This window comes from Klebsiella sp. M041 (assembly GCF_059759695.1).
Genome location: NZ_JCAXWU010000025.1, coordinates 1 through 51,139 on the forward strand (window position 1 = coordinate 1; position 51,139 = coordinate 51,139).

Below are 51,139 nucleotides of genomic sequence, written 5' to 3' on the forward strand. Positions count from 1 at the left end.
CCTGTGGAGCGGTTCACCGCCAGACACCCGAGGCAGGAGCCCGGTGCGTAAATCGCGCACGCCGGGATCTGTGCGGGGGGTATCCGGTAACGGGTATCCCTACCGCGACATATTTAACAGCGTGACGATAATCCAGATCCCCTGCCTTAAGAACATTTTGAGTAAATAAAGGTGTTCAAAATGCTAATATTAATCATTTTGATATTTTTATATTGCTCACATTGAGAAATATTGCTTTGATTTTTTCATTTTGCTCTTATAATTAGTATCAAATTGAGTGTAATTAAAGGAGCATATTGATGAATATTTACTGCGATGATGGTTCAACTAATGTTAAGCTGGCATGGTTTGAAGGAGATGAGCTTCAGACACGAGTCTCTGCGAACTCCTTCCGGCATGGCTGGAAAGTGGCAGAATTCAGTGCGGCAACCTTCAATTATCAGGTGGGCACGCTGAAATACACCTGGGACAGTGTCAGCCGGGATGCCATCCCGACAACAAACGTGGAATATCAGTACGGTGATCTCAACCTGCTGGCCGTGCATCATGCGCTGCTGAACAGCGGACTGGAGCCGCAGCCGGTGAGCCTGACCGTGACGCTGCCCCTGAGTGAGTATTACGACGGGGACTGCCAGCGGAACGAGGAGAACATACGACGCAAACGGGAAAACCTGATGCGTGAGCTGGTTCTGAATAAGGGCAGGGCATTTACCGTAACGGACGTGAAGGTGATGCCGGAATCACTGCCGGCGGCGTTCTCCCGTCTCGCGGAGCTGAAGCCCGGCCCCGCTGAGACCACCCTGATTATCGATCTCGGTGGCACCACGCTCGATGCCGGTGTGATTGTCGGCCAGTTTGATGATATCAGTGCGGTGCACGGTAATCCGTCTGTCGGCGTGTCACAGGTCACCCGGGCAGCTGCAGGCGCGCTGCGGGCGGCAGACAGCGAAACCAGCGCCCTCATCGCTGACACTATCATCCGCAACCGCAATGATCGTCAGTATCTGCAGCGTGTGATCAACGATGCCGGTAAAATTGACGAGGTTCGGAACAAAATTACAGAGGCAATCACCTCCCTGGGCGCGCGTGTTACCAGTGAGCTGACGGCCTTCAGGAACGTTAACCGGGTATTCCTGGTCGGGGGAGGGGCATCCCTCATTGAAGAGGCTATCCGTCAGGCCTGGCCTCTGGCTCCTGACCGTATCGAGGTTATAGGCGATCCGCAAATGGCGCTGGCCAGGGAGATTGCCCTTTACAATAAAGAGGACTAAACGTGCCGGACGGCCAGTATTCTTTCTATCTGCACAGCGACGATCGCACCGACATCGCGGCGATGGCAACCATCAGCACCATCTCACAGCCCCTGCGCGGTGAGTTCATCCGTACCGCCGCCACCGCCGGGGCGGTGGTATACCAGGTGGATGCCCGTTTACCGGCGCTGATCCCGGTGTTCTTTGCCGGGCAGCTGAGCGCTGTCCGCCTTTGCGCCGTGATGGCCCTGGTCTCCGGAACCTGGTCCTCACTCACCGGCCTTCCGGATGAGCCCGAAAATGGTGAGGCTGCTCTGCCCGTGTCACCGGAGACAGAATACCAGCGCCGGCGTTACACCCTGACGCTTCAGAATGACCGGAGTGGAGAACGGGTGGAAAGTGTGCTGACGGAGGCGTCATCCCGTCTGCGTGGCGATCTGCTGAGAAACCTGATTATCACCGGTCTTGCCCTCCACACGACGGCACCGGAGCTGCCGCGCCTGCTGGCCAGTATGCCGGTACCGCCCACCTCGGTCAGTGAGCTGCAGGCACTGGTTCAGCAGATGGCCGGCACCGCTGACGTGAACAGGGCTGCAGCTGCAGTACCGGATACGCCGGCAGCATCTGCCGCGCCGGTGTCCGGGTCGGATACCCGGGAAATAAAGAAAAATATGCGGCGTGCATTCGGCGACTAACAGTACGAATCACATCCACTACTACACCGATTTCAAATGACTGGCATCCCAGGGAGGTTCTCATGTCACCAGGATTCAGAAATGTTCTCCGTCTCGCCCGCATTCCCGTCGACAGCAGTGAACCGGTGCGCAGAAAATTTGGCAGCCGGCTGATTGGCATTGTGACGGTATGTCTGCTTCCGCTTCTGGTTTTCGACGTTCCGCAGTGGGTTTTCATTTTGTCGCAGGTCATCTGGGGGGCGGGCGTCTATATTGGCCTGTCACTGGCCGGGGATAAATCCCTGAACCGCTGATATAAACTTTCCGGTTGTTCAAAAAAAGAACAGGCGTGGTGGCGTCTGTTCTCCCGCGCTTCTCCGTCGTTTGCCTTCAGGATATCCACAATCTTAAGCCCCGGATTTGTGGACAGGTATGCCGGTAATTCCCCGTTCGCCTGGAGTTAACGCAAGCCTGCCGCCCGCTGCCAGTGTCTCGCGTCCGGTCTGGTACGGGACGGGCGGTTTTTCCGCTCCGGCCCGGCGTCGTTGAGAGTGTACGCCAGTCCCTCGCCCTTTTAAGGAACGCCCTTCAAGCCGCTTTCGCGGCATATCCTTGCCGTCCAAAAGACGGACGGCTGCGGTATTCCACGGTCGGCCTGACCCGTGACCGGACGCGATGAACAGGCAGCGTGCGGCAGGGAACGGTATCGCGGTGATGCCTCCTGCCCCCTCAGACTACAGGAGTGCTGCCATGTCCAGATTCATTCTCGGGAACTGTATTGATGTGATGCGCGGATTCCCCGACCGTGCCGTGGACCTTATTGTGACCGATCCGCCTTACCTCGTCGGTTTTAAGGACCGTCAGGGCAGACAGATTGCCGGGGATGTGACGGACGAATGGCTGCAACCGGCCACGCTGGAGATGTACCGCGTCCTTAAAAAAGACGCGCTGATGGTGAGCTTCTACGGCTGGAACCGTGTGGACCGCTTTATGGCCGCGTGGAAGGCGGCAGGATTCTATGCCGTGGGCCAGCTTGTGTTCACCAAAAACTATGCCTCCAACCGTCGTAACGCCAGGGCCCGACGCGGATTTGTGGACTACTGCCATGAAGGGGCTTATGTCCTTGCCAAAGGCCGCCCCGTGCCGCCCCTTAAACCGCTGCCGGATGTGCTGCCCTTCCCGTATACCGGTAATACCCTGCATCCGACGCAGAAACCAGTGGAGGCGCTACAGCCGCTGATTGAGTCATTCAGCGCTCCGGGCGCGATTGTTCTCGACCCGTTTGCCGGAAGCGGTTCGACCTGCGTCGCTGCATACCGTGCCGGACGCCGCTATATCGGCATCGAAATGCTGGCGCAGTACCACCGGGCCGGAACCGAACGACTGGCCGCCATGCACCGGGCCGTCAATACCCCGGCGGCGAACGATGAATGGCTTCCGGAGGCCGCGTAATGAATTACGACGGACACGAAACCCTGCGCCGCGATGTGGCCGGGCTGGCGAACAATCTTTGCGACCTGAAAACCACCCTGAAAGTGCTGGAAGACACGTACCACTACCGGTACGACGGACTGGCGGAACGGCTTGCCGGTATCAGTCTGCGACGTCTCAGCGTCCTGATGGATGAGGCGTTCAATATTGCACTGATGCTCGATGAAAGCTTTCTGGATTGAGGAGAGAACATGTACGGAACCCGTGAAGATCTTTGCAGGATGCTGAATGAGCAATATCCCGCAGAAACCCCGCTGAACCTGATTATCTGGACCCCGGCGGATATTGAAGCACTGGCTGACGGGATGGAATATTCCTTTTCAGAACATGACGTAAGGGCAGTACTGGAACGCATGGACACTATACCGGAAGAACAACGGCTTGAGTCGGGCGTGTCAGCCGGCCTGGTGATGGCACTGATAGACCAGGTGAAAGAGAACGGGCAGAGGGTGACTGTGCCGGTTGACCTGCTTGAAACCCTGCTGATTACCGCCGAACAGGCATTGTGGGACAGGGAATGGACCGCACGGGATCGCAATCTCCCGGTGCCGGAAAGCGTAATGCGCCGCCTGGCGGATACAGCAAAAGTGCGGGCATTACTGAAAAGCTGACAGCAGATCGCCCCGCCACGCGGCGGGGAGATATAACCCGGACAGAGACGATAATGATGAAAAAAGAAACCCTTAACACGCTTATTCTGCGTCACGGCGACCGGATGCTGCGCCAGGCTGGCTGGCCCGACACTGTTGATATGGCGCCCGTCGCCCCCGAAACCGTACCCGGCTGGCTTGCCGCCTGCGGCTCTCTCAGTGGCGTGGAAATCCTCACGCTTACGGAACAGCTTTGTCAGCCGCTGACGTATGGCCGGGCAGCGTTGTTGCTCGCCAGCGCCCGGCGGCTGGCGGGAACCCCGGCTCGTCTGCATCTCTTTCCGGTGCAGGCATATCCGCATCCGGAGCGGCTGGCTGACTGTCAGGTTATCCGCCGGCCTTACGCTCAGGAGTGGCTGACAGCGGCGGAATGTGACGATCTGCTGGCCTTCCTGAAAGCCTCCCTCACGCAGATATCGGAAATCGTCCACCGGGATACGAAGCGCATCGCCGCCGCGCTTACGCCGTCCGTCACTCCCCGTCTGATGGACAGGCGGATCGGTGACTGGCGCTTGCTGGCCGTGGAGTATGATCATGATAACTGCCTGGACGAAGACGAAACCGACAGGCTGGATCAGGTCCTCGATGCCATTCTGATTCGCGATGCGCGATTCTGCCCGGTCCTGCTCACCCTGGTTAACGAGCGGGAGGAAACTATCAGGAGCGCAGGGGTTATCGCTGATCAGCTGCGTTTTACGGACACTCCGGTCCGGCGCTGGCTTGATCGCCGGGTTTTAAGGGAAATGGTGAGAGAGGCCCGCGCCAGCAGAACTCAGGAGTGACAGCCCGGAGCGTCAGGGGAGGGGGACCCTCCCTTGTCAGCCTGCCGGCACAGGAGGTGTGGTGCGATAAGGATGTCGCCGTGCCGGCTCCGCGTCCACCCGGCCCGGTTTCCGGGCCTTTTGGGTGAACACAACCCTCTGTTATCGCCGTGCCGTGTGCTGGCTGTGCCGTGCCTTCACTGTAGCCCGGCAGCCGCAGAGGCTGGAGTTCGCTGGCGCCGCCATCCCCGGATAAGGCAGTCGCCGGCTTGCCGTTGCCGCCGGCTCCGCTTCACCCGGCCCCATCCCTCCGGTCCGTGGCCTTATTACTGCGTCTGTCGCGTTGCGACATCTGCTTCCGCTTTTCTCCCGGTGGTCGAAAAACGGGGGAGAGAAACCCTGTATTCAACCTCCTGCATCGCGACGGGTAGTGCCGTGCCTTCACTTTAGCCCGGCCGCTGCAGATGCAAGGGTGCGCTGACGCCGCCATCCTCGCCCGGTCGCAGGTTTTTTATGATGCTCGCCGTTCTTCCCGTCGTTTTCTCGCTCAGGTTTCGCTCGAAAACCGTCCAGACCAGCTTCGCGCTATATCTGCGCTGCGGCCTCCGGTGTCGCCCCTGCATCTTCCGCTTTCCGCCGGGCTGTCGTGTCGGCACGGCACAACCCGGTGCCGCAGTCTATGTGATTACGGAGGTTTATCCATGCAGTATGTGAATACATGCCCGGTCCTGAATGTTGAGGAGTCCGACCGCCTGTCTTTTATGCCGTACCTGTTCGGCACGGATTTCATGCTCGCGGAATTACAGGTGTACGCTCTGGCCAAAAAATGGATGCCCGAATATGAGGGCGGCTTCTGGCATTTTATTCGCCTGCCGGAGGGGGGCGGCTACATGATGCCGGATTGTGGCCGGGTACATCTGGTCAGTAGCGAAAACTGGTTTGATCGCACTGTCAGCGCCGACGCGGCGGGCATTATTCTGACCAGCCTGGCGATTAATCGCCGTCTGGCGGCCCATCATGACAGCAGTAACCCGGCGCTGACTCGCCTTTATATGCTGCGTGATGCCCAGCTCTGGAATCACATCACCTTTCACCCCGAATGCAGTGCTATTTACGCCGCGCTGGACTGATTAACGACCGGGGCGGTTACACCGCCCCGCAGGGAGACAAAAATGACTTCATCAGTAACCGTTCCGGCCGTCTACGTGGGCACATATCACCAGTACAACGGCGGCAGTATTTTTGGCAAATGGTTTGATTTAACCGACTTCGACGACGAAGACGAATTTTATGACGCCTGCCGGGCGTTGCATGCCGCCGAGGATGACCCCGAGTTTATGTTTCAGGACTGGGAAGGGATCCCGTCTCAGTTTGCCTCTGAATCCTCTGTTAAGTGGGCGTTTATCGAGGCATTCCGGCAGGCGCAGGACGAAGGACGCGCTGCCGCGTTTGTGGCCTGGGCGGACTATACCGGCGAGTGCGACTATGACGCCTTTGATGAGGCGTATTGTGGCGAGGCTGAAAGCGAGGAGGATTTTGCTTATGGCTTTGTGGAGGATCACGGCCTGTTAAACGAGGTGCCTGAATCCCTGCGCGTCTATTTCGATTATGAGGCTTACGCGCGGGATCTGTTCAGCAGCGGCTATGTCTTCCATGAAGGCTATGTATTCAGCAACTGATGACTATCCGGCGGGGAAGCCCGCCGGTTAAGGAGAAAGCACATGAAACTTGCACCACAAAGCCGCGATATCCTGCGACAGTACAAAGCCCTGATTAATGCCCGCCGCCGCGATGCCGGTCAGCGGGAACTGACCACTGCGCAGGTGATGGATGAAATCTGCGAATACATGACCTGTCAGTGCGCCGTCTATATTGGCGGCCATTTCATTCTTCAGGGGGGAAAGGCACGATAAATCACAGGGCAGGGGGGAACCTCTGCCGCTTCCGGCCGCGCGAAAACCCGGGCAGGCTGCGCCTGCCGGAGAGAGACGTCGCCGCGCCTCCGGCGCCGCGCACTCTCCTCTCCGTTGTCAGTCGCTGTTGCCCCGGAATTCGCGTATTATCAGGGTATCTTCCTGTAAAGCAGACCGGTAAAGCATATGTCAAAGTGGAATATCGCCTCTTTTTCAAAGGAGGAGCAGGATAAAGTTGCCGTCGATAAGGTGGCTGCTGCTGTTGCCTGGCAGGAGCGCATGAACAAGCCCGTCGTGCCGGAACTTGTTGAACGGGAACAGCCTGAACACCTGCGCGAATATTTCCATGAACGGCTCCGCGTACATCGACTGAACAGTCAGCAGCTGCCGCGCGCAAATGCGCCCGAATATAATAAACCCGGAGATGAGCAGCAGAAGTGATTCTTATAGTCAGTGTGTCCAGGGAGGAAATTTTATGCGTATGTCTCTGATGTTTGCAGCCGTGACGCTTTTAACCGGTATTAACCTGTTTTTTATTCCGTTTCAGCCTGTTCCGGCTCTGTGGGGGGCTATCCTGGCCGTTGCTTTTGTTCTGATTAATGTCGTGGCGGATAAGCTGCGCCTCTGGAGTGGCATTGCGTGGATTATCGTTGCCGGCATCATCATAACGCTGATGCTGAAGGGGAAAGAGCCGGGTGACGAATTACGCGGGTTGATCACCGTTTTTGCTTTCCTGGCTTCGGCCTGGTACTGCGTTGTACAGTACAGAAAAGAGCAGGGCGAATCTCAGTCCTGACCTGACCGGTACCCTTCATCTTGCTGCTGCTCTTCCTCTGGCTTTGCCTCACTTTCCTTTCACACAATCTGCTCCGGGGCCACCTTCGGCTCCTGACCCGCTGGCGCGGTTCAGTCGTCGAGCCACACTCCGCTAACCGCGAAAAGACGCGGTAAGCTCCGCCGAACCCGCTACGCGGTTTCGGGCCTGGCGGCTAGTGTCTGATGTCTGACGTCAGGGTCAACGGCAGCGCTTGCTGCGACCGTCCCGGTCGCGCCGCTTTCACCGTGCCGGCGAAGGACTGCCGGCACTCTGCGGGGCAACGCCGTTTCGCGCCCGCGCGTTCCGTCGTTGCGGCGGGTGCCTGCTCCTTTCCCCTGGTACCCGTATCACCCGTTTGAGTCCATTCGCCGGGGCTGAGACAAGCACAACCCGTCTTGCTGTCCAGGGGACGGCAGGGCCTTTCGCAATAAATTTTTCCCGGCCATTCCGCTGCCGCTTCATTAGGCCGAAAAAAATTTCCCGCTCACCCCCGGACATCTGCACCGGGCCGTGCTCGTTTACGCCCTTGCGGCGAACGGCTCTCAAACGGGTGAAGGTTATATCCAGGGGGCAGGTTCAGCAGGTCCCCGCACAAAGTCAAAACCGCGGCCCCGGCAACTCAACGGGTGATGGTTTTAACAGACAGAAAACCAGAAAGAGGAGAAAACTGGATGAGCACACAAAACGTCAACGTAAAACCCTCCACCAAAGAAAGCACAACCCTCCGGACTGACGGTTTTGTGCGCAACATTCATTCCCGAAACCCATTCGATGTTATCCGCGCCGATGTAGTGCTGGAACGTATCGAGAAAAAGGCTGGTCGGTGCTGCGGGATGCATTACGAGCTGTATCAGGCCCATCTGCTGGGTGGTGCGCTGGATTATCTGGATGCGCTGCCGTTGAAAGACCGTCCGGTGTTAATGGGCGCTGCGGCAAAGCGCGGCTATCTGCTGACGCTAGCCGAAGAGGAACGCGCGCTGGAAGCACGGGATGTACTGATGAGTGAACTGGCGGCAAACGACTGCTGAGAAATAAACACGGATGGCGGCGTATCGCTGCCATCCCTTAAAGACCAGAGGTAACGCAAAATGAAAGTATACGGCCATCAACACTCATCAGAGGTTTTCTCCCGGGAAACTTCCCCATCCTGTTTTGAACCAAAAGCGGAAAAGGTGATCGCTTTTCATGGAAAGGATGCCAGTTACGCCTATAACGTGCTGGCCGATCTGAAAGCCGCAGGTGCTTCATATACGCGCCGGAATATCATCGCCGATATGTTCCGCCGTCTGGGTGTGGAATGAGGTCTGGGCAATGGAACACGTGAAAAGACAAATCCAGCAGGGGGCAGGGAACGCCTATTATGCGGGGATGCAGTGGCGCGGTATTACACTCGGACACGCCGATGCTGCAGCGCTTAATCAGTTTGATATCGATATCAGCAAAGCTCAGGCACCCGAAGCACGCACCTGGTTGCTTCAGAACAAAGCGGAATTCATAGCTCTTATGCTGGGTATTGAGATTGTAAAGATCGGGTAGTGAGAAGTCAGCTAACTTAGCTCTTGAGCTAAGTTAGCTTCTAAGCTAACGTATACACATACGGACCAGAGATTACATTCATGTTCACAGTCATCTTTCATGATGAGGCTGAAAAAGAGTTTACGGCTCTGCCTGCTGCCATTCGTGCAAAAATGGCCAGGCTACTCATGAAGCTGGAAGCAAACCCTCGCCAGCTACGCGAGCCAGATACCAAGCCGCTTGGAAACGGCCTTTTCGAAATACGTACAATGGGGGCAGATATCGCCCGCGGAATCTGGGTATATCAGAGTGGTGAACGTATTTTTCTACTTCGGATCTTTATCAAAAAATCGCCAAAAACGCCCCCGGCAGAAATAGATCAGGCACTTCGCAGACTGGAGGAAATGCAGAATGAAATATAAAACCCTTAGCCAGGTTCATACCGAAGCAATGAACGATCATGAGTACAGCGCGGCATTCGAGGCAGAAGAAGCCTCGGAGCTACTTCGGGAAACCTTAGCAACATGGAGAAAAGAAGCGGGTTTGACGTCGGCACAGGTTGCAGAACGTATGGGCATCAAAGCGCCAACTATCTCACGTATGGAGAAGAACGCTGCGCGAATGAGTATTCAGACGCTGGTTCGGTACGCCAGAGCCTGCGGTGTTAACTTTAAAATTCAGCAGGTTTGAATGATTAGCGATGCCATTAAAGCCGCGAATGACCTGGCCAGTATTGTCCCTCTGCTGGGTGGCAGTTCGTCCCGCAAAGATTACGAAGAGGCATGTAAACTCGTTGAATATCTTCTGGAACATGACCCGGACAGCCCGCTGGTTGATATGCTGGCTGCCCGCATTGATGCCTGGGAAGATAACGCGGTGGAATTTGAAGAATTTAATACGCGCATCGAAGCTGGTAAAAACGGTGTATCGTTGCTGCGGGTTCTTATGCAGCAACGTGGGTTTTCACAGTCCGATTTAGAAAACGAGATAGGCAAAAAATCGCTCGTCAGCCGGATCCTCAGTGGTGAACGCAGTCTGACCCTTGATCACATGCGGGCGCTGGCAAATCGATTTCAAATCCCGGTCTCGATGTTTGTTGACTGATTCGGGAACAGAGCAGGCGAAGGGGGCATCGGTCCCCGTCTGGCCGCGCCTCGAAAGACCGCGCGCCTGCGGCGCCGGGAAGACCGGGCCGCGCTGACGCGCCGCCCGCATTTCCTTTCCGCGTCTTCCCTGTTTGCTGCCTGCTGTCTGCCTGCTTCCTCTTCTTCTCCCTGCTGTGATGCCTCTTTTTAACCCTTAAAGGCTTTAAAAGCACACCCATACTGGACACCTTCGGCTCCCGGCCAGCTGCGCTGTCCGGTCGTCGAGCCACACTCCGCTAACCGCGAAAAGACGCGGTAAGCTCCGCCGAACCCGCAAGCGGTTTCGGGCCTGACGGCTAGTGTCTGATGTCTGACGTCAAGGTCAACGGCAGCGCTTGCTGCGACCGTCCCGGTCGCGCCGCTTTCACCGTGCCGGCGAAGGACTGCCGGCACTCTGCGGGGCAACGCCGTTTCGCGCCCGCGCGTTCCGTCGTTGCGGCGGGTGCCTGCTCCTTTCCCCTGGTACCCGTATCACCCGTTTGAGTCCATTCGCCGGGGCTGAGACAAGCACAACCCGTCTTGCTGTCCAGGGGACGGCAGGGCCTTTCGCAATAAATTTTTCCCGGCCATTCCGCTGCCGCTTCATTAGGCCGAAAAAAATTTCCCGCTCACCCCCGGACATCTGCACCGGGCCGTGCTCGTTTACGCCCTTGCGGCGAACGGCTCTCAAACGGGTGAAGGTTATATCCAGGGGGCAGGTTCAGCAGGTCCCCGCACAAAGTCAAAACCGCGGCCCCGGCAACTCAACGGGTGATGGTTTTAACAGACAGAAAACCAGAAAGAGGAGAAAACTGGATGAGCACACAAAACGTCAACGTAAAACCCTCCACCAAAGAAAGCACAACCCTCCGGACTGACGGTTTTGTGCGCAACATTCATTCCCGAAACCCATTCGATGTTATCCGCGCCGATGTAGTGCTGGAACGTATCGAGAAAAAGGCTGGTCGGTGCTGCGGGATGCATTACGAGCTGTATCAGGCCCATCTGCTGGGTGGTGCGCTGGATTATCTGGATGCGCTGCCGTTGAAAGACCGTCCGGTGTTAATGGGCGCTGCGGCAAAGCGCGGCTATCTGCTGACGCTAGCCGAAGAGGAACGCGCGCTGGAAGCACGGGATGTACTGATGAGTGAACTGGCGGCAAACGACTGCTGAGAAATAAACACGGATGGCGGCGTATCGCTGCCATCCCTTAAAGACCAGAGGTAACGCAAAATGAAAGTATACGGCCATCAACACTCATCAGAGGCTTTCTCCCGGGAAACTTCCCCATCCTGTTTTGAACCAAAGGCGGAAAAGGTGATCGCTTTTCACGGAAAGGAAGCCAGTTTCGCCTATAACGTGCTGGCCGATCTGAAAGCCGCAGGTGCCTCATATACCCGCCGGAATATCATCGCCGATATGTTCCGCCGTCTGGGTGTGAAATGAGGTCTGGGCAATGGCACACGTGAAAGGAAAAATCCAGCAGGGGGCAGGGAACGCCTATTTTGCAGGGATGCAGTGGCGCGGTATTACACTTGGACACGCCGATGCTGCAGCGCTTAATCAGTTTGATATCGATATCAGCAAAGCTCAGGCACCCGAAGCACGCACCTGGTTGCTTCAGAACAAAGCAGAATTCATCGCTCTGATCCTGGGCATTGAAGTCGTAAACGTCGGGTAATCGGAATGGCTGGCGGGGAAGAAATTGGCCTGTCAGCCTGTTTTCATATTGTCAACTCCCGTGGAGTGAAGTACAATGTTTCCATAATGGAAACCGGAGGCATGGCGTGCATGTTATATCACGAGCCCCTTTTGATGAGGCGGCAAGACACTATCCGAATGATGCAGTGGCCATCGATGACACCTATCGTGTACTAAAGCGGGTTGTCGCAAAAAAACCGGATGAGCTAAAGCGATACTTTACCAGTCTGGATCGCATGAAATACCGGGAAAAATGGTGGGTTATCGATATCGGTGGTAATAACCTTAGAATGATGTTTTTTGCTGATTTTGAGCGCGGAAAGATATTCGTCAAACACATCACCACCCATGCTGAATATGATCGCTTAACGAAATATTATCGGGAGCACAAAGAATGATTTTTAGCGATGCCATTAAAGCGGCGAATGACCTGGCCAGTATTGTCCCTCTGCTGGGTGGCAGCTCGTCCCGCAAAGATTACGAAGAGGCACTTAAACTCGTTGAATATCTTCTGGAACATGACCCGGACAGCCCGCTGGTTGATATGCTGACTGCCCGCATTGATGCCTGGGAAGATAACGCGGTGGAATTTGAAGAATTTAATACGCGCATCGAAGCAGGCAAGAACGGTGTTTCGTTGCTGCGGGTTCTCATGCAGCAACACGGGCTTTCACAGTCCGATTTTGAAAACGAGATAGGCAAAAAATCGCTCGTCAGCCGGATCCTCAGTGGTGAACGTAGTCTGACCCTCGATCACATGCGGGCGCTGGCAAATCGATTTCAAATCCCGGTCTCGATGTTTGTTGACTGATACCGGAGCAGGCGAAGAGGGCACAGATGAAAGAGCGAGACGTATTTAGTGAACTGCTGGAAGGCATGACTGCATGGCGAGAGTTTAATGCAGGGAATGAAACGCTGCGATCGCACAGTAGCTGTCTTAAACCTCTCATCCTGCCTGCGAGACGGGCATAAAGGCCGCGCGCCTGCGGCGCCGGGAAAACCGGGCCGCGCTGACGCGCCGCCCGCATTTCCTTTCCGCGTCTTCCCTGTTTGCTGCCTGCTGTCTGTCTGCTTCCTCTTCTTCTCCCTGCTGTGATTCCTCTTTTTAACTCTTAAAGGCTTTAAAAGCACACCTATACTGGACACCTTCGGCTCCTGGCCAGCTGCGCTGTCCAGTCGTCGAGCCACACTCCGCTAACCGCGAAAAGACGCGGTAAGCTCCGCCGAACCCGCCAGGCGGTTTCGGGCCTGTCGGCTAGTGTCTGATGTCTGAGGTCAACGGCAGCGCTTGCTGCGACCGTTCCGGCCGCGCCGCTTTCACCGTGCCGGCGATACACCTGCCGGCACTCTGATGGCGCCACGCCGTTCCGTCGTGTCGGGTGTGTTCATTCTCATCCCTTCCACTGGTGAGTCATCCCTCGTCCGTTCCCCGGCGGAGGGCTGGTCGTAGCACCGTCGTGTCGTCATCCGAAGGGTAAAATGAACGCCGCCAAAACTTTTTGCCAGGGACCGCAAAAACTTTTGGCGGCGCCCTTCTCCTTCCGCCCCGCCGTTGCTCCTTTGCCCTTTGCCGCCAGGGAACTCACCGAGAGATGGATTAACCACCAGACCAGAGGAAAAGCAGAATGAACACACAGAACGTCAACGTCAAAACCGCCACCAAAGAATCTACCGAAAGATGGGTTGAAAACCTTCTGGCCAACGCGATTAGCGAGCAAAAAAGTCTTCTGCTGCATCTGGTAGAGCTTAAAAACAAGCGTCTGAGAGAAAGCGAAAGAAGTGAACTGGTGTGGGGAACGTTGATGCGTATGGCTGATAACGTCCTGGGGGCGGGAGTGGTTGACTGGCACGCGGACGTTCTGCAGGTGCATTTCGGCGTTGCTCAACCGTGGCTTCAGTCCCGGAAAATCGTTGAGCTTCTTTTTGGTGATACCGGTAAGGAAGTGTGGAATGACGCACGCAAATACATTGCTGACTCAATGCGCGCTGAACGCCATATGCCATGAGTCTGCTTTTTTTCCCAACATCTGGCGGTCCGGGGGCCGCCGGTGATCCACATAAGGAGAGACGTATGAACTTACACCTGACCGAATCCTCAGCCCATCCAGGAATGCTGGCTACAGCAGAATCAGAGCGCGAATACTGGCTGAGCCGGCAGAAAGCAGCGGTTAAAGCCCCCTCAGAAATCGACGTTCACACGTTCCATGACGCGCTGGGCCTGATGTATCCGCTCAACTGGTCAACAAGTGAGAACGGCGAGTGGGAAACGTTCATGCTGCAGGAGATGGTCTGCGGTGACGTGACAGAGATATATGCCCGCTACGGAGCCAGATATTTCCGGCTGCGGGATGTGTGCAACCTGAGCCATGCGCAGATTACAACGCGCATTAAGGAGGAATTTAACCTGTTCCGGAAATGAAAAAAGCAGGGAAAACCCTGCTTTATCCACGCCGTAAAAGTCGCTGGAACGATTTTTACGGCTGTTCAAATAAACCCAGGAGTTCAAAATGAACGTATCCATTGTTTCACCTTCCACTGAGGCTGTAAAGCCCCGCCGTCATCAGCGCAACCTGCGTGATGATATCGCCGCACAGGAGATTGACCCGGCGCTGAAGGCTTTCGGACGGCATATTGCCCGGAGCGTTCGCAAGGGGCGTGGTGTCCATATCCCCGCGATGAACAACACCGCCTTCGGACAGGTGCTCCGCACGCTTGAACTCAAACGCGCATGTAACTGACAAGGTGAGCCGCTCCTTCGGGAGCGGCAACAGCGGAGATAATGCTATGTCACAGATGAATTTTGCCGATGTGTTCAATCTGGCCAGAGAAACCGCGGATAACAGCCCTGTTATTCAGGCAGAGCAGCAGATCGCGGAACAGGTGCCTGCGGTTCATCGTATGATGAGCGCGCAGTACAGCCGAAGCCGGTTTATCAGCGTATTTAAAGACACGGGGCGCCATATGGGGCGCTGGGAAGTGTTCAGTGATTTTCTGTCACTCGCCGCCAGTGAGCTGGATATGGCCCGGATACGAACACCGGAGAGCATGGAGCACTGCCGGAAAATCTGCGCCCGGTACGAGGCCACCGACATCGCGAACATGCAGGAAATGTTCTGCCTGATGGTGTGTGCGCTGGAGGCGAAATTTCATGATTTCCTCGGCGCGATTTTTATGGGGCTTGAGCTGGGCGATAACTTTCGCGGGCAGTATTTTACGCCGTATTCGGTGCAGTGTCTGATGGCGCGAATGCTGATGCCAGGCGTCAGAGACACTATCCGCCAGGAAGGCATTGCCACCGTCAGCGATCCGGCGTGTGGGGCCGCAGGGATGCTGATCGCCTGTGCAGAGTGCCTGCTTGAAGCGGATATTAACCCCTCCATGCACATGTTCGGCAGCTGCATTGACATCGATCCGGTGGCGGCAGATATGGCATTCATCCAGCTGTCACTGCTGGGGATAGCGGCGGAAGTGGTGACGGGCAACACGCTCACGATGCAGTTCCGGCGGGTGAGGTATACCCCGGTTTACTACCTCAATGATTTTGAAAAACGACTGGCAGATCTGCGCCGGTTCAGGGCTATGCGGGACTTCATGCGCGGAATACAGGAGGCCGCGTAAATAACCGGAAGGGCAGGGGATAACCTGCCCGACTGCGCTAAAAGGCCGCAGCGCCTGTGGCGCTGAATAATACCGGCTGCGCTACGCGCCGCCCGTATTACTCCGGCGCGGTATTATCTCATCAATATTCTTTATTCATCCCTGTTACATCGCTTCCGATATTCTGCTGTGTATCTCTTCCGCTATTTATCTCTGATGAAAGATTAAATAAATTCTGACCCGGGCGTCGTCCCTGTCGGGACACGGCTGTCGTGAACAGAGCCAGCAAGCTGTCTCTGCCCTGTCGGGCTTCCATCCTGACGCAAATTCAAAATCTCGCTTGCTGCATCCTTATCAGGATGCGCCGCTCTCACCGTGGCGATAAATACCCGCCACTCCAGGGCCTGAACGTGAATCCGATAAACACCGGATTGACGTTCAGGGTTGTGCGCATTCTCACTCCTGCTCGATATCGCCCGACTTCATCTTTCGCGGAGGGCTGCTTTTAGCATCAGCCGTGGCGAAAATAAAGGGGTATATGAACGCCAGGCGCCCCTTTATTTTCTCCCCGTCGGCTGCAAATTGCCCTTCGCCGCTCAGTGATGAAGTCGAACGTTTTAATAAACCGCGAAGGAGAAAATCAGTATGCGCACAATGAAAGTCAACACCGCCACTCGTGAATCAGACGAACAGTTTAAAACAGACAAATATCTGCGCTGTGCCGTAACCAATGGTAAAGCTCGCCTGGATTTTATCCCGGACCTCTTTTTTACGCCGTTAGCCGATAATATGGCCGCGAGCTGGTTACGCCAGCATTCTGAATACGACGGTGGTTCCTGGTCTTACTGGGTTATTCCACAGGGTGTTGGCGGGAATATTGCACCCAACAGCATCCAGTTCATTACCACGCAGACCGGATATATCGCACCAGAAGGTGATCAGCGTTACAGGATGTGCATCCCGGGAAATTATTTCGAAGGTGAGGTCAGCGCCGATGCAGCAGGCATTATTGCCACGCTGATGATTATGAACAGGCTGTCCTGGCACGTGGCTGAAATGGGGCCGCAATATGACCAGATCTGCAGGCGTCTGGTTTCACGGCAGGATGCACTGAAGGATTATATCAGCATTATTCAGCATCCCGAACGGCATTTAATATGGCGGGCAATTGATTAATCACTTCCCTGTTCTGAAGACCTCATGAATGAGGTCTTCAGTTTTTTGTTAAAGATGACTGGCCGGCATTTTTATTTCTCTTGATAGCCAGGTAGATGGCCTCAATCTTCCTGGCGTACTCCAGTCGTCGTATGGCCTGCCTGTCCGATCTCCGGAACCCGGCGTTGTAGGCGCCGACTGCCTCCCAGCTGACTCCCCATTTTTTAAAAGCCAGTGCCAGATAATAAGCACCGGTGTAAATATTCAGACAGGCATCAGTCAGAAGGTGTCCCGGTTTAATACCGTACTGCGACAGTTCACCCTGGTGTTGCGAGTCGATCTGCATCAGTCCGGCACCGTAGCCAGATCCCGGGTTTTTCCCAATGGCATTCACCTTCCATTTAGACTCCTGCCATGAAATAGCCCGCAGTAGATCGGGATCTATTCGATAGTCCCGTCCTGCCATATCAAAACAATCCGCAGACCAGGCAGGCGTGGAAATTAAAAGCAGGGTAGCTAATACCAGTTGTTTTCTCAAAAGACTCCCTCCGGGTCGGTTCCCGCAAATACGTTAACCCAGACCAGAACCAGACTCAACAGATATGCACTCCTCACCACAAAATCACCACACCCCACGCAAAATTAAAATTTTGCAGATTTATTATTTAAACCATAGAGTTATGGTCAACTAAATTACACTATCTTTCATTATGTAATATAAATATGAATCGCAGATGAATCGCTAACGATTCACTTATAAATCGTGGGTGAATCAGTAACGAATCAACCCTTATGAAATCTAGCTTTATTGGCGAATTGACTCTAGATTCAATTCGTGGTGTGATTCGCCTTATGAATCGAGTTTCAAGGCGGTGAATCTAGATTCGAATCGCGAATTGAATCGTTGGTGAATCGTCTGAATTGGTTGGCTGTAAATAGTATCAAGATTTCTTTTTATATTAAGGGATGGATATGGCAAAGATACAGGCATATGTTAGCGATGAAGTTGCTGAAAAAATTAATGCCATTGTGGAGAAACGGAAAGCTGAGGGCGCCAGGGAGAAAGATGTTAGTTTTTCCAGTGTGTCTACGATGCTTGTCGAGTTAGGCTTGAGGGTTTATGAAGCGCAAATGGAAAGGAAAGAAAGCGGCTTTAATCAGATGGCTTTCAATAAGGTTTTGCTTGAAACAGTTTTGAAGACACAATTTGCAACCAACAAAATTTTGGGAATTTCTTGTTTGAGTCCACATATCTCAGGTAACCAAAAATTTGAGTGGCGATTTATGATTGATAACATTCTGGAAGACACTAAAGAAGTGGTCGATACATTCTTTCCAGAATCAGAAGATGGTGACGAAGAGTAAACTACACAACATTAAGTTATCTAGATTATTAAACTAAAATATAAAAAATAAAAGCGGAATGATCTGCGTATTTTTAGTGACAGGGAAGTGGGTTACATTTATCATAGTTTGAGAGGCTCAGGTCTCACAAAATTTGAGAATCGCTGATGTGAAGGGTTGGCCCCCTTCACATCAGCTGCCCATAGAATCCTGTTGAGGAGGCTCCTATGTGTTCGATGGATCGTATTGAAAACACCAACTGTAGTCAATTGGATTTCTTTCGTGAAATGCAATTAACTGTCAACCTTTCTAGCCATCCTGCTTGTATAAGGCTCCGTGATGGATCCTTTTCCCATTTCAATCATTCTTTCGCTACAACTTTTCTGCACAATATTAACGTTAACATATGGTTTAACCGTTTGGAAATCTCCTCTTCTTTACGTCTGTCAGCTCTTGACGCAGAAGTTTACTCAGGCGATCGAAAAATGCTCGTTGAGGAAAATTTGCCCATTAATGGGAACCGATGGGATTTTATAATAGAACGGATGTCATTTGATGGAACAGAGTTCACTCTGTGGAAGTTCTGTCATCTTCAACGAGGCGGTTTTTTACTGTCTCCTGTTCGCTCAGGTTTTATAAAAAAACTCAACGAATTTAAAAATGCAGTCGGTTTTTTAACTGATGTTCAGATTGAGACTCTGGCTCTATATTCTTTTGGTGCCTCCCACAATCAGATTTCAGAGGTTTTAAATATAGCAATTGGAACATCGAAAAACAGGGTGAATCGTATTCTTGCTGCTTTACCAATCCGCACGAGAGAAGAGGTATTTTATTTTTTATTCGCCAGTGGAATGGCCTTTTCATTCTGTAAGGTTGTTACAGAATTAATTGGAAGTCGCGTTAATAAATTGTTAAATAAATAGTGACCTTTTGTCTATTGTGTTAAGGGGTTTTATTTGTGAGACTACTCCTATTGAAAAGTAGAGTGGAGGTGCAAGTGAGGCGAATGACTACTCGTCCGGCATTAGGTCCATGCGTTAGTTTCAAACTTGATGAAGATACGCATCTGAAATTGGTAAATGCCAAAGAGAGAAGCGGACGTAGTAAGGCTGGGGAGGTTGTGCTTAGGGTTAAGGATCACCTTTTACGCTATCCAGATTTTTATCCAACTGTAACATATAAGAGTGTGAGTTTTGGTCCTGTTGTTATGGCCCGCTTTGATGAGGATACAAACAAAAAACTGATTGCAGCTAAAAATAAAAGTAACAGAAGCAAGTCGCATGAAGTTTATCTTCGTCTCAAAGCACATCTGTTCGAATTTCCTGATTTTTATAGTTCTGAAGTCGAAGTGATAAGGAGGTCAGTATCTGAAACATAAGTAGTCCCGAAGGTATTACCATTTAAACATTATCTATTTAAAAGGAAATAAATATGAATGCTGTATTAAGTGTTCAGGGCTCTGCTGTCCCTGAAAAAACCAAACCGTCTTTTATGTCCCGCGTTTTCAATAAAAAGAAAGCCCTGAAAGCCGCTAAAGTTGTGCTGCCGGTTGCTGCTGTGGCGGCGTTCTTCCCGGATGCTGCGATGGCCACCACCACGGCAACCGACCTGATGAAGTCCGGGGATGCGACCGTTAAAGGCACGTTTGGTAAGCAATCCAGCGTCGTCAAATGGGTGGTTCTGGCAGAAGTTGTCGCCGGCGGCATCATGTACATGATGACCAAAAACGTGAAGTTCCTGTTTGGCTTCGCGATTATTTCCACCTTTATCACCATCGGTATGTCGGTCGCCGGTTACTGACAGGAAGCACGTGATGACGGGAGACGAATTAAAGCGATACCGTTTCCCGGAAACACTGACTAACCAGTCCCGCTGGTTTGGCTTATATCTCGATGAACTTATCCCGGCCGTGATTTGTCTCGGCTGGGGTTTCTGGACCAGCAAGTTCATTTTTGGTATGGCTGCAGCGGCACTGGTTTTCTGGGGTATCAAGAAACTGAAAAAAGGGCGGGGCAGTTCCTGGCTACGCGACCTGATTTACTGGTATCTGCCAACCTCCCTTCTTAAAGGTTTCTTTCATGATGTTCCGGACTCCTGTTTCCGGCAGTGGATTAAATAAATCAACGGGGAAATAACATATGGAACATGGTGCCAGACAAAATACCACTCGCGTTATCGCTGTGGGATTTATCAGTCTGGGGACACTCCTGACCCTCAGTCTTGCGACCAATATTATCCAGGGCATAAATAATTACCGTCTGCAGACGGAACAGAAAGTGGCGGTGACACCGATGTTATTCCGTGCCCCCTTTGCGGTGTCTCAGAACCAGGCTGACGCTTCTTATATTGAGCAGCTGGGCCTGTCCTTTGTTGCCCTGCGTCTGAATGTCACGCCGGAAACGGTTGATGCCCAGCATCAGCAGCTTCTCCGGTATGTATTACCCGCTGCGCAGAACAGCCTAAAGGTCCAGCTGGCTGAAGATGCGAAACGCATTAAAGACAATAACGTTAATGCCACCTTTTATATGACCTCGATCCGTGCGTGGCCGGCAGAGAACCGCGTGGATATCCGGGGTGAGCTGAAAACGTGGATTGGGGATTCCAAACCCTACAGTGAAATTAAAAGCTATGTCATTCAGTTCAGTCGTGTCGATGGTGTCAGCTGGCTGGCGCGTTTTGGAGAAATAAATAATGAAAAAAATTAACCCGTTATTTATTTCAGGTTGTCTGCTGTTGGTCGCCCCTGCGATGTCAGCGACCCTTAGCGGTACGCTGGCGCCGACAGTGGTTCCCCTGACCAATGGCGGTCAGGCAAATATTGCCGTGAGTAACACCGATCCGAATCTGTTCACAGTACCTGGAGATCGCATCACGGCGATAAACAGCCTGGACGGCGGCCTGACAAACCAGGAGCAGACCGACAGCGGCGGCGCCATTCTGGCGACCGTCAGTAAAAAACCATTCACCTTCATTGTGGAAACCGAACGCGGGCTGAACTTCTCCATTCGTGCCGTGCCCCGTGCGGGCTCAGGCCGGACAATTCAGCTGGTCAGCGAGCTGGCGGGTACCCCCGGTCCGGCAAAAGCCTGGGAAGAGTCGAATCCCTATGAATCGTTACTGGTTTCGCTGAATCGCGCCGTGCGTCAGGGCAGCGTACCCGATGAGTATCAGTCTGTCCCCGTCACTTCTGAAGTGCTGCAGGTGCCGGCTGGTCTGCGCGCCACTGCCGATCGGGTCTGGGTCGGTCATCACCTGAAAGTTGTCCGTTACAGTCTGGACAATGTCTCCCTGTCGGCCCGAATGGTGCGTGAAAGCGATTTCTGGCAGCCCGGAACACGTGCCGTCATGTTCAGTACCCCGGCGGGCCTGCTGACTGCCGGTGGTCGCATGCAGATCTGGGTCACGACGTCAGATGAAGGAGTGAAGCGCTGATGGCCAACTTCAACACGCTGATCAAACGTAAGCAATATATCTGGCTGGGACTCATTCTGGCGGGCGGCGCGGCAGCAGTCGGAGGCGGGCTGTATCTGTCAGATCTGAACATGAGCTCTGATGAGGAAGCCCCGACTCAGGGCGAACCCGCACCGGATATGACCGGGGTGGTCGACAGCAGCTTCAACAGTAAGGTGGAGCAGCACGCGACAACAGAAATGCAGGCGACTGCCGCTGATCTCAACAAGCGTTTTGACTCCCTGCAGGGGGAAGTGGACCTACTGAGTAAGGCGCGAACCGCTGACCAGATACGTATCGACAAACTCAGCAGTGACAATGAAGCCATGCAGAATCAGCTGAAGGCGCTGGGCGTGAAACCGGCTGTCTCTGGTGGCGAGCCCGCGCCGACTCCTCCGTCACCGCCACCCGGTCCGGAAGGGGAGCCGCAGCCAGCCAGTTATCCGCCGCAAACCGGCGCCGCGGTACCGCCTCCGACGGCATTCTATCCCGGGAATGGTATGACACCGCCGCCGCAGGTCAGCTACCAGTCTGTACCGGTACCAAACCAGATACAGCGTAAAACGTTCAGTTACGACAAAGGAAAAAAAACGAAGTCATTGCCGTACATTCCGTCGGGGAGCTTTGCAAAAAGCATGCTTATCGAGGGGGCAGATGCCAACGCGTCTGTTACCGGGAATGAATCAACTGTACCGATGCAGTTGCGTATCACCGGTCGCGTGGAAATGCCAAACAGCAAAACCTACGACCTGACAGGGTGTTTTGTGGGCCTTGAAGCCTGGGGCGATGTCTCCAGCGAACGCGCCATTGTCCGTACCCGCAATATCAGCTGTATCAAAGGTGATAAAACCATCGATCAGCCCATTAACGGCCACGTTTCCTTTATGGGGAAAAACGGGGTTAAGGGAGAGGTGGTGATGCGTAACGGAAAAATCCTCGGCTGGGCATGGGGGGCCGGTTTTGTTGACGGGATTGGTCAGGGCATGGAACGGGCTTCACAGCCGGCTGTTGGCCTGGGGGCAACAGCATCTGTTGGCGCCGGTGACGTTCTGAAAATGGGGGTCGGCGGTGGTGCATCTAAAGCTGCGCAGACGCTGAGCGAGTACTACATCAAAAGGGCCGAGCAGTATCACCCGGTCATTCCGATTGGTGCCGGCAACGAAGTTACCGTCGTGTTCCAGGATGGATTCCAGCTGAAAACGATTGAAGAACTGGAAGCGGAAAAGAACGGGCAACAGCAGGCTCAGAATCAGGAGGCGGAGCCGGCACCGCAGGCTGATGCACATCATCAGTCAGGCGGCGGTATGAACGGATTCAATACTGACGAGATGCTGAAGAAGCTGGGCAAACTTGATCCGCGTGAGTTCTCTCCGGGCGCAGCGCCGCAGGGGGAAAATAATGGCTAAGTCTCTCATTACTACTGTTCTGTCAGCACTGCGCTGGGCTCACTGGCTGGTTAAGTGTGCGGTGGTCTATCCGCTGGCCATGATGATGTTACTGGTTGTTCTGGTGTTCCGGACGGGACCGTACACGTTCGGCCAGACGCTGGTGAAAACCGTAGAGTCTGTGCAGCAGGAGGGATATGTCATTCAGGACTGCACGGGGCCGAAAGAACTTAATGGTGATGCGGTGAACGCTCCACTGCCTCCGGTTTTACAGGAAGACTGCACCACCGTCAGTACGGATGCGGCAGGGTATGCAGCATATATCGACCAGAGCTATACGCATAATATTCTCTGGCTCTGGCTGCTGATGGCGGTGGTGTTTACCGGGATGGCTGTGGTTTTCCGTAGGACTCCTGTCCGCAGGGGATTTCTCGGGTGAAGGATGTCAGGGGGGTACCTGCGTAATGAACAGGAAGCAGGAGAAAAGGAGCCTAACACTGTACCTCAATCTGCAAATTATTTAGACCCCAAACTTTATGAGGAGCTTGTAAGGGCTGCTAATAATCTTGCAGAAGCAGTATTCAGGAAGACTGACTGGAAATCGATTTTTAAAAAATAAACAGATTACGGGTGAATATATGAAGGAATTAATGCTGTTAATTCCTCTGGGCAGCGCTTTGCTCTTAACCGGGTGTGCGGGCACAGAGACCGAATTTCAATGTAATGCCACGACGTCGGATACCTGTATGACGATGGAGCAGGCAAATGAAAAAGCGAAGCTGAAAGAGGAACGCAGTGATGCAAAGCCGGCTGCGGCCGGGTTGCCACAACTGGCTGAGGGTAATTTCAGAACCACATCAGTTAATTCGTATCCATTGCCGCCACAGCCAAATTTAATGCGTCCCGGAGCAACGACAACTGCACCGACTAATACAGTAACGTCAGGATTGCTGACGAATAACAGGAAAGTCAGTATGCCGGTGTATCGGCCCGTGGCTGTAGCGCCAGCTGTTCGACCAGTGAGTGTATCAACTTTTACATCGCCGGTGACGGTTCCTGGTAATTATCCCCGGCCATTAAGAAAAGGGGAGGAGACAACGTCATTGTGGATAGCGCCGTATGTGGATGCAGATGATGTATATCACCAGCCAGCAACGGTTCTTTTTGTCGTGACACCATCGGCGTGGGGACAACCTCGCCTTAATTGATTCACAGCGCCATTACTGGCGCTGCAGGAAGTTCTCATTTCTGAATTAAAACGAGTGCCCTCTGCGTTGAAAGGGATGGGCGGTAGCGTGTGAAATGAACGTCGATAACGAAAAATGAAAGGATTTGAAAAATGACTGACTCAATGAAATATCTATGGCTGCTTTTACGCGAAGATTCGTCATATATTTTTATGTTGATGCTGATTGTTGGTTCTGCCGTAATCGTGTCTGCCTTTTTTCAGAGAGTAATCACATCCTGGTGGGGTAAAACCCTCAGTGTGATACTGTGTATGGTGAGTATGATTACTACAGCAACAGGAGTTCTTGATCCTGAGTCAACATATAAACAAATTATAAACAGGAAAGAAAATATCATCTATACGCTGAAAAACTGCAGAGTCTCCGCATTTGAAGCGCAGCAGGCAGGGTTTCTGGCTAAAGCAAAAGATGCCTGGTCTTGCCCGGATGGCGTAACACGGTATATGGATGTGAGATACAGGGATAAGGCAGAGATTAATAAACTCAGTACGGAAGGTAAGTAACGTTATGGATGAATTATTCAAATGGACGATGATGCTGGTATTTTTATTGGCAGGTTATAGCCTGCTGTTTTCTACTGACAGTAATACAGTGCCCGAAGCTCTTTCTCATCACTGGAAAAATGACTGCCGGTTGCTTGAGACCAATATTGATAAAGGGTTTTTCTCTCCTGCGCAAAATCGACTTCAGTGTGGTGATGTTATTGAAAATGTAAGCAAGTCTGATTATGACAGAGCGATGAGTGGCGATAAGCAAACAACTCTCGCAGAGGCAATGAAAGAAATATTCATTCGTTAATATATAAACAGAGGCAATAAAGTATGCATGCCTTTATTTTTCTGGTGCTGATGACGCCGAGTAGTGGTGGTGGAATTTGGGATATTACTCCTATGCCTAATACAGATGTCTGCATAAAAATGCTACGGGTACTCGAAGCACGTGGAGGCAGAGGTTACGGAAGTAATACAGGAGAGTGCATTGAAATTAAAACACGCGAGCCTTTGAACAGCGTGATGGAAACATTGAGTGAGGGTGGGTAAATGGCTGAGTCTCTGTTAATTTTTGATAGTGATGGTTATGTACGACTGTTTTTTGCAATGGCAATCATTATCTGTGGTTACGGCTATGTAATTATGGGTGTTTTTATAAGAGATGCGCTTGCCTATATTTTAATGTTGTTTGGGCTTACAGGTCTCAGTGCTTTATTTTCTTTCATGGTATTTATGGATAAAAACATGTGGGCCGGTTCTCCTGATTTGACGCTGTCAGTAATAACGGGATTTTTTACAGCCACAGTGATCTTTTATATGTTTTATGTCTTGATTTATTCCTTTGATCGGGTGGGGGCCGGTGAATAGTAAGACCGATGGTCAGTATTAACAATCTCACGTTATTTGAAAGTATGCAGCATAAGGAATAAGAAAGTGAAAGCGTACTATATACTTGGACATAACGTTGCATGGCTTAACGGTATATGCCTGATTCTTTTTGTTATTGGTGTGGTCGGTGCGCTGGCAATGGTTGCCATCCCTGAAAAATTCAATCTTCGAGTTAACAGAGGCGATACATTCATATACTGTGCGCTTATAGCGGTGGTTGGGTTTTGCGGGATGTTCGTTATCTCCATTCACTCATTTTCGATGGATGAACTTGAAGCAGGTAGACACTGGAAAAACGACTGCAAGACACTTGAAGTAAACATACCGACAGGCGCTTTTACCAGCCCTGTTAATAAACTGGACTGTGATGGCATCATCATTAATGTGCCAGGTGAGCGGTATTATGCGTATATCCATCAGTGGGAATTATACCAGACGAATAAAAAATGAAAGTAAACGTCGCGAACGCGGTTAAACACATTGTTAACTGGGCCTTTCCACTCTTTTTTTGGGGTGGTCTGCTGTATCTTGTTTACGATGATTACAGAGATAACGGTACAGCGACTGAAGAACAGTTATTAATGATTTCTCATGAAATACCCTGTGCCGGTGAGGATTTTCGAACGGCACTCCGTAATAGCCCGGGACCATTAACCCTTCACGATGCGAAGAAAATTGCCGCTAAATGTAACGAGAAACATAAACAACTTAACGCACTGAACAATGTGAACAAATGATCAGGGGATGGATATGATGCTGTTTTTTAGAAAGTATGGGTTTTTGTTTATCCCTCCAGTCTACTGGCTCATCTATCTGGGAGCCAGGCTGACATACAATGGACTGGCAGGAGAGTTTTCTCCTGATTTCCTTCAGGGTATTCGACATGAAGGCCTCTATATTATCTGTAGTCTGTGTGTCTTTTATTTTTTCTGCCTGGAGGTGGAAATTAGTGATGGGGAGTTCTCAGCGAACCTTCTGTTCCTGATTGTTTTCTTTCATGTGGTTTTGTTATTTATCACTCTGCTTATTTGTTTGTGGCAAGGGGCGATGTTGTTGGATGCGATCTTTATGGGTCAGATTATTGCATCCATGTGTTTATTGTTTTTTATTCCAGTGCTTTCCATTATAAGAAGGAGTTTCTAGTGCGGCTGTGAATATTCTTCTTGCCATTTATTACCCTTGTTATTTTGAAATGCTCTTAAAGGAACGCCCGCATGAGTAATAACATCATCGATACTGTCACCCAGGCTGTGAATTCACTGGTGTCAGCACTGAAGCTGCCCGACGAATCCGCGAAAGCCAATGACACGCTGGGCAGCATGAATTTCCCCCAGTTCAGCCGTATTCTGCCCTATAAGGATTATGATTCCGCGACCGGTCTGTTTATTAATAACAAAACCGTCGGTTTTATGTTTGAGGCGCGTCCTTTACCCGGTGCGGATAAAAGTATCGTCGCCACACTGGAGCATTTACTGCGCAGCAAACTTCCCCGGGGCGTCCCGGTCAGTTTTCATCTGGTCTCCAGCAAACTGGTCGGCAATGATATCGACTATGGTCTGCGTGAATTCCGCTGGAGTGGTAAACAGGCTAAGAAGTTTAACGCCATTACCCAGGCCTACTACCTCCGGGCAGCGGAGACGAAGTTCCCCCTGCCTCCTGATCTGGATTTGCCACTGACGCTGCGTAACTACCGCGTGTACATCTCCTGCTGCGTACCCAGGAAGAAGAACTCCACCACGCAAATTGTCGAGATGGAGAACCAGATAAAAATCCTGCGGGCGTCACTGGGCGGTGCCTATATTCCGACGCGTATCCTTGATGCTGCCGGGCTGGTCGAACTGATGCGTGAGCTGATAAACCCGGACCCGCACGAAATGTACCGCGTACCGTATAAGCTGGACCCCTATCAGGATCTGAACTATCAGTGTGTCGATGACAGCTTTGATATGCAGGTCACCGCCGGTCATCTGAAAATTGGCCGCCTGGGGCGCGACGGGAAAGAGTGCGTGACCCGGGTGACGAGCTACCATCTGGAGAGTGATCCGGAAATGGCCTTCCTCTGGACCGCTGCGGACAACTACGCCAACCTGCTTAACCCGGAGCTCTCCATTTCCTGCCCCTTTGTCATCACGCTGACGCTGATGGTGGAGGACCAGGTGAAGACCCAGAACGAAGCCAACCTGAAGTTCATGGACGTGGAGAAGAAAAGCAAAACCTCCTACGCGAAGTACTTTCCGAACGTGATAAAGGAAATGCAGGAGTGGGGCGATATCCGCCAGCGACTGTCGACCAACCAGACCTCCCTGGTGTCCTATTTCTTTAATATCACCACGTACACCGCAGACAGCACAGAGGCCTCTCTCGCCGCTGAACAGCAGGTGCTCAACAGCTACCGTAAAGGCGGTTTCCAGCTTATCCCGGCCCGCTACCATCACCTGCGTAACTTTCTGGCCATGATGCCGTTCAAGTGTGGTGAGGGTCTGTTTAAAGAGCTGCAGGCGGCAGGCGTGGTTAAGCGGGCGGAGACGTTCCAGGTGGCTAACCTCCTGCCGATCGTCGCTGACAGCCCGCTGGCGCCGGCGGGACTCCTGGCGCCCACCTACCGAAACCAGCTGGCGTTCATCGACCTGTTCTACGAGGGAATGAACAATACCAATTTCAACATGGCGGTCTGCGGGACGTCCGGGGCGGGTAAAACCGGTCTGATTCAGCCCCTCATTCGCAGTGTGCTCGACTCCGGCGGGTTTGCCTGGGTGTTCGATATGGGCGATGGCTATAAGTCCCTGTGTGAAAACATGGGGGGCGTATATCTCGATGGCGATACCCTCAAGTTTAACCCATTCGCCAACGTGCTGGATGATGCTCACTTCGACATGTCAGCAGAACGTATACGCGATCAGATGTCGGTGATGGCCAGTCCGAACGGCAACCTCGATGAAGTCCATGAAGGCCTGCTTCTGCAGGCAGTTCAGGCGGCCTGGTTAAGCAAACGTAATCAGGCACGCGTTGATGACGTAGTGCAGTTTTTACAGGACGCGAAGGACAGCGATGAATATGCTGATTCCCCGACAATCCGGGGCCGTCTGGACGAGATGATAATCCTGCTCGATCAGTACACGGTGAATGGGATCTACGGGGACTATTTCAACTCAGATAAACCAACACTCCACGATGATGCCCGGATGGTGGTACTGGAACTCGGTGGCCTGGAGTCGAGGCCCTCTCTGCTTATCGCTGTGATGTTTTCATTGATTATTTACATCGAGAACAGGATGTATCAGTCACCGCGTGGCCTGAAAAAACTGAACGTCATCGATGAAGGATGGAAGCTCCTTGATTTCAAGAATGAAAAAGTGGGGCAGTTTATCGAGAAAGGCTACCGTACCGCGCGTCGACATACCGGCGCATACATCACCATCACGCAGAACATCGTCGACTTCGACTCCCCGACCGCCTCCAGCGCCGCACGTGCAGCGTGGGGGAACTCATCGTACAAGGCCATTCTGAAGCAGTCAGCGAAGGAATTTGCCAAGTATAACCAGCTGTACCCGGATCAGTTCAGCAAGCTGGAGAAAGACATGATTAACGGCTTCGGTTCGGCCAAAGAGCAGTGGTTCTCCTCTTTTATGCTGCAGGTGGAAGCGAACTGCTCCTGGCACCGCCTGTTCGTCGACCCGCTCAGCCGGGCGATGTACTCCTCCAAAGGCCCGGATTTTGAGTACATGCAAGCTCGCCGGCAGGAGGGGGTCGATATCCACGATGCGGTATACGGACTGGCGTGCCGCAACTTTAAAGACGAAATGGCTGAGCTTGAATCCCGAATACCGGTGAATGACATGGAGGATAAACAGTGATGAAAAACAACACCGAACAACCGGTCAGTACGACCTCTCATACCTTTCGCCGGATATCTGTCATCGTTGCTCTCGTGCTTTTCGCCCTGGCAACCAGCGCGTTTCTCTCGCGCGTGGTTCTGGAGTACTCCACGCCGCGGGTGGTGGCTTTTGATATGAAGAAGACGCTCGACAGCTTTATGGACAGTGTCAGTCAGAAGCAGCTGACAGAAGCGCAGTCAAAAGCGCTCTCTGACCGGTTTAACGACGCGCTGGAGAAGAGTCTGGCGGAGTATCAGCAGCAGCATCATGTGGTCATTCTGGTTTCACCTGCCGTGGTTCAGGGCGCGCCCGATGTGACCCGCAACATCCAGCACGACATTGCCCGCCGGATGAAAGGAGAACAGTAATGATACGACTGAAAGACTGTCTGCTCTCCGCCTGCCTGGTATCGCCGCTGACTCAGGCGGCTGATCTCGGTACCTGGGGGGATTTATGGCCCGTCCGGGAGCAGGACATGCTGCAGCTCATCACGCAGCGTCTGCAGTCACTGCAATCCTCTGGCCAGTGGGACCAGACGATGGATGCGTTTAAGCAGCGGGTTATCGAGAACAGTCAGCGCCCGGCACCGGTGGAGGGCATTAAGCGTGCGGAGAAATACGAGCAGCGCTGGTTTGATCCCAGCATCCGCCTGACCGAAGACCTGAAGGACAATGAGGGGCGGGTGTTTGCCCGCAAGGGCGATGTGGTGAACCCGCTTAAAACCGTACCGTTTGTCCAGACCCTGTACTTCATCAATGGAGACGATGCCGACCAGCTGGCCTGGATGAAGCGTCAGGTGCCGGAAACCCTGATGAGCAAAATTATCCTGGTGCGTGGCAGTATCCCGGACACCTCCGCAGCGCTGGACAGCCGGATCTATTTCGACCAGAACGGCGTACTGAGCAAGCGATTTGGCCTGACGGCGGTCCCGGCGCGGATCACGCCGGCGCCATCCGGTGAACGCCTGAATATTGAGACCTTCCCTGTAAAATAAGGATGTTTCTGTGAAAACCCTGACGCTTTTCCTGAGTGCCCTGATGTTGTGGGGGTACAGCCTCAGTGCGGCTGCTGATCCCTCCTGTGAGGGCCGGTTTGTTAACCCGATCACCGATGTGTGCTGGCGCTGCATATTTCCTTTATCACTCGGCAGCGTGCAGGTTGGTAAAGGCGATCTGCCTGATACCAGCAATCCGGGTAGTCCCCTGCAGCTGTGTCCGGCGCCGCCACCGATTTTTGTTCGCCCCGGCCTGGCCATCGGGTACTGGGAGCCGATGGCCATGACGGACGTCAGCCGTTCGCCTGGCTGTATGGTCAATCTGGGGGGCTTCAGTATCAATCTCGGCAAGACCGGTATGGGGACCGCGAGAAAGGACGACAAGCAGGTGAACGGCGCTTTTTATCACGTTCACTGGTACAAGTACCCGCTGACCTACTGGCTGAACATCATCACCTCCGCAGGCTGTCTGGAAGGCGGAGACATGGATATAGCCTATCTGTCCGAGATTGACCCGACCTGGGTGGACAGCAGCCTCACCACCATTCTGAATCCGGAAGCCATCCTGTTTGCCAACCCCATCGCACAGGGGGCGTGCGCGGCTGACGCTATGGCCAGCGCGTTTCATATGCCACTCGATATTCTGTTCTGGTGTGCCGGCTCTCAGGGTTCGATGTACCCGTTTAGCGGCTGGGTAAGCAACGAGTCCAGTCCGCTGCAGTCCTCGTTACTTGTCAGCGAGCGCATGGCGTACAAGCTTCACCGGCAGGGACAAATTATGGAGAGCATCGGGAAGGACAAGGCGGTCTGCTATGAGTATCCGACCCCGATCATCCCCAAAGAGCGCTGGCGCTATCAGATGGTGAACATGTACCCGGACAGCGGCCAATGCCATCCCGTGGGGCGCAGCGTGATGCGCTGGGAGGCCGGTAAAAATCCACCCAACACCCGTAAGAACTATGGCTATCTGATGTGGCGTAAACGCAATTGTGTCTTTCTCTGACAGGAGTCTCTCATGAAATTAATGAATCTGTTTATGGTCATGCTTTTGCTGACCGGACGAGCAGTGTTGGCTGAAACCTCCTCTGTTACAGACAGAGAATGGCTGAAGCAGCAGGAGAACCTCAGCGAACAGCTGCGCCAGCATCCGGATAAACAGCTGCAGCAGGAGCTTGAGGCGCAAATCAACCGTAATCCTCTGCCCAAATCAGACCGCCAGTTTATCGATAATCTGGTCAGCCAGCAGAAAGCGGCGAATCAGGAAAAGCCAGCAGAAGGGGCGCTGTACTTTGTCTCCTTCTCGATACCTGAAGAGGGGCTGAAGCGGATGCTGCACGAAACCCGGCAGTACGGCATTCCGGCGACACTGCGTGGGCTCGTCAATAACGACATGAAGACCACCACTGACGCGGTGCTGCAGCTGGTGAAGGATGGCGTGACCGACGGAGTGCAGATCGACCCGACACTATATACGCAGTACAGCATCCGGAGTGTGCCGTCTCTGGTGGTACGGTGTCAGGCCGGGTATGACGTGGTACGCGGTAACATTCACGTCAAACAGGCGCTGGAGAAAGTGGCACAAACCGGTGACTGCGCACAGGTGGCCCGGCAGATGCTTGATGCGCCCTCGAATGCCGCCGGGAGCCAGCCATGAAAGATAAACCGTACTTCATGGCGTTACCGGAAATGGTGGGGGATGAGGGAGGGTGTAAATGAAGACGGTTATTTCCGTGCTGACCGCGCATTTTTTTGTCCTGAGCGCCTTCATCTGGCTGGCATCCCCCGCCTGCGCTGACAGTGGAAGTGACTATAAAGCCGGTTCGGATTTTGCGAAACAGGTGCAGGGCAATGGTCTGAACTCACTAAAAAATTTCAGTGGTGAGCAAAACCTGCCGGGGTATACCGACAACCCGGATCAGACAAAATACTACGGCGGCGTCACTGCCAGCGGAGACAGCTCTCTGAAAAGCGATTCAGCCCTGGAGTTCAGCCAGGGAGATACCGGCAAAACGATTACGGAGTCGTTCACGAACCGGCCACCGGATCAGATATCTCAGGATGCGCCGTTTATTCAGGCCGCAAAGGATACAGAATCCCGTGCCGACAGCATTGTCGGTGATACCGGACAGTCCTGTACCGCCCAGGTTGTGAACCGCAGCGAGTTCACAAACCATACCTGCGAACGTGATCTGCAGGTGGAAAATTTTTGCACACGGGAAGCGACCCTGAAGGATAACGCCACCACGCAGAAAGTTAACCGAACCTATCAGCAGGTGGTGACGCTGAATTATGCCCGGAGTACCCGGCAATGGAGTGGCAACCTGACGATCCCGACCAACGGTCGTCTGCTGAATGCCTCGGTGGATGGTGAGCCTCTGGTGATCCCCTGGATTGAAGAATGCGATTCCGAAGGGAAGGTGCGGGATAGCTGCAAGAGTGCAGTCAGTGAAAGCCTGACCCTCTTTGAACGAACGTTCCCCATAGATGTGATCAGCTGGCCACGTTCAGAATCGATGTGTTCAGGCGGTCAGAACACGCATTGTACGAAATATACCTATGACGGGAAGGGGAAGATTCATCAGTCGTTTGGTGTGGACAAAGCGGTTACTGCAGGGCAGAACTTTTCAGTAAGCAAAACATCACGGACCGTATCATCGGGTAGCCAGAAACCCGTACAGGTCACGGTCACCCTGGTGATGGAAGAAACCGAAACCGTCTACGCACCTGAAGTCGTCTGGGTTGAAAGCTGTCCGTTCAGTAAGGATGAAGGAAAAAAAACGGGGGAGGAATGTATCAGTCCGGGAGGAACGCGAACCATCACCCTCGGAGGCAGGGATTACTCGTTCACGGAAGCCTGCTGGAAATATAAGGATACCTGGCTCACGCAGCCGGCGGACAGCGGCTCCTGTGAAATCCTGATGAAAAATACGGCCTGTACTCTGTCATCCCGCCAGTGCGCCTTCTCCAGCGAGGAAGGCACGTGCCTGCATGAATATGCAACGTATTCCTGCGAAACCAGGACGAGTGGCAAGCAAATGATCTGCGGCGGTGATGTCTTCTGCCTTGATGGTGAATGTGACAAAGCCACGTCCGGGAAGAGCAATGACTTTGGGCAGGCGGTATCTGAGCTGGCGGCACTGGCAGCCGCGGGGAAGGACGTCGCGGCACTGAACGGGGTGGATGTCCGGGCCTTCACCGGAAAAGCGAAGTTCTGTAAGAAATTTGCTGCCGGCTTCAGTAACTGCTGCAAAGACAGCGGCTGGGGCCAGGATGTGGGGCTGGCACGCTGCAGCAGCGAGGAAAAGGCGCTGGCCAAAGCGAAAAAAGACAAGCTGACGGTCAGTATCGGGGAATTCTGCTCTAAAAAAGTTCTGGGTATTTGCCTGGAGAAAAAAAGGAGCTATTGCCAGTTCGACTCAAAACTGGCGCAGATCGTTCAGCAGCAGGGAAGAAACGGTCAGCTGCATATCGGTTTTGGCGGCGCCAGCAGTCCTGACTGTCGGGGCATTACCACCGCGGAACTCCAGGGGATTGATTTTAACAAGCTTGATTTCACCAACTTTATGGACGACCTGATGAAAAATCAAAAAATACCGGAAAACGATGTTCTCACCAATAAGACCAAGGAACGAATTAAGGAAATCATGAGTCAGCAATCCGCGCAATAAACCATGCTGACTAATAAAGAGACCGATAATCATGAAAATTAATTTTCACAAACAGCCTGCCATTGATTTTGTCCTGAGATTAACGCTGACAATAATCATTATTTCTCCGGTGATTTATTTCTCCTGGGATGCCGTCAAAGGGACGTCGGGGAATGATTATGTCGAGAGTGTGGTTTTTATTGTTGCGGTTGGTTTTTTCTGGTTCGTGAGCTATCTCTTTTTTAGTTCGCTTGCCGCGTTGTTACGGAAAAAGACGGAGGAAGAATGAAGACGGTGCGCAGGTTTAATAAGTTTAAAGATTGGTTCAGGTTAGCAGGGGTAATCCTTATTCCTGTTCTGTTGATAATTAACATGGCAACGTTATTAACGAGCGATGCTGGGTTCGTAATTGTTAGATCTTTATTGTTTATTTTTGTTCTCACGATTATAGCAAGACGATTACAGCCATAAAGACGGGCGTCACCGCTTTAATCAGCAAAACAGACAGGAGTGTTCATGGAAGAGAAAAAAGCCTACGGGCTGGTCATGGTTTTTGTCGGGGTGTTTGTCTTTTTCCTGGTCAACATTATGTCGTACAGCCTGTGGCGGGACAGACAGGTTAACGCATTTATGACCACCAACCGGGCCTGGGGGATCCAGTGCGACACTGTTTCTCAGGCCGCGTGGGTGGTCAGGGACGGGGAGCGGGTGGACCTTCAGATAAATCATCTGCCTCTGTACTGCAGCGGTTACCGCTTTGAAGCCCGTGATGATGCAGGAAAGATACAGCGCCAGCTCGATAAATACAGTGTCTATCAGCATCTGTCACGCCAGTCGCAATAATTCATAAAAGGGTATTTGCCATGCGAACAATACATGCCGCCATGCTGGCGGGATGCCTTTGCTGCGCCCTGATGCCGGCTTTCGCCAAAGACGCGGGCTGGCAGTGGTACAACGAGAAACTTAAGCCCCATGATGAGGAAAGGAAAGCCGCACCAGCGGCACCACCGCCGCAAATGGATATTCTGGAGAAACTCGCCACACTCCAGGCGGCCACCAAACGGTCGTTGTACGAAGCCATTCTGTATCCATCGTCTGAAAACTTCGTTAAGTATTTCCGGCTGCAGAACTACTGGACGCAGCAGGCAGGTTTGTTCTCGATGAGTGCGAAGAAAGCGATGCTGGAAAACCCCGAACTCGATTACAACCTGCAGCACAGCTACTACAACGGCACGGTAAAAAACCAGCTCGCTGCCGACTATGCCGAACAGCGACAGGCTATCTCCACCCTCGCACAGCACTACGGCGTGATGTTCTTCTACCGGGGCCGGGAAGCGATCGATGGCCAGCTGGTCCAGGTGATTAAAAATTTTCGCGAAACCTATGGCCTGAGCGTGATACCGGTGTCGGTTGACGGAGTGATTAACCCCATGCTGCCCGATAGCCGGACGGACCAGGGCCAGGCAGAGCAGCTTGGCGTGAAGTTCTTCCCCGCGATGATGCTGGTTAACCCGAAAAGTGGCCAGGTGAAGCCTCTCAGTTACGGCTTTATCAGTCAGGACGACCTGGCGAAACAGTTCCTCTATGTCTCCAGCGACTTTAAACCGAATTTCTAAGGAGTGTGTCATGCGAAATATTCGTTTTCCGGATTTAGATATCACCGGGATGTGGGTGCTGGCCGTGGGCGTGTTTTTCCACCTGATAGCCAGGCTTGTCAGAAAACAGCCTGAGCTGGCCGTCCAGGCCGGGGAAATCTTCGGGCTGGGTATGGTGGTGTTCGGGGGATACCGCATTCTAAACGCCCTGATTGCTGAAGCCGAAAAAGAGGAGAAACAGCCTGATGAACCTCGCTAAGACGCCGCTGGCGGCACTGGCTCTTTCCCTTGCACTGGCCGGGATGGCACATGCGGGAACGCTCGATGAGGTGAAGTCGCTCTGGGATCCGCGGGGTATCTCCGGTACTGAAACGGCCTCCCCGCAGAGCGACACTCCCCAGGCGGTGAGCGGGGCATCTCAGCCACGCTGGTTACGACTCAGCAACGGAAAGCAGGTGGACCTGCGCGACTGGAAAGTGGTGCTGTTCATGCAGGGACACTGTCCCTACTGTCATAAATTTGACCCGGTGCTGAAGCAGCTGGCCGGACAGTATGGCTTCTCCGTGTTCTCTTACACCATTGACGGACAGGGTGATGACGCGTTTCCGGAAGCGCTGCCGGCGCCTCCTGACGTGATGCAGACCTTTTTCCCCAATATCCCGGTGGCGACCCCGACTACGTTTCTGGTGAACGTAAACACGCTGGCAGCGTACCCGATCCTGCAGGGCGCCACGGATGCACAGGGCTTTATGGCCAGAGTGGATACGGTATTTCAGATGATGCATTAGCCTCTGTTATATCCGGTCTTAGCAAGTGATTAAGGAAAATAGCCATGAACAAATATATACGTTCGACGGGACTGTACGCGTTTTTATTTCCAGCAAGTTTAAAGGACTCCGGGCAGACAGCAGCCGAAAAAATTGAACAACTGAAGCCGGAATTTATCCACCGGGAAAGGCGTCTGGAAATCTATCTGGAATTATTCATTGTGTTTCTCACTGCAGGTGCTCTGCTGTTATGGATAATGAGATTTTTATTTAATATCTGCGTGGATGACTGGATAGCCAGCGGCGACCTGCGAGTAAAAGACCTGTGGAATATTATGATGTACGCCATCCCTTATGCGCTGATTGCTGTTGGGGTGGGGTTCTTTGTTGCCGGAGTGACATTAGCGATCCGCAATTTTTTCAGTTATCACCTGAAGACCCTTTTTATTCTGAGAAATGACAGAGTTAAAAAGAATGCTGTGCGTAATGGAGGACTGGATGCGAATTAAACTTCTGTCACTCTTCTGCGGTGCCGTGCTTGGCCTGTCATTTAGCGCCGCCGCCGACGTGAATGGCGATATGAACAACTTCTTCAATAAGCTGGGCTTTGCGTCCAATACCAGCCAGCCGCAGGTCTGGCAGGGACAGGCTGCGGGTTACGCCTCCGGCGGTTCGCTGTATGCCAGAACGCAGGTGAAAACGATCCAGCTGGTCAGCATGACGCTCCCTGATATTAATGCCGGCTGCGGAGGGATTGATGCCTATCTAGGGTCATTCAGCTATATCAACAGCGAGCAGCTGCAGAGGTTCGCAAAACAAATCATGAGCAACGCCGCGGGGTACTTTTTTGATCTCGCTTTGCAAACCACGGTACCGGAGATTAAAACCGCAAAGGACTTCCTTCAAAAGATGGCCACTGACATGAACAGCATGAACCTCAGTTCCTGCCAGGCTGCTCAGGGAATTGTGGGTGGCCTGTTTCCTCGTACCCAGGTCGCTCAACAAAAGGTCTGCCAGGACATTGCCGGTGAAAGCAATATCTTTTCGGACTGGGCCGCCTCGCGCCAGGGTTGTACGGTGGGCGGCAAGATGGACAGCGTCCAGGATAAGGCCAGCGATAAAGACAAAGAACGTGTGATGAAAAACATCAACATCATGTGGAATGCCTTATCGAAGAACCGGCTCTTCGACGGCAATAAGGAGCTGAAGGAATTCATCATGACGCTCACCGGTACGCTGATTTTCGGGGAGAACAGTGAAATCACGCCGCTGCCGGCACGCACCACTGACCAGGATCTGATTAGAGCCATGATGGAGGGCGGCACGGCTAAAATCTACCACTGCAATGATTCGGATAAGTGTCTTAAGGTCGTTGCTGATGCGACCGTGACCATCACTTCCAATAAAGCGCTAAAAAGCCAGATTTCCGCTTTGTTAAGCAGTATCCAGAATAAAGCAGTGGCTGATGAAAAACTGACGGATCAGGAGAAAGGGTTTATCTCCAGCACCACCATTCCGGTATTCAAATACCTGGTCGATCCGCAGATGCTCGGGGTGTCTAACTCACTTATTTACCAGCTGACGGACTATATCGGCTACGACATCCTGCTGCAGTACATTCAGGAACTTATCCAGCAGGCCCGGGCGATGATTTCAACCGGTAATTATCCCCAGTCGACAATGGATATGATCATGGAAAACCTCAATCAGGCGAGTGTCCAGATTGCCGCTTTTCAGTCCCGTGTTCAGGTTCAGCAGGACGCCTTGCTTGTGGTTGACAGACAAATGAGTTACATGCGCCAGCAGGTCTCTGCCCGCATGATGACCCGCTACCAGAATAACTATCATTTTGGGGGGAATCTGTAATGCTTGAGATATATGCCATTGCTGGCGGCGACTGGTTACGGGGCAACCTGAACGCGATTGCGGCGTTTATGGGGACCAGCACATGGTCGACTATAGAAAAGATGTGTATCGCCATCTCGGTACTCATTGTGGCGGGGAACTGGGTAAAAAAACACAACGTAATGGACCTTATTGGCTGGGTCTTTTCCCTCACCCTGGTCTCTATGCTGGTTGTCATTCGTACCCCTGTGCAGATCATCGATTACAGTAACGTTGCGCAGGTCTATGAAGTCGATAATGTGCCTATTGGTCTGGCGATTCCGGCGTCGCTGACAACACGGGTAGGAAACGCGCTTATCCAGAGTTATGAGATGGTCTTCGCTCTGCCGGACAGTGTCACGTACAGTAAAACGGGGATGTTATTTGGCAGTAATCTGGTCGCGAAAAGTACGGATTTTTTGTCACAAAATCCTCAGATTACGACGCTGTTTTCCGATTACGTACAAAACTGTGTGATGGGCGATATTTTCCTCAATCATAAGTACTCTTTTGAGGAATTACTGAATTCACCTGATCCGTATACCCTGATTTTTGCAAACCCGAGTCCACTGCGTGGCGTGTTTGACAAAAACAACCAGTTCCAGACATGCGAGGAGGCCTCACGGGATCTGAAATCGGCTCTCGCGCTGGATACTCAGACAGGCGGTAAAACCTGGAACTACTATGTTCGTCAGCTGTTTGGCGGCAAACCTAATCCCGATCTGCTTTTCAGCCAGATGATTGGCGACAGCTACAATTACTTCTACAGCTCGGGACAGAGCGCCGGGCAGATTATCCGCCAGAACGTCACGATGAACGCCCTGCGCAGTGGGATCCAGAGTTATGCGGCCCGCAGCGGGGACACCGCCAGTCTGGTCAATATGGCTAACACATCATCCCTTGAAAAGCAGCGGCTGGCACAGGCCACAATGGGGCACCAGGCGCTTCGCACACTTCCGCTGATGCAGACCGTTATCATGGGGATAATGATTGGGATGTTCCCGATCATGGTGATGGCCGCCATGTTTAATATGATGACGCTGCAGGTGCTAAAGGGGTATGTGTTTGCGCTTATCTGGCTGCAGACGTGGCCATTACTGTTCGCCATCCTGAACAGCGCAATGGCCTACTATGCGAAGCAAAATGGCGTCCCAGTCGTTCTCTCTGAGTTGTCGCAGGTTCAGCTCAAAAACTCGGATATTGCGACCACCGCGGGCTATATTGCCGTGATGATACCGCCTTTGTCGTGGGGGATCGTGAAGAGCATGGGAGCAGCCTTCTCCAGTGCCTACAGCCATTTTTCTTCATCGGGTCTCAGTGCAACATCGCAGGCTGCCTCCGGCGTGGTGGACGGCAATTACTCGTTTGCCAACATGCAGATGGAGAACGTCAGCGGCTACAGCTGGGGTACCAACAGCACAACCAGTTTCGGACAGATGTCGCGGCAGCTGGCGAATGGAGGCATGAGCACGCAGACGCGGGATGGCTCGATGGTCTGGGACAGTGGTGGTGCAATGTCAAAACTGCCGGTGGATATCAACGTCGGTCGTCAGATAGCCAGTGCGCAGCAACAGATGGCCCGTGAGTCTGATGTCCAGGCCGAAAGTGCGCTGCATGTCTATAACAGCAGCGTGACAAGTGCCTGGAATAGTCTGCAGCAATTTGGCACCAATAAAGGGAACAGTGCATCAACAACGACCGGGGCCGATACTACCGAGTCTTCGCAGGATTCGATGGCCAGAAGCAAGATGATGAATGCTGTAGATTCGTATGCTAAAGCTAACCATATTAGCCGTGATGAAGCATTCGGCCAGCTTATGGACAAGTCAGTGAGAGGTGATGTTTCTGGCGAGGCTTATGTAGGAGCCAGAGGTGGTGTTGGATTCGAGCTCTTTGGTAATGGCGGTAAAGCTGAATTCGGTGGGAGGATGTCGGCGAGAGGGACAGCAAGTTCTGGATCTCAAGACAATACTACTGAGTCAGGACGCCAATCTAATGCTGACAATCATGATACCAGCAGTCAGGCAGTTAAAGACTTCAGAGAGTCTTCTGATTACTTCATCAACCAGAAATCAAGCCAGTCTGGAAACATCACTGATAACAATGCATCTTCTCGGGTTGATCAATTTTCCGCCTCTTTGGCCAGTGCGAAAAATAGCTATGACCAGTACACGACGAGCAAAACACGTAGCCATGAGTATAGTGAGATGGCCTCACGAACAGAAAGCATGAGCGGCCAGATGAACGAAAACCTGACTCAACAATTTGCTAATTTCGTACAGAAAAATGCCCCACAAAATGCTGAAGCTATTCTTACTGACACGTCTTCACCTGAAATCGCTGCCCAAAGGGAGCAACTGGCTCGTGAATTTGTGAAACAACAGGTTGAACCTAAAGTTGATGAGGCGTACCAGGAGGGCAGAAGAAACATTGGCGCAAATATGCCATCAGTTTCTGAAGGTAAAGGAAGCGGTACAGTATATGCGGACTACAACTCTCACGGTGATAGTATCGATGAGATGACCAAAAATGCAGGTATCAAAAATGATGTTCACCAATCGGTTGAACACATGGTTAGCGAAAACCAGCAAGCTCATAAGGATAGGCAAGATAGCATACATAAGCAGGAGGATGATGTTCAGAATGAACACACTCGTCTGGAAAACCACCATAATTTGGAAGGAAATAAATTTGAGAAAGAATACAATGACAAAAAGGCTGAACAGAGAGCACTTCCTGGAGCGGATACAAGAGACGAACTCCTAGCTAAGGCCCAGGAATTTGAGCGGAAGCATAAGCCCTAACTAAGGGGGGAGGAAAGTAAAATATGAAAATGATTGCTTTGCTACTTATTCAGGGTATATCGTGCCTATTAGCAGGATGGCGAGTATCAGAGACTATTTTTATAGTTGTAGCATCCGCGATGTGGTTGTTGGTGTTCAAATATGTTTTCATTAAAGTTGGTGCGAAAACAAAACGCCCAGTGCCTGATGTTAATAATCTTTATCTTGTTCTGACCGGAGTCTGTTGTATTGTTAATCCCATTGCCTGTTTGATAAGTATTGTTTTATACCCACTTTGGATTATGAATAAAGCACTAAAGTTTGCATCTGTGAAATTTAGTAATGATAATGAAAGTGCATTCGAAAATGGGATCGGCAGGAATTATGTCGGGAGAACACAATCATTGACAACCTTACCATACAAGGAAATGCTCTCCGAGCGGGAGTTTATGAGTTATCAGCTTGAGCATTGTTCTGACGGTTCAGTCAACCTCGACCAACCTAATAGTACATGTAGCAGTGCTATGGGGCCATATGGAAATGAGATATCTATAAATACCCATGATATTAATCCTGCGAGTGGGCTTCCTATGATTGAAAATGTAGACGTTGCAGGAAACGTGTATGGTATAGATCGGAATCATTAACAAATGATTAAGTCAATTTGACCACTAAAACTCAGCAGCGAGAGTGGCTGGTTTTAAAAAATGCCCCCCTCAAATTTGGCCTATCAATTATGGTGGTTAGTTGGTAGGCTAAAAATACATATACGAAATTATTAGTGCATTAATTTTAATAAATTTCCACTCAAATAAAAAGTTGGATATAGTAACTGCGCATTCTGGATGCAGAAATGGAATGTGTATGTCTCATAATGATTATGGCACAAGAAATTTGTATGCAATTAAATAAATTGATGACTGTTATGGTTGTCAGCTCTGCGCTGGCGTTGTCTGGATGTAGTGCAATGGGAACCGCTATTAAAAAGAGAAATCTGGAAGTAAAAACCCAGATGAGCGAAACAATCTGGCTGGAACCTTCAAATAATAAGACGGTTTATCTGCAAATCAAAAATACCTCTGATAAGGATATGAGTGGCCTGCAGGCAAAAATTGCCAGCGCCGTCACTTCAAAGGGATATCAGGTCGTCAGTAACCCGGATACGGCGGGCTACTGGATCCAGGCGAACGTGCTCAAGGCCGATAAAATGGACCTTCGTGAGTCTCAGGGCTGGTTAAGCCGGGGTTATGAAGGCGCAGTGACTGGCGCCGCGCTTGGGGCAGGGATTACCGCTTACAACTCCAGTTCTGCAGGGGCGACTCTGGGTGTAGGACTTGCAGCCGGTCTGGTTGGTATGGCTGCTGACGCGATGGTGGAAGATGTGAACTACACCATGATCACCGATGTTCAGATCGCGGAAAGAACCAAAACTCAGGTTCAGACTGATAACGTGGCCGTATTACGTCAGGGAACATCCGGCGCAAAAGTGCAGACAAGTACTGAAACGGGTAATCAGCACAAATACCAGACTCGCGTCGTCTCTAACGCTAATAAAGTTAACCTCAAGTTCCCTGAAGCCCAGCCTGTTCTTGAAGACCAGCTGGCAAAATCGATCGCTAATATTCTGTAAGCTTTCTATTCCACGGCCCGGTCCCCGGGCCATACTGGGATCCCCTTTCTGGTGTGTCATAATTAATTCGTCAAATAATCTATGAATTCCAGATCTGAACGGTGAACAGTTGCGCAATTTATTTGTGCATCTGTGAGGCGTTGCCGCCTTCGGCGGAATCTTTTCGTCTTTATTTGAATAGAGGTTATTTATGGCAATATCTGAACCTGTCAGGTCTCTTGAAACACATAAACTGATACCTGGCGATATTTATCCACACCCTGCTATGGGGGAGGCTTATTCCCTGCAACCCCGTGAGGTCTGTTTTCGCTGATTAATTTGTCCTTCCGACCCTAATAATTTACTGACGGATTAGTGCCATGAGTTTCAATGCCAAAGATATGACGCAGGGCGGTCAGATCGCCAATATGCGCTTTCGCATGTTTGGTCAGATTGCCAATATTATTTTCTACGTGCTGTTTATTTTATTCTGGGTACTGTGCGGGCTGATGCTGATGTATAGGCTTAGCTGGCAAACCTTTGTGAACGGCTGCGTATACTGGTGGTGTACGACGCTGGGTCCGATGCGCGATATTATTCGTTCCCAGCCGGTATACACCATTCAGTATTACGGTCAGTCGCTGGAATATACCTCAGAACAAATCCTGGCCGATAAATATACTATCTGGTGCGGAGAGCAGCTGTGGACCAGTTTCGTCTTTGCTGCCGTGGTTTCTCTTGTTATCTGTATCGTGACGTTCTTCATCGCCAGCTGGGTGCTGGGCCGCCAGGGGAAACAGCAGAGTGAGGATGAGAATACCGGCGGGCGCCAGCTTTCCGATAAGCCCAAAGAAGTGGCCCGCCAGATGAAGCGTGATGGTATGGCCTCTGATATTAAAATTGGCGATCTGCCTATTCTTAAAAACTCCGAAATCCAGAACTTCTGCCTCCACGGTACCGTGGGTTCCGGTAAATCAGAAGTGATCCGCCGGCTACTGAACTACGTGCGTGCACGTGGCGATATGGCCATCATTTATGATCGCTCCTGTGAGTTCGTCAAAAGCTATTATGACCCGTCACTGGATAAAATCCTCAACCCGCTGGATTCGCGCTGCGCGGCCTGGGATTTGTGGAAAGAGTGCCTGACGCTGCCGGACTTCGACAACATCTCCAACACCCTTATCCCGATGGGTACCAAAGAAGACCCGTTCTGGCAGGGCTCCGGTCGCACTATCTTTGCCGAAGGCGCGTACCTGATGCGTGAAGACAAGGATCGCAGCTACGAGAAGCTGGTCGATACCATGCTGTCCATTAAAATCGACAAGCTGCGCGCCTATCTGCAGAACACGCCGGCAGCGAACCTGGTTGAAGAGAAAATTGAGAAAACGGCCATCTCCATTCGTGCCGTGCTGACCAACTACGTCAAGGCTATTCGCTACCTGCAGGGCATTGAGAAGAACGGCGAGCCGTTCACTATCCGGGACTGGATGCGCGGTGTCCGTGAGGACCGACCCAATGGCTGGCTGTTTATCTCCTCCAACGCTGACACCCATGCTTCCCTGAAGCCGGTTATCTCGATGTGGCTGTCAATTGCTATCCGCGGCCTGCTGGCGATGGGGGAGAACCGTAACCGGCGCGTGTGGATTTTCGCCGACGAGCTCCCCACGCTGCACAAGCTGCCGGACCTGGTCGAAATCCTCCCGGAGGCGCGTAAATTTGGTGGTTGTTATGTGTTCGGTATTCAGTCCTATGCCCAGCTGGAAGATATCTATGGCGTCAAGCCTGCCGCCACGCTCTTTGACGTGATGAACACCCGGGCCTTCTTCCGCTCCCCGAGTAAGGAGATTGCGGAGTTTGCTGCCGGTGAAATTGGTGAGAAGGAAATCCTCAAGGCCAGCGAGCAGTATTCTTACGGTGCTGACCCGGTGCGTGATGGTGTATCGACCGGGAAAGAAAAAGAGCGGGAAACGCTGGTCAGTTACTCCGATATTCAGACGCTGCCTGACCTGTCCTGCTATGTCACGCTGCCCGGGCCGTATCCGGCCGTGAAACTGGCCCTCAAATACAAACCGCGTCCGAAAATTGCCGAGGGATTTATTCCTCGCACTCTCGATGCGCGGGTGGATGCGCGGCTCAGTGCGTTGCTTGAAGCGCGGGAAGCTGAAGGCAGTCTTGCCAGGGCACTTTTCACGCCGGATGCGCCGGCATCCGGGCCCGCTGATACAAACAGTCACGCCGGTGAACAACCTGAGCCGGTCAGTCAGCCTGCGCCAGCAGACATAACAGTATCTCCGGCACCGGTAAAAGCGCCGCCGACAACGAAGATGCCGGCAGAGGAACCTTCCGTCAGATCAACGGAGCCTTCCGCCCTGCGGCTCACGACCGTACCGTTGATCAAGCCAAAAGCAGCCGCTGCTGCCGCTGCAGCCGCAACAGTATCCTCTGCCGGTACCCCTGCTGCAGCTGCAGGCGGGACAGAACAGGAGCTGGCGCAGCAGTCTGCGGAACAGGGACAGGACATGCTGCCGGCCGGCATGAACGAGGACGGTGTCATCGAGGACATGCAGGCGTATGACGCCTGGCTGGCAGATGAGCAGACACAGCGGGATATGCAGCGGCGTGAAGAGGTCAATATCAACCACAGCCACCGCCACGATGAACAGGATAATGTCGAGATTGGGGGGAACTTCTGATGATGTCGATTGGCTCCGTTAAATCGGCGGGCAGTGCCGGTAATTACTATACGGATAAGGATAATTACTACGTCATAGGGAGCATGGACGAACGCTGGCAGGGTAAGGGGGCTGAGGCGCTGGGGATCGACGGGAAAGCCGTGGATAAGGCGCTGTTTACGGAACTGCTGAAAGGGAAGCTGCCGGATGGCAGCGACCTGACCCGGATACAGGACGGCGCCAACAGGCACCGGCCCGGTTATGACCTGACCTTCTCGGCCCCCAAAAGCGTGTCGGTCATGGCGATGCTGGGCGGCGATAAACGCCTTATCGATGCCCACAACCAGGCGGTAACCGAAGCGGTGCGGCAACTGGAGACGCTGGCCGCGACCCGTGTCATGACGGACGGTAAAAGCGAAACGGTGCTGACCGGAAATCTGATTGTGGCGAAATTCAACCACGACACGAACCGTAACCAGGAACCTCAGATACACACCCATGCCGTCGTCATTAACGCCACGCAGAACGGGGACAAATGGCAGTCTCTCGGCACAGATAAGATCGGTAAAACAGGTTTTATCGAGAACGTGTACGCGAACCAGATAGCGTTCGGGAAGCTTTACCGGGAGGCGTTCAAACCCCTGGTTGAGAAGCTTGGCTATGAGACGGAAGTCGTGGGCAAACACGGGATGTGGGAGATGAAAGGGGTCCCTGTGGAACCCTTCTCCACCCGGTCTCAGGAGGTCAGGGAGGCTGCAGGACCCGATGCCTCCCTGAAGTCACGGGATGTGGCCGCGCTCGATACCCGCAAGTCGAAAGAAGCCATCGATCCGGCAGAGAAGATGGTGGAGTGGATGAACACGCTGAAGGAGACCGGGTTTGACATCCGGGGGTACCGTGAGGCCGCCGATGCGCGAGCCGCAGAGCTGGCCCGTGCACCTGCCGCGCCGGTGAACACTGACGGTCCGGATATCACGGATGTGGTGACGAAAGCGATTGCCGGTCTCAGCGACCGCAAGGTGCAATTCACGTATGCCGACCTGCTGGCACGCACGGTCGGCCAGCTGGAGGCGAAGGACGGTGTGTTTGATCTGGCGAGAAAGGGCATCGATGCCGCCATTGAACGGGAGCAGCTTATCCCTCTCGATCGCGAGAAAGGCCTGTTCACCTCAAACATCCACGTTCTCGATGAACTCGCCGTCAAAGCCCTGAGTCAGGAGGTACAGCGCCAGAATCATGTCTCCGTCACGCCCGATGCGTCTGTGGTGCGCCAGGTCCCTTTCAGCGATGCCGTCAGCGTGCTGGCGCAGGATCGCCTGGTAATGGGTATTGTTTCCGGTCAGGGCGGTGCAACCGGCCAGCGGGAGCGGGTGGCCGAGTTAACCCTGATGGCCCGGGAGCAGGGGCGTGACGTCCATATCCTGGCGGCCGATAACCGCTCACGTGATTTTCTCGCCGGTGATGTGCGTCTGGCCGGGGAAACGGTGACCGGTAAATCCGCCCTGCAGGACGGGACGGCGTTTATTCCGGGCGGAACACTCATCGTGGATCAGGCGGAGAAGCTGAGCCTGAAGGAAACGATTTCCCTGCTCGATGGCGCGATGCGCCATAACGTGCAGGTCCTGCTCTCAGACAGCGGGAAGCGCAGCGGGACCGGCAGTGCGCTGACGGTGCTGAAGGACAGCGGCGTGAATACGTATCGCTGGCAGGGGGGCCAACAGACCACAGCCGACATCATCAGTGAACCGGATAAAGGAGCACGCTACAGCCGGCTGGCACAGGAGTTTGCCGTCAGCGTACGTGAAGGGCAGGAAAGCGTGGCCCAAATCAGCGGGACGCGTGAACAGAGCGTACTCAACGGCCTTATCCGTGACTCCCTCAGACAGGAGGGGGTGCTGGGTGAGAAAGACACGACCATTACAGCCCTGACGCCGGTGTGGCTGGACAGTAAAAGCCGGGGCGTGCGGGATTATTACCGGGAGGGGATGGTGATGGAACGCTGGGATCCGGAGAACCGGACGCACGATCGCTTTGTCATTGACCGGGTGACCGCGAGCAGCAATATGCTGACCCTGAAAGACCGGGATGGGGTCCGTCTGGATCTGAAGGTTTCCGCGGTCGACAGCCAGTGGACGCTGTTCCGGGCAGATACACTGCCGGTGGCAGAGGGGGAACGTCTGGCGGTGCTCGGGAAGATACCGGACACACGCCTGAAGGGCGGGGAAAGCATCACGGTGATGAAAGTGGAGGAAGGGCAGCTGACGGTACAGCGGCCGGGGCAGAAAACCACGCAGACCCTGGCCGTGGGCGCGGGCGTGTTTGACGGTATTAAAATCGGCCACGGCTGGGTGGAAAGTCCCGGCAGGTCGGTTAGCGAGACGGCAACGGTCTTTGCGTCGGTGACGCAGCGTGAGCTGGATAACGCCACCCTCAACCAGCTGGCGCAGAGCGGAAGTCATCTCCGGCTGTACTCGGCCCAGGATGCGGCGCGTACGACGGAGAAGCTGTCGCGGCATACCGCGTTCAGCGTGGTCTCAGAGCAGCTGAAGTCCCGATCCGGCGAGACGGACCTGGATGCGGCCATTGCGCAGCAGAAGGCCGGGCTGCATACCCCGGCAGAACAGGCCATTCACCTGGCCATCCCGCTGCTTGAGAGCCAGGACCTGACCTTCTCCCGGCCCCAGCTGCTGGCGACGGCAATGGAAACCGGGGGCGGGAAGGTTTCGATGGCGGACATCGACACGACCATCCAGGCACAAATCAGGTCGGGGCAGTTGCTGAATGTACCGGTGGCGCACGGCTACGGCAATGACCTGCTGATTTCCCGTCAGACCTGGGACGCCGAAAAAAGCATCCTGACCCACGTGCTGGAAGGTAAAGACGCGGTGGCCCCCCTGATGGACCGCGTGCCGGCCAGTCTGATGACGGACCTGACCGCCGGACAGCGGGCGGCGACCCGGATGATTCTGGAAAGCACGGACCGCTTCACGGTGGTTCAGGGGTATGCCGGGGTGGGGAAAACCACCCAGTTCCGGGCAGTCATGAGTGCCATCAGTCTGCTGCCGGAAGAGACCCGTCCGCGCGTCATCGGTCTGGCGCCGACGTATCGCGCGGTCGGGGAAATGCAGAGTGCTGGCGTGGATGCGCGCACGACGGCATCGTTCCTCCACGACACGCAGCTGCTGCAGCGCAATGGCCAGACACCCGATTTCAGCAACACCCTGTTCCTGCTCGACGAGAGCTCAATGGTGGGGCTGGCCGATATGGCAAAAGCCCACTCCCTCATCGTCGCCGGCGGTGGACGGGCGGTGTCCAGTGGGGATAACGACCAGCTGCAGCCCATCGCGCCGGGCCAGCCGTTCAGGTTGATGCAGCAGCGCAGCGCCGCCGACGTTGCCATCATGAAAGAGATTGTACGTCAGATGCCTGAGCTGCGACCGGCGGTCTACAGCCTGATTGAGCGGGATGTGCACCGCGCCCTGACCACCATCGAGCAGGTCACGCCGGAGCAGGTGCCGAGAAAAGAAGGCTCATGGGCGCCGGGCAGTTCTGTGGTGGAATTCACGCCAAAGCAGGAAAAGGCGATAGAAAAGGCGCTGAGCGAGGGGAAAACCCTGCCGGAAGGTCAGCCCGCGACGCTCTACGAGGCGCTGGTGAAGGACTATACCGGACGGACCCCGGAGGCACAGTCGCAGACGCTGGTGATCACCCATCTGAATAAGGACCGGCTGGCGCTGAACAGTCTGATCCATGACGCACGGCGGGAGAACGGGGAAACCGGCAAAGAGGAAATCACCCTGCCGGTGCTGGTCACGAGTAACATCCGTGACGGTGAACTGCGCAAACTGTCGACCTGGACGGCTCACAAGGAGGCGGTGGCGCTGGTTGATAACGTATACCACCGTATCAGCAAGGTGGATAAGGATAATCAGCTGATCACCCTGACAGACAGTGAAGGAAAGGAGCGATTTATCTCACCCCGGGAGGCATCGGCAGAAGGCGTCACGCTCTATCGTCAGGAAAAGATCACCGTGTCTCAGGGGGACCGAATGCGCTTCAGCAAAAGTGACCCGGAGCGCGGCTATGTGGCCAACAGTATCTGGGAAGTGCAGTTTGTTTCGGGTGACAGTGTCACGCTGTCTGATGGCAAAATCACCCGTACGCTGACCCCGAAGGCGGAGCAGGCACAGCAGCATATCGACCTCGCCTACGCCATCACCGCCCACGGTGCCCAGGGGGCCAGCGAACCGTATGCCATCGCGCTGGAAGGGGTGGCCGGTGGTCGGGAACAGATGGCCAGCTTTGAGTCTGCCTATGTGGCTTTATCCCGCATGAAACAGCATGTTCAGGTCTACACCGACAACCGTGAGGGCTGGATAAAGGCCATCAAGAATTCACCTGAGAAAGCGACGGCGCACGATATTCTTGAACCCCGTAACGACCGGGCGGTGAAAACAGCCGATCTGCTGTTCGGGCGGGCAAGGCCACTGGATGAAACCGCCGCGGGCCGGGCAGCCCTGCAGCAGTCCGGTCTGGCACAGGGAAGTTCACCAGGAAAATTCATTTCTCCGGGGAAAAAGTACCCTCAGCCGCATGTGGCGCTGCCGGCATTTGATAAAAACGGGAAAGCCGCCGGTATCTGGCTCAGCCCGCTGACCGATCGGGACGGACGGCTGGAGGCTATCGGCGGAGAGGGACGAATTATGGGCAATGAAGACGCCCGGTTCGTGGCGCTGCAGAACAGCCGCAACGGAGAAAGCCTGCTGGCCGGGAATATGGGGGAGGGCGTCAGAATGGCCCGCGACAATCCCGATACGGGGGTGGTGGTGCGGCTGGCCGGTGATGACCGCCCCTGGAACCCCGGGGCCATGACCGGTGGGCGGGTATGGGCTGAACCGGCGCCGGTGGCTCCGGTACCGCAGGCCGGGGCTGACATTATCCTCCCGCCAGAGGTACTGGCACAGCGGGCGGCAGAAGAACAGCAGCGCCGGGAAATGGAAAAAAAGGCGGAACAGACTGCCCGGGAAATGGCCGGGGAGGCGCGTAAAGCCGGCGAGCCGGCGGACCGGGTGAAAGAGGTTATCGGGGACGTCATTCGCGGACTGGAGCGTGACCGGCCGGGTACGGAGAAAACGACGCTACCGGATGATCCTCAGTTCCGGCGCCAGGAGGAGGCGATTCAACAGGTGGCCTCAGAACGTCTGCAGCGTGAGCGTCTGCAGGCTGTGGAGCGGGACATGGTTCGTGACCTTAACCGCGAGAAAACCCTCGGGGGCGACTGACGCGCCTGCGGCTTGTCTGCTCCGGCAGCCTCCCCGATTAAAATCGGGCAGTCTGCCGGAGCGCTAAAAGGAAAAAAACATGAGAGCACAACACACATTTCCAGGTGCGACAGACCGCTGGCTTCATCGCCTGCTGACCTGGGCACCGGGACAAACGGATATGATTAAAACGGTCGCACTGGTACTGATGGTGACTGACCACACCGGCTTACTGCTGGCCGGAAACAATGAAGTGATGCGCCTGCTGGGACGGGGCTGTTTTCCGCTGTTCGGTCTGGCATGGGGAATGAATCTGGCCCGGCACGCGGAAATACGCCAGTCGCAGCTGAACAGCCTGTGGGGCTGGGCGCTGGTCGCCCAGGTGTCGTTTATGCTCATCGGGTACCCGTGGTATTCCGGGAATATTCTGTTTGCCTTTGCCGTCACGGGCCAGGTCCTGCGGTGGGTCAGCCAGCCGTCCTGGTATTAGGGGTCGGTTCCGGCTGAGGGCGAAATGACACCCTAAGCGTTAGCTCTGTGTCGTTGCACGATGTCAGCGACGGTATTCTTGCTGATACCGAGCTCGCGTGCGATCCAGC

The 51,139-nt window shown here is 53.4% G+C and carries 64 protein-coding genes and 3 pseudogenes; 66 read left to right on the top strand and 1 reads right to left on the bottom strand.

Features of this window, described 5'->3' with window-relative positions; translation table 11 throughout:
• The first annotated feature begins 299 nt into the window (after positions 1 to 299).
• The 29 genes and pseudogenes from parM to AC6CWS_RS23535 all read left to right on the top strand — a co-directional run bounded on the left by parM (position 300) and on the right by AC6CWS_RS23535 (position 16,669).
• Positions 300 to 1,271, top strand: a complete 972-nt coding sequence (parM, locus tag AC6CWS_RS23395) for a plasmid segregation protein ParM domain-containing protein (protein WP_001568038.1) — start codon at positions 300 to 302, stop codon at positions 1,269 to 1,271.
• Positions 1,272 to 1,273: 2 nt separating this feature from the next.
• Positions 1,274 to 1,945: a plasmid partitioning/stability family protein gene (locus tag AC6CWS_RS23400; protein WP_032411299.1), complete on the top strand. Its 672-nt coding sequence runs from the start codon at positions 1,274 to 1,276 to the stop codon at positions 1,943 to 1,945.
• Between the two features lie 62 nt (positions 1,946 to 2,007).
• Complete coding sequence (locus AC6CWS_RS23405; RefSeq protein WP_001568040.1) at positions 2,008 to 2,238, top strand: hypothetical protein; 231 nt, start codon at positions 2,008 to 2,010, stop codon at positions 2,236 to 2,238.
• A 195-nt stretch (positions 2,239 to 2,433) separates the two neighbouring features.
• Positions 2,434 to 2,603: pseudogene (locus AC6CWS_RS23410) on the top strand (hypothetical protein); the annotation flags it as partial.
• Positions 2,604 to 2,674: 71 nt separating this feature from the next.
• Positions 2,675 to 3,376 carry a DNA methylase gene (locus AC6CWS_RS23415; protein WP_001568041.1) on the top strand — a complete coding sequence of 234 codons (702 nt, stop codon included), beginning with the start codon at positions 2,675 to 2,677 and terminating at the stop codon, positions 3,374 to 3,376.
• A complete protein-coding gene (locus AC6CWS_RS23420; protein ID WP_032411297.1) occupies positions 3,376 to 3,597 on the top strand; it encodes a YubE family protein in 222 nt (73 codons plus the stop codon). Before AC6CWS_RS23415 ends, AC6CWS_RS23420 begins: the two co-directional genes overlap by 1 nt.
• A 9-nt stretch (positions 3,598 to 3,606) precedes the next feature.
• Positions 3,607 to 4,026 carry a DUF1380 domain-containing protein gene (locus AC6CWS_RS23425; protein ID WP_001568043.1) on the top strand — a complete coding sequence of 140 codons (420 nt, stop codon included), beginning with the start codon at positions 3,607 to 3,609 and terminating at the stop codon, positions 4,024 to 4,026.
• Positions 4,027 to 4,079: 53 nt separating this feature from the next.
• Positions 4,080 to 4,847 (top strand): YubG family protein, encoded by a 768-nt coding sequence (locus AC6CWS_RS23430; RefSeq protein WP_124989587.1) that lies wholly within the window; start codon positions 4,080 to 4,082, stop codon positions 4,845 to 4,847.
• Between the two features lie 680 nt (positions 4,848 to 5,527).
• On the top strand, positions 5,528 to 5,956 hold the full coding sequence (locus tag AC6CWS_RS23435) for an antirestriction protein (RefSeq protein ID WP_001568045.1): 429 nt from the start codon (positions 5,528 to 5,530) through the stop codon (positions 5,954 to 5,956).
• Positions 5,957 to 5,998: 42 nt separating this feature from the next.
• Complete coding sequence (locus AC6CWS_RS23440) at positions 5,999 to 6,505, top strand: antirestriction protein ArdA (protein WP_013214014.1); 507 nt, start codon at positions 5,999 to 6,001, stop codon at positions 6,503 to 6,505.
• Positions 6,506 to 6,547: 42 nt separating this feature from the next.
• Positions 6,548 to 6,739: a hypothetical protein gene (locus AC6CWS_RS23445; RefSeq protein WP_001568047.1), complete on the top strand. Its 192-nt coding sequence runs from the start codon at positions 6,548 to 6,550 to the stop codon at positions 6,737 to 6,739.
• Between the two features lie 186 nt (positions 6,740 to 6,925).
• Positions 6,926 to 7,180 (top strand): DNA polymerase III subunit theta, encoded by a 255-nt coding sequence (locus tag AC6CWS_RS23450; protein ID WP_011977779.1) that lies wholly within the window; start codon positions 6,926 to 6,928, stop codon positions 7,178 to 7,180.
• Between the two features lie 34 nt (positions 7,181 to 7,214).
• Positions 7,215 to 7,535, top strand: a complete 321-nt coding sequence (locus AC6CWS_RS23455) for a hypothetical protein (protein WP_001568049.1) — start codon at positions 7,215 to 7,217, stop codon at positions 7,533 to 7,535.
• Positions 7,536 to 8,227: 692 nt separating this feature from the next.
• Positions 8,228 to 8,584, top strand: a complete 357-nt coding sequence (locus AC6CWS_RS23460; protein ID WP_019706019.1) for a hypothetical protein — start codon at positions 8,228 to 8,230, stop codon at positions 8,582 to 8,584.
• Between the two features lie 60 nt (positions 8,585 to 8,644).
• The gene (locus AC6CWS_RS23465) at positions 8,645 to 8,857 is read left to right on the top strand and encodes a hypothetical protein (RefSeq protein ID WP_019706020.1); all 213 of its coding nucleotides are present in this window, start codon (positions 8,645 to 8,647) and stop codon (positions 8,855 to 8,857) included.
• A 10-nt stretch (positions 8,858 to 8,867) separates the two neighbouring features.
• Positions 8,868 to 9,092, top strand: a complete 225-nt coding sequence (locus AC6CWS_RS23470) for a hypothetical protein (protein WP_014343499.1) — start codon at positions 8,868 to 8,870, stop codon at positions 9,090 to 9,092.
• Positions 9,093 to 9,172: 80 nt separating this feature from the next.
• Positions 9,173 to 9,493, top strand: coding sequence for a type II toxin-antitoxin system RelE/ParE family toxin (locus AC6CWS_RS23475; protein WP_004152720.1), 321 nt, complete (start codon positions 9,173 to 9,175; stop codon positions 9,491 to 9,493).
• On the top strand, positions 9,483 to 9,761 hold the full coding sequence (locus AC6CWS_RS23480) for a helix-turn-helix domain-containing protein (RefSeq protein WP_032411288.1): 279 nt from the start codon (positions 9,483 to 9,485) through the stop codon (positions 9,759 to 9,761). Before AC6CWS_RS23475 ends, AC6CWS_RS23480 begins: the two co-directional genes overlap by 11 nt.
• Positions 9,762 to 10,175 (top strand): helix-turn-helix domain-containing protein, encoded by a 414-nt coding sequence (locus tag AC6CWS_RS23485; protein WP_032411285.1) that lies wholly within the window; start codon positions 9,762 to 9,764, stop codon positions 10,173 to 10,175.
• Positions 10,176 to 11,011: 836 nt separating this feature from the next.
• Positions 11,012 to 11,368 (top strand): hypothetical protein, encoded by a 357-nt coding sequence (locus tag AC6CWS_RS23490; protein ID WP_019706019.1) that lies wholly within the window; start codon positions 11,012 to 11,014, stop codon positions 11,366 to 11,368.
• 60 nt (positions 11,369 to 11,428) lie between these two features.
• Positions 11,429 to 11,641 (top strand): hypothetical protein, encoded by a 213-nt coding sequence (locus AC6CWS_RS23495; RefSeq protein WP_065905255.1) that lies wholly within the window; start codon positions 11,429 to 11,431, stop codon positions 11,639 to 11,641.
• A 10-nt stretch (positions 11,642 to 11,651) separates the two neighbouring features.
• Positions 11,652 to 11,876: a hypothetical protein gene (locus AC6CWS_RS23500; protein WP_049157091.1), complete on the top strand. Its 225-nt coding sequence runs from the start codon at positions 11,652 to 11,654 to the stop codon at positions 11,874 to 11,876.
• 106 nt (positions 11,877 to 11,982) lie between these two features.
• Positions 11,983 to 12,294: a type II toxin-antitoxin system HigB family toxin gene (locus AC6CWS_RS23505; protein ID WP_065905253.1), complete on the top strand. Its 312-nt coding sequence runs from the start codon at positions 11,983 to 11,985 to the stop codon at positions 12,292 to 12,294.
• On the top strand, positions 12,291 to 12,707 hold the full coding sequence (locus tag AC6CWS_RS23510; RefSeq protein WP_049010942.1) for a helix-turn-helix domain-containing protein: 417 nt from the start codon (positions 12,291 to 12,293) through the stop codon (positions 12,705 to 12,707). The genes AC6CWS_RS23505 and AC6CWS_RS23510 overlap by 4 nt, the downstream gene beginning before the upstream one ends.
• An 814-nt stretch (positions 12,708 to 13,521) precedes the next feature.
• Positions 13,522 to 13,902, top strand: coding sequence for a hypothetical protein (locus tag AC6CWS_RS23515; RefSeq protein ID WP_065905249.1), 381 nt, complete (start codon positions 13,522 to 13,524; stop codon positions 13,900 to 13,902).
• 65 nt (positions 13,903 to 13,967) lie between these two features.
• Entirely contained in the window at positions 13,968 to 14,315 is a 348-nt protein-coding gene (locus AC6CWS_RS23520; protein ID WP_023292162.1) for a hypothetical protein, read from the top strand.
• 88 nt (positions 14,316 to 14,403) lie between these two features.
• Complete coding sequence (locus tag AC6CWS_RS23525) at positions 14,404 to 14,634, top strand: CCDC81 family HU domain 1-containing protein (protein WP_065905248.1); 231 nt, start codon at positions 14,404 to 14,406, stop codon at positions 14,632 to 14,634.
• Between the two features lie 46 nt (positions 14,635 to 14,680).
• On the top strand, positions 14,681 to 15,514 hold the full coding sequence (locus AC6CWS_RS23530) for an N-6 DNA methylase (RefSeq protein WP_065905247.1): 834 nt from the start codon (positions 14,681 to 14,683) through the stop codon (positions 15,512 to 15,514).
• A 624-nt stretch (positions 15,515 to 16,138) separates the two neighbouring features.
• Positions 16,139 to 16,669, top strand: a complete 531-nt coding sequence (locus AC6CWS_RS23535; RefSeq protein ID WP_082226180.1) for an antirestriction protein — start codon at positions 16,139 to 16,141, stop codon at positions 16,667 to 16,669.
• Positions 16,670 to 16,706: 37 nt separating this feature from the next.
• On the opposite strand, the gene AC6CWS_RS23540 is transcribed toward AC6CWS_RS23535, so the two are convergent.
• Positions 16,707 to 17,186 (bottom strand): transglycosylase SLT domain-containing protein, encoded by a 480-nt coding sequence (locus AC6CWS_RS23540; RefSeq protein ID WP_082226181.1) that lies wholly within the window; start codon positions 17,184 to 17,186, stop codon positions 16,707 to 16,709.
• A 434-nt stretch (positions 17,187 to 17,620) separates the two neighbouring features.
• Between AC6CWS_RS23540 and traM the strand changes: the two genes are divergently transcribed.
• The 37 genes and pseudogenes from traM to traX all read left to right on the top strand — a co-directional run.
• On the top strand, positions 17,621 to 18,013 hold the full coding sequence (gene traM, locus AC6CWS_RS23545; protein WP_004206766.1) for a conjugal transfer relaxosome DNA-binding protein TraM: 393 nt from the start codon (positions 17,621 to 17,623) through the stop codon (positions 18,011 to 18,013).
• 206 nt (positions 18,014 to 18,219) lie between these two features.
• The gene (locus tag AC6CWS_RS23550) at positions 18,220 to 18,915 is read left to right on the top strand and encodes a transcriptional regulator TraJ family protein (RefSeq protein WP_023307551.1); all 696 of its coding nucleotides are present in this window, start codon (positions 18,220 to 18,222) and stop codon (positions 18,913 to 18,915) included.
• An 83-nt stretch (positions 18,916 to 18,998) separates the two neighbouring features.
• The gene (locus tag AC6CWS_RS23555; protein WP_004208838.1) at positions 18,999 to 19,370 is read left to right on the top strand and encodes a TraY domain-containing protein; all 372 of its coding nucleotides are present in this window, start codon (positions 18,999 to 19,001) and stop codon (positions 19,368 to 19,370) included.
• A 53-nt stretch (positions 19,371 to 19,423) separates the two neighbouring features.
• Complete coding sequence (traA, locus tag AC6CWS_RS23560; RefSeq protein WP_023307550.1) at positions 19,424 to 19,792, top strand: type IV conjugative transfer system pilin TraA; 369 nt, start codon at positions 19,424 to 19,426, stop codon at positions 19,790 to 19,792.
• A gap of 13 nt (positions 19,793 to 19,805) precedes the next feature.
• Positions 19,806 to 20,111, top strand: coding sequence for a type IV conjugative transfer system protein TraL (traL, locus tag AC6CWS_RS23565; protein ID WP_004178059.1), 306 nt, complete (start codon positions 19,806 to 19,808; stop codon positions 20,109 to 20,111).
• Between the two features lie 19 nt (positions 20,112 to 20,130).
• Complete coding sequence (gene traE, locus AC6CWS_RS23570; RefSeq protein WP_004152602.1) at positions 20,131 to 20,697, top strand: type IV conjugative transfer system protein TraE; 567 nt, start codon at positions 20,131 to 20,133, stop codon at positions 20,695 to 20,697.
• Complete coding sequence (gene traK, locus AC6CWS_RS23575; RefSeq protein ID WP_004152497.1) at positions 20,684 to 21,424, top strand: type-F conjugative transfer system secretin TraK; 741 nt, start codon at positions 20,684 to 20,686, stop codon at positions 21,422 to 21,424. Before traE ends, traK begins: the two co-directional genes overlap by 14 nt.
• Positions 21,424 to 22,848, top strand: coding sequence for an F-type conjugal transfer pilus assembly protein TraB (gene traB, locus AC6CWS_RS23580; protein ID WP_023307549.1), 1,425 nt, complete (start codon positions 21,424 to 21,426; stop codon positions 22,846 to 22,848). The genes traK and traB overlap by 1 nt, the downstream gene beginning before the upstream one ends.
• Positions 22,841 to 23,260 (top strand): annotated as a pseudogene (gene traP, locus AC6CWS_RS23585) (conjugal transfer pilus-stabilizing protein TraP); the annotation flags it as partial. The gene traB and the pseudogene traP, both read left to right, overlap by 8 nt.
• Before the next feature lie 205 nt (positions 23,261 to 23,465).
• Positions 23,466 to 24,035: a type IV conjugative transfer system lipoprotein TraV gene (gene traV / locus AC6CWS_RS23590; protein WP_023307547.1), complete on the top strand. Its 570-nt coding sequence runs from the start codon at positions 23,466 to 23,468 to the stop codon at positions 24,033 to 24,035.
• 131 nt (positions 24,036 to 24,166) lie between these two features.
• Positions 24,167 to 24,577, top strand: a complete 411-nt coding sequence (locus AC6CWS_RS23595) for a hypothetical protein (protein WP_023307546.1) — start codon at positions 24,167 to 24,169, stop codon at positions 24,575 to 24,577.
• A gap of 4 nt (positions 24,578 to 24,581) precedes the next feature.
• Positions 24,582 to 24,872 (top strand): hypothetical protein, encoded by a 291-nt coding sequence (locus AC6CWS_RS23600; RefSeq protein WP_032423381.1) that lies wholly within the window; start codon positions 24,582 to 24,584, stop codon positions 24,870 to 24,872.
• 23 nt (positions 24,873 to 24,895) lie between these two features.
• Positions 24,896 to 25,114, top strand: a complete 219-nt coding sequence (locus AC6CWS_RS23605) for a hypothetical protein (RefSeq protein ID WP_004171484.1) — start codon at positions 24,896 to 24,898, stop codon at positions 25,112 to 25,114.
• Positions 25,115 to 25,432 carry a hypothetical protein gene (locus tag AC6CWS_RS23610; protein WP_498256446.1) on the top strand — a complete coding sequence of 106 codons (318 nt, stop codon included), beginning with the start codon at positions 25,115 to 25,117 and terminating at the stop codon, positions 25,430 to 25,432.
• A gap of 66 nt (positions 25,433 to 25,498) precedes the next feature.
• The gene (locus AC6CWS_RS23615) at positions 25,499 to 25,903 is read left to right on the top strand and encodes a hypothetical protein (RefSeq protein ID WP_023307543.1); all 405 of its coding nucleotides are present in this window, start codon (positions 25,499 to 25,501) and stop codon (positions 25,901 to 25,903) included.
• Entirely contained in the window at positions 25,900 to 26,190 is a 291-nt protein-coding gene (locus tag AC6CWS_RS23620) for a hypothetical protein (protein ID WP_023307542.1), read from the top strand. The genes AC6CWS_RS23615 and AC6CWS_RS23620 overlap by 4 nt, the downstream gene beginning before the upstream one ends.
• 7 nt (positions 26,191 to 26,197) lie before the next feature.
• Positions 26,198 to 26,596 carry a hypothetical protein gene (locus tag AC6CWS_RS23625; protein ID WP_072158599.1) on the top strand — a complete coding sequence of 133 codons (399 nt, stop codon included), beginning with the start codon at positions 26,198 to 26,200 and terminating at the stop codon, positions 26,594 to 26,596.
• A gap of 71 nt (positions 26,597 to 26,667) precedes the next feature.
• Complete coding sequence (gene traC, locus AC6CWS_RS23630; protein WP_016528865.1) at positions 26,668 to 29,307, top strand: type IV secretion system protein TraC; 2,640 nt, start codon at positions 26,668 to 26,670, stop codon at positions 29,305 to 29,307.
• The gene (gene trbI, locus AC6CWS_RS23635; RefSeq protein WP_004152591.1) at positions 29,307 to 29,696 is read left to right on the top strand and encodes a type-F conjugative transfer system protein TrbI; all 390 of its coding nucleotides are present in this window, start codon (positions 29,307 to 29,309) and stop codon (positions 29,694 to 29,696) included. The genes traC and trbI overlap by 1 nt, the downstream gene beginning before the upstream one ends.
• Entirely contained in the window at positions 29,696 to 30,322 is a 627-nt protein-coding gene (gene traW / locus AC6CWS_RS23640) for a type-F conjugative transfer system protein TraW (RefSeq protein ID WP_023307538.1), read from the top strand. Before trbI ends, traW begins: the two co-directional genes overlap by 1 nt.
• A 43-nt stretch (positions 30,323 to 30,365) precedes the next feature.
• On the top strand, positions 30,366 to 31,325 hold the full coding sequence (traU, locus tag AC6CWS_RS23645) for a conjugal transfer pilus assembly protein TraU (protein WP_249108283.1): 960 nt from the start codon (positions 30,366 to 30,368) through the stop codon (positions 31,323 to 31,325).
• A gap of 12 nt (positions 31,326 to 31,337) precedes the next feature.
• The gene (gene trbC / locus AC6CWS_RS23650; RefSeq protein ID WP_015065635.1) at positions 31,338 to 31,976 is read left to right on the top strand and encodes a type-F conjugative transfer system pilin assembly protein TrbC; all 639 of its coding nucleotides are present in this window, start codon (positions 31,338 to 31,340) and stop codon (positions 31,974 to 31,976) included.
• 58 nt (positions 31,977 to 32,034) lie between these two features.
• Complete coding sequence (gene traN, locus AC6CWS_RS23655; protein ID WP_023307537.1) at positions 32,035 to 33,990, top strand: type-F conjugative transfer system mating-pair stabilization protein TraN; 1,956 nt, start codon at positions 32,035 to 32,037, stop codon at positions 33,988 to 33,990.
• Positions 33,991 to 34,021: 31 nt separating this feature from the next.
• Complete coding sequence (gene trbE / locus AC6CWS_RS23660; RefSeq protein ID WP_032436746.1) at positions 34,022 to 34,258, top strand: conjugal transfer protein TrbE; 237 nt, start codon at positions 34,022 to 34,024, stop codon at positions 34,256 to 34,258.
• Positions 34,255 to 34,440 (top strand): hypothetical protein, encoded by a 186-nt coding sequence (locus tag AC6CWS_RS23665; protein ID WP_032436745.1) that lies wholly within the window; start codon positions 34,255 to 34,257, stop codon positions 34,438 to 34,440. The genes trbE and AC6CWS_RS23665 overlap by 4 nt, the downstream gene beginning before the upstream one ends.
• Positions 34,441 to 34,485: 45 nt before the next feature.
• Positions 34,486 to 34,812, top strand: a complete 327-nt coding sequence (locus tag AC6CWS_RS23670) for a hypothetical protein (RefSeq protein WP_032436744.1) — start codon at positions 34,486 to 34,488, stop codon at positions 34,810 to 34,812.
• Between the two features lie 20 nt (positions 34,813 to 34,832).
• Entirely contained in the window at positions 34,833 to 35,585 is a 753-nt protein-coding gene (gene traF, locus AC6CWS_RS23675) for a type-F conjugative transfer system pilin assembly protein TraF (protein WP_015065637.1), read from the top strand.
• Positions 35,586 to 35,595: 10 nt separating this feature from the next.
• Positions 35,596 to 35,823 (top strand): type-F conjugative transfer system pilin chaperone TraQ, encoded by a 228-nt coding sequence (gene traQ / locus AC6CWS_RS23680; RefSeq protein WP_114506536.1) that lies wholly within the window; start codon positions 35,596 to 35,598, stop codon positions 35,821 to 35,823.
• Positions 35,810 to 36,352 (top strand): type-F conjugative transfer system pilin assembly thiol-disulfide isomerase TrbB, encoded by a 543-nt coding sequence (gene trbB, locus AC6CWS_RS23685; RefSeq protein WP_013054815.1) that lies wholly within the window; start codon positions 35,810 to 35,812, stop codon positions 36,350 to 36,352. Before traQ ends, trbB begins: the two co-directional genes overlap by 14 nt.
• A gap of 44 nt (positions 36,353 to 36,396) precedes the next feature.
• Complete coding sequence (gene trbF, locus AC6CWS_RS23690; protein ID WP_015065638.1) at positions 36,397 to 36,840, top strand: F-type conjugal transfer protein TrbF; 444 nt, start codon at positions 36,397 to 36,399, stop codon at positions 36,838 to 36,840.
• Positions 36,818 to 38,197, top strand: coding sequence for a conjugal transfer pilus assembly protein TraH (gene traH, locus AC6CWS_RS23695; protein WP_011977731.1), 1,380 nt, complete (start codon positions 36,818 to 36,820; stop codon positions 38,195 to 38,197). The genes trbF and traH overlap by 23 nt, the downstream gene beginning before the upstream one ends.
• Positions 38,197 to 41,019 carry a conjugal transfer mating-pair stabilization protein TraG gene (gene traG, locus AC6CWS_RS23700; RefSeq protein WP_498256447.1) on the top strand — a complete coding sequence of 941 codons (2,823 nt, stop codon included), beginning with the start codon at positions 38,197 to 38,199 and terminating at the stop codon, positions 41,017 to 41,019. The genes traH and traG overlap by 1 nt, the downstream gene beginning before the upstream one ends.
• Positions 41,020 to 41,042: 23 nt before the next feature.
• Positions 41,043 to 41,645, top strand: a complete 603-nt coding sequence (gene traS / locus AC6CWS_RS23705) for a conjugative transfer entry exclusion protein TraS (protein ID WP_023280878.1) — start codon at positions 41,043 to 41,045, stop codon at positions 41,643 to 41,645.
• 251 nt (positions 41,646 to 41,896) lie between these two features.
• Entirely contained in the window at positions 41,897 to 42,628 is a 732-nt protein-coding gene (traT, locus tag AC6CWS_RS23710; RefSeq protein ID WP_032415736.1) for a conjugal transfer complement resistance protein TraT, read from the top strand.
• Positions 42,629 to 42,987: 359 nt separating this feature from the next.
• A complete protein-coding gene (traD, locus tag AC6CWS_RS23715; RefSeq protein ID WP_095835928.1) occupies positions 42,988 to 45,300 on the top strand; it encodes a type IV conjugative transfer system coupling protein TraD in 2,313 nt (770 codons plus the stop codon).
• The gene (gene traI / locus AC6CWS_RS23720) at positions 45,300 to 50,561 is read left to right on the top strand and encodes a conjugative transfer relaxase/helicase TraI (RefSeq protein ID WP_114506537.1); all 5,262 of its coding nucleotides are present in this window, start codon (positions 45,300 to 45,302) and stop codon (positions 50,559 to 50,561) included. Before traD ends, traI begins: the two co-directional genes overlap by 1 nt.
• A gap of 79 nt (positions 50,562 to 50,640) precedes the next feature.
• Positions 50,641 to 51,027 (top strand): annotated as a pseudogene (traX, locus tag AC6CWS_RS23725) (type-F conjugative transfer system pilin acetylase TraX); the annotation flags it as partial.
• Positions 51,028 to 51,139: the final 112 nt, after the last annotated feature.

Bases quoted from the DNA above. Each gene is read 5' to 3' on its own strand.
- parM (WP_001568038.1), top strand. From the start codon at position 300: ATGAATATTTACTGCGATGATGGTTCAACTAATGTTAAGCTGGCATGG.
- AC6CWS_RS23405 (WP_001568040.1), top strand. From the start codon at position 2,008: ATGTCACCAGGATTCAGAAATGTTCTCCGTCTCGCCCGCATTCCCGTC.
- AC6CWS_RS23415 (WP_001568041.1), top strand. From the start codon at position 2,675: ATGTCCAGATTCATTCTCGGGAACTGTATTGATGTGATGCGCGGATTC.
- AC6CWS_RS23420 (WP_032411297.1), top strand. From the start codon at position 3,376: ATGAATTACGACGGACACGAAACCCTGCGCCGCGATGTGGCCGGGCTG.
- AC6CWS_RS23425 (WP_001568043.1), top strand. From the start codon at position 3,607: ATGTACGGAACCCGTGAAGATCTTTGCAGGATGCTGAATGAGCAATAT.
- AC6CWS_RS23430 (WP_124989587.1), top strand. From the start codon at position 4,080: ATGATGAAAAAAGAAACCCTTAACACGCTTATTCTGCGTCACGGCGAC.
- AC6CWS_RS23435 (WP_001568045.1), top strand. From the start codon at position 5,528: ATGCAGTATGTGAATACATGCCCGGTCCTGAATGTTGAGGAGTCCGAC.
- AC6CWS_RS23440 (WP_013214014.1), top strand. From the start codon at position 5,999: ATGACTTCATCAGTAACCGTTCCGGCCGTCTACGTGGGCACATATCAC.
- AC6CWS_RS23445 (WP_001568047.1), top strand. From the start codon at position 6,548: ATGAAACTTGCACCACAAAGCCGCGATATCCTGCGACAGTACAAAGCC.
- AC6CWS_RS23450 (WP_011977779.1), top strand. From the start codon at position 6,926: ATGTCAAAGTGGAATATCGCCTCTTTTTCAAAGGAGGAGCAGGATAAA.
- AC6CWS_RS23455 (WP_001568049.1), top strand. From the start codon at position 7,215: ATGCGTATGTCTCTGATGTTTGCAGCCGTGACGCTTTTAACCGGTATT.
- AC6CWS_RS23460 (WP_019706019.1), top strand. From the start codon at position 8,228: ATGAGCACACAAAACGTCAACGTAAAACCCTCCACCAAAGAAAGCACA.
- AC6CWS_RS23465 (WP_019706020.1), top strand. From the start codon at position 8,645: ATGAAAGTATACGGCCATCAACACTCATCAGAGGTTTTCTCCCGGGAA.
- AC6CWS_RS23470 (WP_014343499.1), top strand. From the start codon at position 8,868: ATGGAACACGTGAAAAGACAAATCCAGCAGGGGGCAGGGAACGCCTAT.
- AC6CWS_RS23475 (WP_004152720.1), top strand. From the start codon at position 9,173: ATGTTCACAGTCATCTTTCATGATGAGGCTGAAAAAGAGTTTACGGCT.
- AC6CWS_RS23480 (WP_032411288.1), top strand. From the start codon at position 9,483: ATGAAATATAAAACCCTTAGCCAGGTTCATACCGAAGCAATGAACGAT.
- AC6CWS_RS23485 (WP_032411285.1), top strand. From the start codon at position 9,762: ATGATTAGCGATGCCATTAAAGCCGCGAATGACCTGGCCAGTATTGTC.
- AC6CWS_RS23490 (WP_019706019.1), top strand. From the start codon at position 11,012: ATGAGCACACAAAACGTCAACGTAAAACCCTCCACCAAAGAAAGCACA.
- AC6CWS_RS23495 (WP_065905255.1), top strand. From the start codon at position 11,429: ATGAAAGTATACGGCCATCAACACTCATCAGAGGCTTTCTCCCGGGAA.
- AC6CWS_RS23500 (WP_049157091.1), top strand. From the start codon at position 11,652: ATGGCACACGTGAAAGGAAAAATCCAGCAGGGGGCAGGGAACGCCTAT.
- AC6CWS_RS23510 (WP_049010942.1), top strand. From the start codon at position 12,291: ATGATTTTTAGCGATGCCATTAAAGCGGCGAATGACCTGGCCAGTATT.
- AC6CWS_RS23515 (WP_065905249.1), top strand. From the start codon at position 13,522: ATGAACACACAGAACGTCAACGTCAAAACCGCCACCAAAGAATCTACC.
- AC6CWS_RS23520 (WP_023292162.1), top strand. From the start codon at position 13,968: ATGAACTTACACCTGACCGAATCCTCAGCCCATCCAGGAATGCTGGCT.
- AC6CWS_RS23525 (WP_065905248.1), top strand. From the start codon at position 14,404: ATGAACGTATCCATTGTTTCACCTTCCACTGAGGCTGTAAAGCCCCGC.
- AC6CWS_RS23530 (WP_065905247.1), top strand. From the start codon at position 14,681: ATGTCACAGATGAATTTTGCCGATGTGTTCAATCTGGCCAGAGAAACC.
- AC6CWS_RS23535 (WP_082226180.1), top strand. From the start codon at position 16,139: ATGCGCACAATGAAAGTCAACACCGCCACTCGTGAATCAGACGAACAG.
- traM (WP_004206766.1), top strand. From the start codon at position 17,621: ATGGCAAAGATACAGGCATATGTTAGCGATGAAGTTGCTGAAAAAATT.
- AC6CWS_RS23550 (WP_023307551.1), top strand. From the start codon at position 18,220: ATGTGTTCGATGGATCGTATTGAAAACACCAACTGTAGTCAATTGGAT.
- AC6CWS_RS23555 (WP_004208838.1), top strand. From the start codon at position 18,999: ATGACTACTCGTCCGGCATTAGGTCCATGCGTTAGTTTCAAACTTGAT.
- traA (WP_023307550.1), top strand. From the start codon at position 19,424: ATGAATGCTGTATTAAGTGTTCAGGGCTCTGCTGTCCCTGAAAAAACC.
- traL (WP_004178059.1), top strand. From the start codon at position 19,806: ATGACGGGAGACGAATTAAAGCGATACCGTTTCCCGGAAACACTGACT.
- traE (WP_004152602.1), top strand. From the start codon at position 20,131: ATGGAACATGGTGCCAGACAAAATACCACTCGCGTTATCGCTGTGGGA.
- traK (WP_004152497.1), top strand. From the start codon at position 20,684: ATGAAAAAAATTAACCCGTTATTTATTTCAGGTTGTCTGCTGTTGGTC.
- traB (WP_023307549.1), top strand. From the start codon at position 21,424: ATGGCCAACTTCAACACGCTGATCAAACGTAAGCAATATATCTGGCTG.
- traV (WP_023307547.1), top strand. From the start codon at position 23,466: ATGAAGGAATTAATGCTGTTAATTCCTCTGGGCAGCGCTTTGCTCTTA.
- AC6CWS_RS23595 (WP_023307546.1), top strand. From the start codon at position 24,167: ATGACTGACTCAATGAAATATCTATGGCTGCTTTTACGCGAAGATTCG.
- AC6CWS_RS23600 (WP_032423381.1), top strand. From the start codon at position 24,582: ATGGATGAATTATTCAAATGGACGATGATGCTGGTATTTTTATTGGCA.
- AC6CWS_RS23605 (WP_004171484.1), top strand. From the start codon at position 24,896: ATGCATGCCTTTATTTTTCTGGTGCTGATGACGCCGAGTAGTGGTGGT.
- AC6CWS_RS23610 (WP_498256446.1), top strand. From the start codon at position 25,115: ATGGCTGAGTCTCTGTTAATTTTTGATAGTGATGGTTATGTACGACTG.
- AC6CWS_RS23620 (WP_023307542.1), top strand. From the start codon at position 25,900: ATGAAAGTAAACGTCGCGAACGCGGTTAAACACATTGTTAACTGGGCC.
- AC6CWS_RS23625 (WP_072158599.1), top strand. From the start codon at position 26,198: ATGGATATGATGCTGTTTTTTAGAAAGTATGGGTTTTTGTTTATCCCT.
- traC (WP_016528865.1), top strand. From the start codon at position 26,668: ATGAGTAATAACATCATCGATACTGTCACCCAGGCTGTGAATTCACTG.
- trbI (WP_004152591.1), top strand. From the start codon at position 29,307: ATGAAAAACAACACCGAACAACCGGTCAGTACGACCTCTCATACCTTT.
- traW (WP_023307538.1), top strand. From the start codon at position 29,696: ATGATACGACTGAAAGACTGTCTGCTCTCCGCCTGCCTGGTATCGCCG.
- traU (WP_249108283.1), top strand. From the start codon at position 30,366: ATGTTGTGGGGGTACAGCCTCAGTGCGGCTGCTGATCCCTCCTGTGAG.
- trbC (WP_015065635.1), top strand. From the start codon at position 31,338: ATGAAATTAATGAATCTGTTTATGGTCATGCTTTTGCTGACCGGACGA.
- traN (WP_023307537.1), top strand. From the start codon at position 32,035: ATGAAGACGGTTATTTCCGTGCTGACCGCGCATTTTTTTGTCCTGAGC.
- trbE (WP_032436746.1), top strand. From the start codon at position 34,022: ATGAAAATTAATTTTCACAAACAGCCTGCCATTGATTTTGTCCTGAGA.
- AC6CWS_RS23665 (WP_032436745.1), top strand. From the start codon at position 34,255: ATGAAGACGGTGCGCAGGTTTAATAAGTTTAAAGATTGGTTCAGGTTA.
- AC6CWS_RS23670 (WP_032436744.1), top strand. From the start codon at position 34,486: ATGGAAGAGAAAAAAGCCTACGGGCTGGTCATGGTTTTTGTCGGGGTG.
- traF (WP_015065637.1), top strand. From the start codon at position 34,833: ATGCGAACAATACATGCCGCCATGCTGGCGGGATGCCTTTGCTGCGCC.
- traQ (WP_114506536.1), top strand. From the start codon at position 35,596: ATGCGAAATATTCGTTTTCCGGATTTAGATATCACCGGGATGTGGGTG.
- trbB (WP_013054815.1), top strand. From the start codon at position 35,810: ATGAACCTCGCTAAGACGCCGCTGGCGGCACTGGCTCTTTCCCTTGCA.
- trbF (WP_015065638.1), top strand. From the start codon at position 36,397: ATGAACAAATATATACGTTCGACGGGACTGTACGCGTTTTTATTTCCA.
- traH (WP_011977731.1), top strand. From the start codon at position 36,818: ATGGAGGACTGGATGCGAATTAAACTTCTGTCACTCTTCTGCGGTGCC.
- traG (WP_498256447.1), top strand. From the start codon at position 38,197: ATGCTTGAGATATATGCCATTGCTGGCGGCGACTGGTTACGGGGCAAC.
- traS (WP_023280878.1), top strand. From the start codon at position 41,043: ATGAAAATGATTGCTTTGCTACTTATTCAGGGTATATCGTGCCTATTA.
- traT (WP_032415736.1), top strand. From the start codon at position 41,897: ATGCAATTAAATAAATTGATGACTGTTATGGTTGTCAGCTCTGCGCTG.
- traD (WP_095835928.1), top strand. From the start codon at position 42,988: ATGAGTTTCAATGCCAAAGATATGACGCAGGGCGGTCAGATCGCCAAT.
- traI (WP_114506537.1), top strand. From the start codon at position 45,300: ATGATGTCGATTGGCTCCGTTAAATCGGCGGGCAGTGCCGGTAATTAC.